A 43,867-nucleotide genomic window follows, 5' to 3' on the forward strand; every position below is an offset into this window, starting at 1 on the left:
GGCGCAGGTGAAGGCTCCCTTCTCGTGGCCGAAAAGCTCGCTCTCGATGAGCTCCGAGGGAATGGTCGTGCAGTCCAGGGGGATGAAGGGCCCGCCGGCCTTGAGAGAGCTGTAATGGATGGCCCGGGCCACCAGCTCCTTGCCGGTGCCGCTCTCCCCCAGAATGAGTACGTTGGCGTCGGTCTTGCTGACCCGGTGGATCATGTCGAAGACCTCGCGGATTTTGGGCGAGCGGCCCACGATATTCAGAAACTGCGACGACGGGGCGCTTTCGGTCTCTTCTCCCGCGCCGTTTTTCCGGAGGGCCTCGTGCACCACCGAGATGAGGACGTCCAGCTGGATGGGCTTGGTGAGGTATGTGTAGGCGCCCTTCCTCATGGCGTTCACGGCCCGCTCTATGGTTCCGTACCCGGTCATCAGGACGACCGGCACGGCGGGGTTCAGGAGCTTCACCTTGTCGAGAAGCTCCTCGCCGTCCATCCCGGTCATGCGGTAATCCGACAGGACGAGGTCGAACCTGTCCGCCGTGAACTTCGAGATGGCCTCCTCCCCGGTACGCGCCGTGTCCACGTGGAAGGAGCATTTCCTGAGGGCGGCGGCGAGCACCCTCAGGATGTTGGCCTCGTCATCCACTATGAGGACATGCCTTTTCATGAGCTCTTCGGCAAAACCAGGGTGAACACGCTGCCCTTGCCCGCCTCGCTTTCGACCAGCATGTCCCCGCCGTGCTCACGCGCCGTCTTCTTCGATATGGCCAGGCCGAGCCCCGTCCCTCTGGTCTTGGTGGTGAAGAAGGGATTGAAGATGTCCTCCATGTCTTCCGGCCGGATGCCCTTGCCGTTGTCCTTCACCGAAAGGACGACGGTTCCGTTCTGTGTCGCGGTGGAGACGGTCACCTCTCCGCCGCGGCCGTCCACGGCGTCGAAGGAATTCAGCAGCAGGTTCAAAAGAACCTGTTTTACCTGGTTATGGTCGAAGGGAAACTCCGGAAGGGTTGCATCCAGGAAGGTCCGGATGCGTATTCCCTGGCCTTCGTACTCCTGCTTGAGAAGGTTCACCGTATCGTTGACCAGGAGGTTCAGGTCCCCGGGGGCGGGCTCGGTCTTGATGGGCTTGGAGAAGTTCAGGAGGTTGGAGGTGAGCTTGTTGATGCGCATGGTCTCGTCGTTTATGACCCGGACGAACTCCCGTATGAGGCTCCCCCGGAAGTTCTTGCCGATGTACTGCGCGGCCCCGCCGATGGCGTTCAGGGGGTTTTTAATCTCGTGGGCCAGGGTGGCGGCGAGCTGGCCCGTGGCCGCGAGCCTGCTCAGGCGCTCCCGCTCGGCAAAGGAGTTTTTAAGCTTGACCATCATGTCGTTGAAGGCATGGGAGAGCTTTCCTATCTCGTCCCCCCGCTGGGTGTTTATCTGCCGGTTCAGCCCCTCCTCGGCGACGTGCTCCACCGTCTCCTTCAGCTCCAGGATGGGCCGGATGAGCCGGAGGACCATCCCCAGCCCGAACACGAGCGCCGAGGCCAGGGTGACCAGGACGAGAAGAAAGACGATGAGGCGCTTCTCCAGAAGCTGCATCGGGTAGAAGTTCTCGTAGAAGACCACGGTCCCGAAGACCAGCAGGGGGATGGACGCCAGAAGGCTGAAGGCGGCCAGCGCCTTATAGAGGATGCTCTCTTTCAGGTTCAGGAGCTCGGTCCTGTTCATGCTGAAGAACAGTATCACAAAGCCCACCGGCCGCAGCAGATGCCCCTCCACCCAGGCGTCCGAGCGTATCCCCGAGGGAAAGAAGAGGGCGACGGACGAGATGCATATGAAAAGGTGCCCCAGGGCGGAGAAAAGAAAACGCGGGAGCTTCGTGTGGTAGTAGGCCGCCACGTACAGCATGCAGACCACGGCGGAGAGATAGGCGATGACCATCCACACGAAGGGCCTGAACTGCCCGAAGATGGGAAACCTTTCATAGACCTGGGGCATCAGGAGAAGGAGAAGAGGCATGTACAAAAGAGGGACCGACACCCGCCTCCACGGCTTCTCCGAAGAGATGGCCGCTATCAGCGTAAGAAGGCCGAGGCAATATCCGAGGAGGGTCTGATACAGGAGGTTCTGGTTCAGCCCGAGCATGTGTATCTGGGCGTGGACCGCGCTGTTGACCGCCAGAAGCAGGAAGCCCGCTCCCACGAGCATGACCCTGCTTCTCTGTTCCCTTTGCCCGCGGTCCTTCCGGTCGAGCGAGAGCATGACGGAAAACGCCCTCAGCGCGATGCCCGACGAGGCCGCGGCGATAAGAAACTCCTCCCCTATGTGGTAGGTTAACCAGTCCATGACGGCTCCCCTGTGCGCGTCATGCAGCGCCTTTACCCTTCACCTCTTATTATACCCAAACGGGCCTCTCACGTCTTCCCTTCTGTCCCGTTTGGGACAGCCGTCCCGCGGGTATGTTTACAAGTCCTTGTTTTCAGGTTCTTTTCTTTATGGCATCGACTTTGCTACAAGACGTTTCAGAGCGGGTGACTCCCTCTTCAGGGTCCCCTCTCTCCCCGTGGTGGGCCCGGCCGTGCGTGAGGGGAGGTAACGACGTGAAAGCGGCCGGGCCCGCAAAAATTCATCTTTCCGGAGGAGGCGCGATGCCCAGGAAAATAGCCGTCTTGGTCAGGGACAGACAGGCAGAGGCCTTGCGCATGGCCGTGGGTATGACCCTCATGGACGACGCCATTGACATCTATGTCTTGGACAGGGAGGTGGAGCCCACCGAGGAGAACACCCTGAACGTGGAGACCGCGTTGGACATGGACATGGGACTGTATACGAACCGCCCCGGCGGGGGGGACGAGCAGTATCTCAGCAATGAAGAGATAGCCGTGCGTCTCCTGTCCTACGACCACGTCATTCCCTACTGAGGAGCGAAGAAAGGACGGTGCGTTCATGAAGATTCTCTACATTCTCAAGGGGGACCCGGACAAGACGGCGAGCTCCCTCATCGAGTGCCACCGAAACGGCAACGCCGTGACCGTCGTGGACCTTCGCAAGGAAGGGGACTACGGACGGGTGGTCGAGCTCATTTCGGAAAGTGACAAGGTCATTTCTTGGTAAGGAGGAAAGGAGGCCCATGAAGCTCGGCATACTGGTCAACACCGACCGCCACGTGAAAGAGGCCCTGGGCATTGTCCATGCCGCCCGCGAGAGGGGCCATGAAGTGATGGTCTTCTGCATGGACGAGGGGACGCGGCTCCTGAACGAGCCGGCCTTCACCGCCTTGTGCGCTCTGGGAGGCGTCCAGATGAGCTTCTGCGGGCATAACGCCGAGGGGCGGGTGCATGCATCCCTGCCCGGGCATGTGGTCTGCGGAAGCCAGTACGACAACGCCTCCATGCACCACCATGCGGACAAGGTGATTGTCCTGTGAGGGGGCGGCTGTTCCAAAAGGGACACCTCGGGGGCCCGGATTGTCCCTTTTGGGACAGTATCGGGCCGGGAAAGGCGCGCGGCGGGGCTTCGTGCCGTACTTTCACCGTGGCACGGGGATTGCTCGGAGGAGGAAAGGTTTCGGTTTCCCGCCGCCTGAGACAACTTTACGAAAGGGGGAGATAACGAGGTGGATTCAGCGATGAACAAGGCTCAGACCGCTGCGGGTACGATGCAACCGGCGGCGGGAGCCACGCAAGCGGAGGCGGATGCGGCGCAGGCCGCCGCGGAGAGAAAGAAGCTCTGGGCGTTCGCCATCGTCGGGTTTTTCGCCCTGTTGAGCGTCTCCAGCTATATGTACAACGAGTACTACATCTACCTGTCGGCCTACCTGTGGTTCGGGTTCATCTACGGCATGTGTCTGCAGTACGGAAGGTTCTGCTTCGCCAGCGCCTTCCGGGACCTCTTTGCCGTGGGGGTGCCGCGGATGGTAGTGGGCATCATGATTGCAACGGTGCTCTTCGCCTTCGTTTCGGCCTTCGTGACGGCCACGGGTATCAGTACCTTCCACTCCTCGCCGCACAGCATACACTCGGTCATCGGGGGCATCGTTTTCGGCGTGGGAATGGTCTTCGCCGGGGGGTGCGCCTCGGGCTCCCTGTACAAGACGGGCGAGGGCAACGGGGTCGCCGCGCTGGTCGTCCTTTCCATAAGCGTGACCCAGGCGCTTTTCGTCGATGTGGGGGGTTGGTTCAACGCGCTCGTGCCGGCCTCATGGCATGAATCCGCGCTTGCCAAGGGGCTCCCGGCGAGCATAGAGGTGGGCAACGGGTGGTTCGACCAGTACCTGGCCGGGTACGTCTGGAACCAGCCGATAACCACGTTCGCCAAGATGCTCGGATTCGAGAACGAGTCCGTTCTTGGGGCCTACCTGGGCAACATGTTTATAGGGGTGTTTGTGCCCGCGCTGCTTCTGCTCGCGCTGGTCTATCTTGTGTGGGGCAGGAAGAAGCGGGCGGCGACGGCCGCTCCGGGCTTCCGCGGGGAGGCAAGGGGGTTCTGGGGGATGCTGAAATCCTCCAAGAGGACGTCCATAGCCGGCCTTATCGTGGGCGTGGCCTCCGGGCTGCATATGTTCGTCCTGGAGGGGCTGCGCATCAAGTTCGGGGTCAGGAACGCCGGGGAGATTCTGCAGAGGCTCGGCGAGCATTCGGGCATATCGGTGCGGGGCACGGTCTTCGACCCCGGGTACTGGTACGTGACGACACAGGAGTCGCAGTGGAGCGCCTGGGTAATGGAGAAGCTGGGCTGGCACGGCTCGCACAATATTTTCTTCGGCTACATAAACGGCATCCCCCACCCCGTCTTGAACGCCCCGGGGTGGATGTCCATCGCCCTGATAGGCGGTGCCGCTGTCATGGCCCTCATGAGCAACGAGTTCAAGTTCAAGAAGCCGACCAGGGAGCTCGCGGTCTGGGCCATAATCGGCGGGGCGTTGATGGGCATAGGCGCCCGCCTGGCGCTGGGCTGCAACATAGGCGCCTTTTTCGTAAGGGTGGCCAACGGGGACCCCGGCGGGTGGCTCTTCGGCCTGGGCATGATAGGCGGCTCCTACATCGGCGTGAAGGTCTTCAACTGGTGGACGGAGCGCAAGATGGAGAAGGAATTGGCCTCCCTTGAGATGTGAACCTCGGGAGCAAAAAAAGAGGAGGAAAGACGCCATGGCTGTGAAATTCGAAAAAGTATCGGAGGGTTCCTATCATCTCGACTGTCTGGGGTACGTCTGCCCTCACCCCCAGATCTACACGAAGAAGATGCTTGAGAAACTGCAGGTGGGCGACACGCTCGCGGTCCTTTTCGACAACCCCTCTTCGTCCGAGTCCATAAGCGCCATGGTCGAGGCGCAGGGCGACGAGATCATCGAGAAGACCATGGAGGGCGGCAAGTACGTCTACACCATCCGCAAGAGCTGATGGGCCGGCCGGGAAGGAAGGAGGGGTTTCATGGATAAGAAGTTCGCTGCCGTAGTCCTCGTGGTCATCCTCTTTGTCGGATACCTCCTGGGCTACAGCATACCGCCCTTCATCCACTCGGGTGTTTTCAGCGGCCGGGAGGAAAAGGGCGTGAAGGTGAAGATCGACAAGAAGACGGAGGACTACTACAAGAACCTGTACGAGGAATCGGAGTGAGGGAAGCTTATGGATAAGCGCTGGATAGCCCTGGTGGCGGTCGTTCTGGGGGTCGCCTTCGGGGTGGGCTTCAGGTCGTCGTATGTGAGCGGCATACAGCCGGGGTATTTCGAGAAGCAGGAGGCCCCCGCCTACGGCGTCGGCGGCGGGGAGGGATTCGCCGCCGGCATGAGCAAAGACGTCCAGGAGCACTTCAAGAAGCTGTACGAAGACCTGCAATAGGGGTGGCCATGAGAAGGGTCCTGATCGCAGTGGATGACACAAAGGGCGCCGCCCGCGCCGTGGAGGCCTTCGCGGACCTTTTCGCGGACAATCCCCCGACGGCGGTCCTTCTGCTTCACGTTCAGAAGCTGGAGGGCCGCTCCCTGATGGACGAGATGCTCGGCGAGCCGGAGCTCTCCACGCTCAAGGAGCAGCTCAAGGACACCGAGTATCAGGAGGCGTTGAACCGCCGGGCCCAGGCCGTCCTCGGGCACGCCCGGGAACTGCTGGAGCGAAGGGGCATGAAGGGCGTCCGGAGCCTTGTGAGGGAGGGCCACCCGGCGGAGGAAATTCTCAAGGCTGCCGCCGAGGAGCGGGCCGACGTGGTCGTCGTGGGCTCCCGGGGCAGAAGGCTTCATACGCTTCTCATGGGGAGCGTGAGCCGCGAGGTGGCCAACATGTCGGACGTTCCCGTGTTCGTGGCGAAGTAAGGAGGGGCGGATGAAAGAGTCTTTAAAAGGAGGTGCTAAGAAAAGTTTGATGCAGGGGGAACACACGTATCAATACCCAAAGAAGGGGAGGGTGAGTATGAAGGCAAGAAGGTTTGTCGTGTTTGTCGTAGTGGCGGCCCTGGTGTTGGCCATGTCGGGCTTTGCCTATGCGGGCTGGGCCAACCCCGGGCTGTTGCTCGACGCCAAGGACGTGAAGAAGAACATCAACAAGTCCGACTGGGTGGTCCTGGACTGCCGCAACCTCAAGGACTACGCCAAGGGACACATCCCGGGCGCCATCAGCCTGGGCAAGCGGTGCAAGAAGGCGCTCCGTGACAGCACCTCGCGGGTCTTCACGGACGCCTCCAAGTACGAGAAGCTCCTCGGGAAAGTGGGCATCGGAAACAACACCCACGTGGTCATCTACGGGGAGCACAAAGTCACCGACACCATGAAGGACGTGGGCGTGGCCTTCTGGGTGCTGGAGTACCTGGGCGACAACAAGGTGCACGTTCTCAACGGCGGCATCGACAGCTGGATAAACGCCGGATACAGCCTGGACAACACGCCCACCATCAAGCCCGCCACGACCTTCACGGCCAAGGTGGTCAAATCCAGGTACGCCAGTACGGCCGAGATGGTCCGGATAGCCAAGGGGCAGGAAAAAGGCGTACAGGTCATAGACGCGCGCACGGCAAAGGAGTTCAAGGGCCAGGACATGAGGGCCATCCGGGCGGGCCACCTGCCGCACGTCACCCTGAACGTCTCGCACAAGGACACCTTTGACAAGTCCAAGGACCCCGCCACCGGGAAGATGGTGGATAATGGGTTCTTCTCCTACGACCGCGTGGCGAGCTTCTACAAGAACCTGGACCCCAACAAGCGCACCATCTCATACTGTCAGACGGGGACCCGCTCCACCCTGACGTATCTGGAGCTGAGGCTTCTGGGCTTCAAGAACCCGGCCAACTGGGACGACTCCTGGAGAGTGTACGGCAACAACTACAACTACCCCATCGAGGACGAGCAGTGGATCAACTTCGCCCGGATAAGGAAGCTCGAAAAGAAGCTCAAGAAGCTGGACAAAAAGCTCTCGGAGCTGACGGCGGACGAGGAGGAGAAGTAACGCCGCGCCGGACCCACGGCCGTTGACGTCCGAAGGGGCTCGCTCCGGAGCCCCTCTCGGAGGGGGATAGGCCCCGCGGGTTCGCCTTGAACGCAGCCGGCCCGTGAAAGGGCCCTGGCATCGATGCCGATGCCAGGGCCCTCTTTATTGTCGGGATAAAGGACGTCCTCTTCACATCCAGCGTCCTCCGGCGCGCCCCGCAAATGGTATAGTAAAAGCGGCCTTGCACATGGGTTTTGACCTCTTTATAGGGCAATTCTTCGGCCACGTCTGGCCCCACATCGTTGGCGTTCTGACCGTGCTGGTGACTCTTCTGGCTTCCGGCCACGCGGTCCTTCACAAGAGGGAGACCCTCTCGGCGGTGGCCTGGGTGGCCGTCATATGGCTTGTGCCCGTCGTGGGAGCCGCCCTGTACGTCCTGCTGGGGATAAACCGCATCAAGCGCCGTGCGGCGGCTTTGCGCTCCGACCAGACGCATCTGAGCGCCCATCTGGGCAGGGAAGAGTTTTTCGTCTCCAACTTCGGCCGGGCCCTCCCCGGGCACGAGCAGTTCATGGCCCTGTCGAACCTCGTGGAGCAGATCGTGGGCGCCCCCCTGCTCAGGGGCAACAGCGTGGAGCCTCTGGTGGGCGGCGGGCAGGCGTATGCCGCCATGGTCGAGGCCATTGAGGAGGCGCGCCGCTGCGTGGCCCTTTCCACCTATATATTCGACAACGACAGGGCCGGCCGTATGTTCCTCCACGCCCTGACCGGGGCGGTCTCCCGCGGGGTCGACGTGCGGGTGCTGGTGGACGGCGTGGGCGCCCGCTACTCCTGGCCTCCCATGACCCGCGTCCTCCGCGAAGCGGGCGTCAGGGTGGCCCGCTTTCTTCCCCCTTCGATACCCTGGCGCATGCCGGTGATGAACCTCCGCAACCACAGGAAAATCCTGGTGGCCGACGGCTCCGTGGGGTTCACCGGGGGCATGAACATACGGGAGGGGCACGTGGTGGAGGACAACCCCGCCTATCCGATACAGGACCTGCACTTCCGCGTGCAGGGCCCCGTGGTCGCTCACTTTCAGGAGATTTTCGCGGACGACTGGCATTTCTGCACCGGAGAGAGGCTTGAGGGGCCGCTGTGGTATCCGCCCATCGAGGAGGCGGGCCCGGTCATCGCCCGGGCCATCCCCGACGGCCCCGACGAGGACTACGAAAAGCTCCTCTGGACCGTCCAGGGTGCCCTGGCCTGCGCGAGGTCCTCCGTGCGGGTGGTCACGCCGTACTTCCTTCCGGACCACGCCCTCATAACATCGCTGAACCTGGCCTCCATGCGCGGCGTGCACGTGGAAATCATCCTCCCGGAGGTCAACAACCTCCCCATGGTCAAATGGGCCTCCATGGCCCTTTTGCCCCAGGTCCTGGAGCACGGCTGCCGGGTCTGGTTGACGCCGCCTCCCTTTGACCACAGCAAGCTCATGCTCGTCGACAGCGTCTGGATGCTCTTCGGTTCGGGCAATTGGGACGCCAGGAGCTTCAAGCTGAACTTCGAGTTCAACGTCGAGTGCTACGACCCCACCATGGCCCGGAGGCTCAACCAGGTGGTGGACAAGAAGCTCCAGGGCGCCCGGGAACTGACCCTCACGGACCTGACCACGGGGCGCCCCTTGCCCCTGAAGCTCCGCGACGGGGTGGCAAGGCTCCTTTCCCCTTACCTCTGAGGCCGGCTCCCCGGTTCGGGGCGGCCGCGGCGGACTTTTTACGGAGCAATGAAGGGACGGGGCCTTTCTTCAGGGCGCCCGGCGTACTATAATCGTGTACGGTTTCTACCGACCGAAAGTCACGGCAAGGAGGAGACATGCAGGTACTGGTTCTTTACTATTCCAAGGGAGGGAACACCCGCAAGCTGGCAGAAGAGGTGGCCAGGGGCGTGGAGTCCACGGGGGCCAAGGCGGTGATGAGGAACACCGGGGAGGTCACCAAGGACGATTTCCTCAACGCGGCGGGCATCATAGCGGGCTCTCCGGTTTATTTCGGCGTCATGGCCTGGGAACTCAAGAAGATATTCGACGAGTTCGTGGGGACGCGGAGAAAGATGGAAGGCAAGGTGGGAGCCGCCTTCGCCACCGGGGGACATCCCACCGGAGGGAAGGAGACCACGATATTCTCCATCCTTCAGTGCATGCTCATCTATGGAATGGCCGTGGTGGGCGACCCCATGAGTGCATCGGGCCACTACGGGGTCGGGTGCGTGGGCGCTCCGGACGAGCAGGCGGCCGAGCACGGGAGGCTCCTGGGCGCCCGGGTGGCCGAGCTCTGTAAGAAACTCGGGTAGAGGGGTGCCCGTTGTGCGGCTGACCATCGCCGCTTAAGGCGTTCCCTGGGCTTCGTGCGGGGACGCCGACCGGAGGGCTTTCACCGCCCTTCCTGCTCCGGTGCTATAATCAAGGGATGGAGGATTTTCTCAGGTCTCTGTTCGAGCGCCTGCAGGTCCGGTCCCATTCCCAGGCAGTCAGGCTCGTCAAGACCGTGGTGGGGTTTACCCTTCTTCTGGCCGGCATCGCCATGACCGTCCTGCCCGGCCCCGCCGTGGTCGTCATCCCCCTGGCCCTGGGCATCCTTGCCAGCGAGTTCCTCTGGGCGCGGCGCCTCCTCCAGCGTTTCCACCGGGAGTTCAACAACTTGCGAAACCATCAGAATAACAAGCGGAAGAAAGGCGAAAGGGCCGAAAGGAAGGATTGAAGCCGTGCCCCCCGCTGTGCCACTGGCACAGCGGGGGCACGGTTCTGTGCCGCCGCCTGCGCCTCGGCCCGGAGCGCCCAGCCTGAAAAGGGCCCATGAAAGAGGCTTTTCGTCGTTTTCTTCCTTATGGCACGCATCTTGACTGCTCCGGCGCGAGGAGGGCCGGGTGATTGCCTCCAAGACCCTGGAGTCAGGCTGCGTGGGAGAGCTTTGCGTCACGGGTGCTCTTCCGCTGGAGGACATGGATGAGCTTGCGATAGCCCTGATGCGCATGCTCTTCAGCTACGAGCACGTGGTGCTCAACCTCGAGGGCCTGACATCCCTGGACTCCCCGTGCCTGCGCGTCCTGTGCTCCGTGCACAGGATGTCCGAAAACCTGAACAAGTCCATGACCTTGCGCGGCAAGAGCCTCGAGGTCCTCGAGGCTCTTGTGCAGAAAGGCGGTTACTGCGCGCGCCCCTGCGCCTTGAGGTCTCTGGGCACGCGCTGTTTCTTCCGGGGGCGGGAGCCCCGGCGGCGGGACCTCGGAGGCGGGTCCGCTACCGGTCGTGCTTCTGAATCATCTTGAGAAGCTCCTCCGCACTCACGGCCCCGCTGGCGAGAGTGCCGTCCTCGAAGACCATGGCGGGAGTGCCGTCGATTCCCATGCTCCGGGCAAGCCGGACGGTCTGGTCGACGACGTCCGTCTGGCATGTGGGGTCCGGGAGGGTCTTTCTCGCGTACGCATCCTCCAGCATCGCAAGCGCCTTGTCGTTGGAGCCCGCGCAGACGATGGCCTTTGCCATTTTGTAGGCCTGCGGATGTATCTGTGCCAGGGGGAGCATCTTCAGGTAAAAGACGACATCGTCCCTTTCCGCTATCACCTTCTTCATCTCCTGATGAAGTTTTGCGCAGTAGGGTCACTGCGGGTCGTCAAAGACGACGACCCGATGCTTGGCCTGGGCGTTGCCCAGTGTGATGGCGTCCTTCAGGGGGATGGCCGAAAAGTCCACCTTGGTGATCTCGTTGTACCTTTGCTTGGTGAGGTTTTCCCGGGTGGCAATCTCGACGACGGAGCCCAGGATGATGTGCTTTCCCGCCTGGTCGAGGTAAACGATGCCCTTCTTGCCCTTGCTCATCAGGACCACTTCCCAGAGGCCTTTCACCTCGGCAGGCTTGACGCTGAGCACCTGGACATCCGAAACCAGGGGACGGATGATATCTTCGGCCTCCTTGGTGCTCAGGGACTTCTCGGAGGCGGCGATTCCCATTGCCCCGGCCACAAGCAACGCGGCCAGGACCAGAAGAAGCGCCGGTTTCCAGCTGTTGCGGTTTCCCATTATGGCTCCTTGAGAGTAAATTTTCGCTTTTCCGTTCAGGCGTTCTATTATAAACCCTGCGGTCCCTTTTTTCCTATGCCCGTTCCCCGGTCCGGACGTTCGGGTCGCATCGGGAGGATGCGGGACCCCGCGTGGAAGCCAGCAGCCGGAGGTCCGTGAAGACGGGGCCTTCGTCGCAGCAGGGAAACAGCATCTGCACGAACTTCCTGAGATAGGCGGACCTGCGGTGCTCCTCCTGGGCCTTGTCGTCGCGGAATGCCATGAGATGGACGAAGGTGACGCCGTCCTCCTCTTGATAGGCCTCGTACAACAGGGTGCCCGCCTCCTTCCTGCCGACGCTTTGCACGAAATCAGCCACGGCCCGTCTGGTTTCGTCCACCTTCCCCCGCTTTACCCTGTATCTGGCCATGATGTGCGTCACGACCGCGCCTCCTCCATGGAACGGGCTTGAATCCATTGTCGGGCATTTCGGAGGAGATGTCAAAAGCCTTCGGGAGGAGGAGGGGCCAGGCGTTTCACGTCCGGAGGGAGACGCCGGGGCCGGCCCCGGCCGTCGGCGCAGGCCAGGGTCACGGTGGCCTCCGCACACAGGGTATCGTCCCTCCGGACGAGATGTCTGAGGGTCATTGTGGCCCTGCCCAGCTCGGCGACCTCGGTGCTCACTTGAAGGACCTCGCCCAGCCGGACGGGCCTTCTGTAGCGGATGTCCACACGGGTTACCACATAGGAGAGGCCTTCGCCGTGGGCGCCCAGGACGTCCACCCCCCGCTCTTCGAAAAAATCCATCCGGGCCCTCTCCATGTACCGGAGATAGTTGGCATAGTAGACCACGCCGCCGGCGTCCGTGTCCTCGTAGTAAATCTTGACTCTGATGGAGTGGGCCGGCTCTCTGGTCTCTCTATTTCCGCTCATGGGGGGCTTCGGCGCCGCGGCTGGCCGAGAAGCGGGAAAGAGGCCGGCTGTGGATGCCCGAGGAGTTCAGTCTTCCTCCGACCAATCCCAGGCGTAAGCGCTCCTGGCCTTGACCGCTTTGCGTTTCTCCGAGTCGCCGAAGGTCCCGGCGAATGCCCTTATCTTTTCCCTGTGGCGCTCCATCTCAGACACGGTGGCTTTCGCGCTCTCCGAGGCCAGGTACTTTCCGATGAGGAAGCGGAAAACGTCGTTCACTTCGGAGGACTCTATTTTCGCCGCCAGGAAGTAGGCCTCGTCCAGGCTCTCCACGTGCTCCGCGGCTGCCCCTTTCAGAAGCGAGAGCACCCGCCGGGCTTTCTCGAGCATCTCGGGGTCCGCGGGGGTGTCCAGCTCGTCCCGGGGCAGCAGGCTCATCATCTGCGAGAGGTCCCGGGAGTGCTGTATCTCATCGGCCATCATGCCTTTCCAGAAGCGGGCGGCCTCGGCAACATGAGAGAAGGCGTAGGAGAGCTTCAGATAAAACGCGTACGCCTCCGTCTCGGCGTGCACCGCGGTCTGGAAAAGGTCGAATATGGTCCCTTTGGTTTCCATGGCGGCGTTTCGGGTCCTGCGGAATGATTGTGCTCCATCCGCCAGGGACTCTATTATACCCCACCGGGTGCCGGAGGTGCGAGGGACGTTCCGCTTTCCCGGTGTTTGTGGTATCATCTGTCGCATGATGACGCCCAGCGAAGTGCGGAGAAAGATACTCCTTGCCCTGTATGAGCATTCCCGCCCGGGGGAGGGGGAGTACCTGGACACTTCCGAACTGTTCAAGCGCCTGAAGCTCGAAGACCTGGTCGAGTACTGGGAGGACATCCGCTACCTGCACGACGAGGAGTACGTGGACGGCACCCCGGTCCCGTACATGAGGCAGGGCTACATGCCCCGGGTCCGCCTTACCGCCAAGGGCCTGGCGGTGGCGGAAGACCCCGAAAAACTGGACCGCGCCTTTCCAGGGGACCCCGCTCGACACGCCGTGGAGGCCTTCCTGAAAAGCTACCGCCTCGAGCTGGAGAAGGCCCTCGTCGCCGACGAGGAGAAGGAACGGATATTTCTGCATCTGGAGCGCCTCGCCTCTCATCCGGTGGGGATGAGGGTCCTGGAGAAGGTCCTCACCTCCAGGGAGGCCGGGGGATAAAGTCCTTCCCCGGTCCGCTCCGGTCCCTTCCCTGTATATACAAAAACCGCCCTTCCGCTTGATATAATGGATGGTCATGGTCGCTGCGGTCCTCCTGGGAATCGTGCAAGGCATCACGGAGTTCTTCCCCATAAGCTCCACGGCCCATCTCGTCCTTTTCCCCTGGTTCTTCGGCTGGACCGGCACCCTGAATTCTCTTGCCTTCGACGTCGCACTGCACGGGGGCACCCTGGTCAGCCTTCTGATATGTTTCCGCCGGGACCTCGTCGCGATGCTCCGGGAAGACAGGCGGCTCCTTCTTTTCATCGCCGCCGGCACGGTGCCGGCGGGCTTGGCGGGCCTGCTCTTCGAGGAGCAGGTGGGAGGGCTGTTAAGGGTCCCCGTCGTTATCGCCGCGGCCCTGGTGGTGGTGGGTGTGGTGATGTATGTTTCGGAGCGTTTTGGGAAGGGCAGGCCCCTGGCGGGCATAACGCTCCGGGATGCCCTCTTCGTCGGCGCGGCCCAGGCGATGGCCCTGGTGCCGGGGGTGTCGCGCTCCGGCATCACCATCTCCGCCGGCCTGATGCGGGGGGTGGGGCGGGAGGACGCCGCGCGTTTCTCCTTTCTCCTTTCCATCCCCGTGGTGGCGGGCGCCGCCGTCCTGGAGGGAAAAGAGCTTTTCACGAGCCCCCAGGCCTATGACCTGCGCCTCGTGGGCGTGGGTTTTCTGGTCTCCACTCTGGTGGGCATCGCTGCCATAGAGTTTCTGCTGCGGTATCTCAAATCTCATACGCTGAACCTGTTCGTCCTCTACAGGGTGCTCCTGGCCGCGGTCATCGGAGGTTGGATATGGCTGGGCGGATAAGGCAGGAGGTTATCGGCATCTTTTCCCTGATGGGCGGGCTTTACGCGGGGTTGAGCCTTGCCACGTACGACAAGTGGGACCGCTCCCTGTTCACCTTCTCGGAGGAACCCGTGCGCAACTACGGAGGGGTGGTGGGCGCGTCCCTGGCGGACCTTCTCTTCACGCTCCTGGGGGCCTCCGCCCTGGCGGTGCCGGCCTTCCTTGTGGCCTACGGCCTCAAGAGGCTCCTCGGCAAGGAGAAGGACCGCGTGCACCTGGCGGGGGCCGTGCTCTTCCTGGCGGCCTCCTCGCTTCTTCTGTCCCTGCTCGACGCTTCCTTCGGCCTGGACGGACGGGGCGGCGGGGTGCTGGGTCTTTACGGGGGCGCGCTTCTGGTGACCGGCCTCCATATCCTCGGGGCCTACATGCTCGCGGTGGCCCTGTTTCTGGCCTCCCTCGTTCTGCTGAGCCCCGTTTCCGTGGTCAAGCTTCTGAGCCCGAGGGGCCGTTTCTCTCGCGCCGAGAAGAAGCCCGGGCTCCGGCGGCGGAAGGCCGCACGCGAAGACCTTTTCCCGGAGGAGGAGGACGAGACGGGCGGGGAGCCTCCGGGGCCCCTCGTGGTGGAGCCCCCCCTGGAGGTGATTTCTCCCCAGGCTGCCGGCGGCGGCCCCCTTTTTGAGAAGGCGGTCTCTCCCGAGGGCTACCGGCTTCCGGACATCGACCTTCTCGCCCGGTACGACCCCGTGGAGAGGCAGGGCCGGCAGGCCCTCATGGAAAGCAGCGCGCTGCTTGAGAACAAGCTCTCGGACTTTTCCGTCCAGGGGCGGGTGACCCATGTGCACACCGGGCCGGTGGTCACCATGTACGAGTTCGAGCCCGCACCGGGGGTGAAGATAAACCGAGTGGTCTCTCTGTCGGAGGACCTCGCCCTTGCCCTCAGGGCCCAGAGCATCCGCATCTCGGCGGTGCCGGGAAAGGCCGCCATCGGCATCGAGATACCCAACCCCCGCCGCGAGGTGGTCTCCCTGAGGGAGGTCATCGCCTCCGAGGACTTCGCGAAAAGCTCCTCCCACCTGACCTTTGCGATAGGGAAGGACATCTTCGGCTCCTCCGTGGTGGCCGACCTTGCCCGCATGCCCCATCTCCTGGTGGCCGGAGCCACGGGCTCGGGAAAAAGCGTCTTTCTGAACGCGACGGTGGTGAGCCTCCTTTGCAAGTCCACGCCCGGGGAGCTCCGCATGCTCATGATAGACCCGAAGCTCCTGGAGCTTTCGGCCTATGACGGCATCCCCCACCTCATCTGCCCCGTCATCACCAATCCCAAGGAGGCCTCCGAGATGCTCCGGCGGATGGTCTTCGAGATGGAGCGCCGCTACCACATGATTGCCCAGAGGGGGGTAAGGAACATCGAGAGCTTTAATGTGGCCGCGCCCGAGGAGGAGAGGTTGCCCTACATCGTCATCCTCATCGACGAGCTCGCGGACCTCATGCTGGCCGCCCAGAGCCAGGTGGAAGACTCCATCGCCCGCCTGGCCCAGATGGCCCGGGCCTCCGGCATCCACCTTATCCTGGCCACGCAGCGCCCTTCGGTGGACGTCATCACCGGGGTCATCAAGGCCAACTTCCCCGCCAGGGTGGCCTTCCAGGTGACCTCCCGCGTGGACTCGCGCACCATACTGGACGCGCAGGGGGCGGAGCAGCTCATCGGCAAGGGGGACATGCTCTTCATGCTTCCCGGCACCAGGATAATGCGGGTCCACGGGGCCTTCGTCTCGGAGAAGGAGGTCAAGAGGGTGGCGGACTTCGTCCGCGGGCAGGGAGGCCCGGACTATGCCCTCATGGAGGAGATAGCCCAGGCGGAAAACAGCGCCCGTGCGGATGCCGCCCAGTCCGAGGACAGGGACGAGCTGTACGAGCGGGCCCTGGTTTTCGGGGGTGCCGCCGGGGAGGTCTCCATATCGTCGCTTCAAAGGCGCCTCAAAATCGGCTATAACAGGGCCGCCCGTATCATGGAGCTCATGGAGGAGGACGGCCTGGTGGGCCCTCCCCGGGGAGCGGGAAAGCCCCGGGACTTCCTCGGCCGGCGGGGAGGCTTCTAGAACCTGTCTCAAAATTGATTTCGAAGCGAAAGAGAGAATAAACGGCGGCAGACAAGGAGGGAGGGGGAAATCGCCCGGAGGCGCGGCAGGGCTGCGTTGAGGACGCTCTTCTTCTTACGGCGCCGTATGCCGCCATTTAAGCCTCTTACAGCCAGGGTCCCCGAAAAGTCGCAAGATTTTTCGGGGCTGAGCCGCAAGCAATGTGAGACAGGTTCTGAGTCCCCGCCTTTCATTTTTCGCGGGATTCTATTAAAATAGCTCTTTGCTCTTTTACGGCGGCACGGCGACGTGCGCCTGAGACAAGGAAAGGAGGACGACGTGGGAAGAGTCAATTACTACTTCACCTCGGAGTCGGTCACAGAGGGACACCCCGATAAAGTTGCCGATCAGATTTCCGATGCCATCCTGGATGCCCTCATCGAGCAGGACGCCAACTCCCGGGTTGCGTGCGAGACGCTGGTGACCACCGGCCTCGCCTTTGTGGCGGGGGAGATTACGACAAGGGGTTACGTGGACATCCCCACACTGGTGAGGGAGGTCATCAAGGATATCGGCTACACACGGGCCAAGTACGGTTTCGACTATGAGACCTGCGCGGTCATCACCTCCATCCACGAGCAGTCGGGCGATATCGCCATGGGGGTGGACCCCGGCGGGGCCGGCGACCAGGGCCTGATGTTCGGGTACGCCTGCGACGAGACGAAGGAGCTGATGCCGCTTCCCATCTCCCTGGCGCACAAGCTCTCCATGCGGCTTTCGGAAGCCAGGAAAAAGGACATCCTGGGTTACCTCCGGCCCGACGGGAAGACCCAGGTGAGCATCGAGTACCGGGACGGCAAACCCTTCAGGATAGACACCGTGGTCGTCTCCGCCCAGCACAGCGACGACGTCACCCTGAAGGAAATCAGGGAAGACATAATAGAGAAGGTCGTCAAGCCGACCCTGCCGGAGCACCTGGTGGACGCCGAGCACATCACCTACCACGTCAACCCCACCGGGAGGTTCGTGGTGGGCGGCCCCATGGGAGACACCGGACTTACCGGCAGGAAGATAATCGTCGACAGCTACGGGGGCGTGGGAAGCCACGGCGGAGGCTGCTTCTCCGGGAAGGACCCCTCCAAGGTGGACCGCTCCGGCGCCTACATGGCCCGCTACATAGCCAAGAACCTGGTGGCCTCCGGTCTCACCTCCAAGTGCGAGGTCCAGCTGGCCTACGCCATCGGGGTCCCCGACCCGGTCTCCATCCTCGTGGACACCTACGGCACGGGAAAGGTTCCCCAGGACACATTGGTCTCCCTGGTGCGCGAGAACTTCAAGCTCACCCCGAAGGGGATGATAGAGACGCTGGACCTGAGGCGGCCCATCTACAAAAAGACGGCGGCTTACGGGCACTTCGGGCGTGAGGAGCGGGATTTCACCTGGGAGATGACGGACAAGGCCGATGACCTCAGGAGGCAGGCCGGGCTTTAATGAATCGAAAAGAAAGGAATTTTTTGTATGCCTGACTATGACGTGAAGGACATGTCCCTTGCCAAGAAGGGGATGCTCAGGATCGAGTGGGCGGCCAAGGACATGCCCGTCCTGGCCAAGGTCAAGGAGAGGTTCAAGAAGGAAAAGCCCCTGAAGGGCGTGCGCATGGCGGCGTGCCTGCACGTGACCACCGAGACGGGAAACCTGATGGAGACCCTGAAGGCCGGAGGGGCGGACGTGCGGCTCTGTGCGTCCAACCCCCTGAGCACCCAGGACGACGTGGCCGCTGCGTGCGTGAAGCACTTCAAGGTGCCCACCTTCTCCATCAAGGGGGAAGACAACAGGACCTACTACAGGCACATCATGCAGGCCCTGGAGCACCGCCCCCAGATTACGATGGACGACGGCGCCGACCTGGTCTCGGTCCTCCATACAAAGAAGAAGAACCTCCTGGGCGAGGTCATCGGGGGCACCGAGGAGACCACCACGGGGGTCATCCGTCTGAAGGCGATGGCCCAGAGGGGCGTGCTTCACTACCCCATCGTCGCGGTGAACGACGCCTTCACGAAACACCTCTTCGACAACCGTTACGGCACCGGGCAGTCAACCCTGGACGGCATCCTGAGGGCCACCAACCGGCTCATAGCCGGCTCCGTCGTGGTCGTGTCGGGCTACGGGTGGTGCGGCAAGGGCCTGGCCGGCAACGCCAAGGGCCTCGGCGCCAGGGTCGTCGTCACCGAAGTCGACCCCCTGAGAGGGCTGGAGGCCGTCATGGACGGCTATGAAGTGATGCCCATAAGGGATGCCGCCGCTCTGGGAGACATCTTTGTCACGGTCACCGGGGACGTGAACGTCATCTCCAGGGACTGCTTCCCCAGGATGAAGGACGGCGCCATCATCGCGAACTCCGGCCACTTCAACGTGGAGATAGACATCGATTCCCTTAAGAAACTGGCGAAGTCCCGCCGCACCATACGGGAGTTCGTCGAGGAGTACACGCTCAAGAGCGGACGCAGGCTCTACCTGCTGGGCGAGGGCAGGCTCATCAACCTGGCCGCCGCCGAGGGCCATCCCTCGCAGGTCATGGACATGAGCTTCGCCAACCAGGCCCTGTGCGCGGAGTACATGGCCAAAAACCACGAGAAGCTCGAAAACAGGGTCTACCCGGTCCCCGAGTCCATCGACAAGAGGATCGCGGCCCTGAAGCTCAGGGCCAAGGGAATCAAGATAGACGCCCTGAGCAAGGAGCAGAAGGAATACCTGGAAAGCTGGGAACTGGGCACCTAGGCGGCCCCCCCGTGCGGGCGTGGGCGGGCTTCCGGATGCCCGGGATGCGCGGGCTCTTTGATATAATGGGTGGATGCATGCCTCGTCCCCGGACGGCCTTGGACTCCCGACGCTCCTGAGCATCTCCCTGGGCCTTGCCATGGACGCCTTCGCCGTCAGCGTCACCAGCGGGCTCGCCATCCGCACCATCAGGGTGCGCCATGCGCTGCGCATCGCCGCCTTCTTCGGCGCCTTTCAGGGCGTCATGCCGGTGGTGGGCTGGCTGGCTGGAACGAGCCTGCGCTCCTCCATAGCCCCCCTGGACCACTGGCTGGCCTTCGGCATCCTGGGGGTGGTGGGAGGAAAGATGATCTATGAGGCCGCCGTCATCGAAAAGGCCGAGGAGAGCGCGCCGTCGGACCTGAGCATCCTCGTCTTGCTCGGCCTGAGCGTGGCCACCAGCCTGGACGCCCTGGCCGTGGGCGTAACATTCGCTTTTCTGGATGTCCGCATCATCACCCCCGCCCTGGTCATCGGCGCGGTGACCTTCGCCATGTCCTACGCGGGGGTCTGGATAGGCGACCGGTTTGGTGGCTTTTTCGAGAAGAAAATCGAGGTCCTCGGCGGAATTATTTTGATTGCGATAGGCTTGAAGATCTTGACAGAGCATCTGTTTTTCGGTAAATAGGGTATATATCGGGCACCGCTGGCGGAAAACTGCTATAATAATTCCCTGTCGGGGGCGACCGGGGGTATTCAAATCCAGGCTCAAATGTTATAGAATGGATGAAAACGATGGCTATTAAGAGAATTTCTTTCATAGAGTCCAAGTCGCCGGGGAACCATATCTTCAGCAAGTTCCCCATACCCCGCCTGGGCGCCATTCTGCTGAGCACTATCCTAAAGCAGCGGGGTTACGAGGTCAGGGCCTTCGTCGAAGACATCGCCGACCCGGATTGGTCCTACATCGAGAACTCCGACCTTGTCTGCATCTCGGCCATTACGGGCACCGCCCTGAGGTCTTACCGCATCGCCGAGAGAATGAAGAAGCAGGGCATCCCCGTGGTCCTCGGAGGGGCGCACCCCTCCTTCCAGCCGGACGAGGCCCTGGGATATGCCGACTTCGTCGTCCGGGGAGAGGGCGAAGAGACTCTGGTGGAGCTGATGGGTTGCCTCGAAAAGGGGACCCCGTCGCTGGAAAGCATAGCGGGATTAAGTTTCCACGACAAGGACGGCAGGGCGGTCCACAACCCCGGCAGGCCGTTCATCATGGACCTGGACGCTCTGCCGGAGCCGGACTTCTCGGTCGTGCACAACTGGAAACCGACCAATATCTTCCCGGTCTCCACCTCCAGGGGCTGTCCGTTCGACTGCCGTTTCTGCTCCGTCATCCACATGTTCGGCCGCAAGTACCGTTTCAAGCACCTGGAGGCGGTGATGGAGGAGCTTCGGCATCTGCCGGCGGTCTCCCAGGGGAGCAAGTTCTTCGTGGACGACAACTTTACCGCGAACAAGGCCCGGACGAAAGAACTTCTTCGGGCGATGATTGCCGAGAAATTCAACTACTGCTGGTCCGCCCAGGTGCGCACGGACGTGGCCAGGGACGAGGAGCTTCTGGGCCTTCTGGCCGACGCCGGCTGCGAGACGGTGCAGATAGGGTTCGAGTCGGTCAATCCCAAGACCCTGGAGGCCTTCAACAAGAAGCAGAACCTGGACGAGATCGTCGAGTCAATCAGGAAGGTGCACGACTACGGCATCAAGATACACGGGATGTTCGTCTTCGGCTCCGACCTGGACACGGTGGACACCATCAAGCAGACGGCCGATTTCGCCATCAAGCACCGGATTGACACCATTCAGTTCATGATGCTCACGCCCCTGCCCGGAACGCCGTTTTTCACGGAGATGAAGGACTCCGACAGGCTCCTGCACACACAGTGGGACAAGTACGATGCCCACCACGTCGTGTACAAGCCCCTTCTCATGACGCCGCAGGCGCTGCATATGGAGAGCCTGAAGGCCATGGGAAGGTTCTATTCCTGGAAGTACATCTTCGACCACGCGGCCAAGCTGGACTTCTTTTATGCCGCCGTGGGCCTCTACGGCAAGCAGGCCGTCCGCAAGGCGCTGAAGGAGGCCCGCGGATACCTGGACTCCATCGGCGCCCTGGTGGAGTCCCCGCTGCCTGACCCGCCGCCGACCACTTCCTGAGGGCGCTACATTTCCCCGAGAACCACCTGGGAGAGCTCTTTCCTGCTTGACGTGCTCCGGCTCTCCGGATGCGGGTGTCCTATGGCCACCACGGCCATGAGCTCCATCGTCTCCGGCACCGCAAGGAGGCGCCTCACGTCCTCGGCCCTGTTGAGGATCTCGCCCAGCCAGACCGCCCCGAGCCCCAGGGCATGGGCGGCCAAGAGCATGTTCTGGATGCAGGCCCCCATGGCCTGGTAGTCCTTGACGTCGTGGTACATGGTCTCGCGGTCCACGAAGACGGCGATGGCCGAAGGGGCGTCCTCCAGGATGCGGCTGTACCTGGTGAGCCCGGCTACCCGGTGCCGGACGTCCCGGTCCCTGACGAGCACAAACCTCCAGGGCTGGTTGTTCAGCCCCGAGGGGGCCCACGTCCCGGCCCTGACGATTTCCATCAACTGCTCCCGCTCCACGGGCTCCGCGCTGAAGCGGCGGACGCTCCGCCGGCTGTAGATGCCTTCCAACAGCTCCATGACGCCTCCTGCTCTTTGGGGTACGTCCACTATAGGGGGCTTGAAGGGCTAAATTCAAGGACGGTTTGCCGGCGATGCCTTTTCTTCTATAATGGGGCATGGGAAGTACGGGGTTTTTCTTCTATGTCCTGTCCCTCTCACTCTGGACGGGAGGCATCGTCATGTACACGTTCGTCGTGACCCCGGCGGTTTTCCGTGCGCTCCATCGGGACCTGGCCGCCCGGGTGGTGGGGGTTCTGTTTCCGGGCTATTATTTCTTCAACCTCGCCGTAAGCCTGGCGGCGCTGGCGATTTTCCTCCTGGCGTGGGCCTTCGGGGACAGCCTGGGCCTGGGAAGCCCTGGATGGGGTCTTTCCCTGGCCCTGCTGGGGGCAGGGGTCACGCTGAACCTGTTTATCGTCCTGAAGCTTTATCCCGACATCAAGGCCGTAAAGCGGGACGTAGCCTCCTTTGAGTCCGTCCCGGCCGATTCCCCCTCCAGGCGCACGTTCAGGCGGCTTCACGCGGTGAGCGCGGCCCTGAACGTCCTGCTCCTTGCCGACGGGTTTGCGCTTCTGGCGCTGGGCGTGTTTGTGCGGAACCCTTAACCGGCCTTTTCGCTCTCCCCGGCGGGGTAGTCCGCTTCCAGGTCAAGCAGGATGAAGACGTCCTTGCCGACCATGAGCCCTCCGCGCTCCAGCGGCTCGTTCCAGGAGACGCCGAAGTCATACCGGTCTATCACGGTGCGGCCCGTAAAGCCCATGCTCGTGGCTCCGAAGGGGCTCTTTACCGGCCCGAAGGCCTCGCCCTGTATGGTCACGGAACGGCTCGTCCCCCGTATGGTGAGGTTCCCGCGGACCCAGGCCCGCCTCTCCCCGGTCATCTCCACGCTGGTGCTCCTGAAGGTGATGCCGGGATGGTTCGCCGCGTCGAAGAAGTCGCTGGTGAGGAGGTGCTCGTCTCTTTTTCTGATTCCCGTGGTCACGCTGCCCACGTCGATGTGCACATCCACGGAGGAGCGGCCGGGGTCCTCTTCGTCCAGGGAAATCGTGCCCGTCACGCGGCCGAACAGGCCCCGTACATTGGCCAGCATCATGTGGCGGACGGAGAAAGCCGCGGAGGAATGGTCGGGGTCTATGGTCAGCAGGACGCGCGGCATCGCTGTTTCCTTCGCGTGCGGCCCGATGCGAAGAGGCCGTTCATCGGGGCTCGATGAAGCACTGGGGGTCTTCCGAGAGGTAGTCGGCCCTGCCCAGGGCGGCGGAGTAGGCATAGGCTATGGCCCTGCATCCTCGGCAGGTGGCCCAGTGCTGGCACCGGCCGCATTTTCCACCGTACCGGTCCTTCTCCCTCAGGTCGCGGAGCACGGGGGACGAAGCCCATATTTCGCGAAGCGAATCCGACCGCACGTTGCCCAGCGGGACGGGGAGCCGCCTGCACGGGGTGACCGTGCCCTCGGAAAGGAGCGTCAGTCCCGACACGCCCGCCGCGCACCCCCCGAAGGCGGTGCACCCGTGCTCGTCGGAGAAATGCGCGTCCATCTGTGCCGCCACGGGGTCCCCGGTCACAATCTCAAGCCCCGGGACCCGGGCCGAGAGAAGGGACCTGTAGATTTCGGCCACTCTTTCCTTCTCAAGCATGTCCCCGATGAGGACTTCTCCCGCACCCCACGGCACCAGCCGGGAAAAACCCAAACGGTGCACGCCCACGGCCCCGGCCAGGGCCACAAGGTCCGGGACCCCCTCGGCGTTGAGCCGGGAAAGGGTTGCGTTCAGCGTCGTCCGCAGTCCCTGCTTCAGGAGGTTCTCCACCCCCCTCATTGCCCGGAGAAAGCTCCCCTTCCCCCTGATGGCCTCGTGGATGTGGGAAGGTCCCTCCAGGCTCACCTGCACGCCCCTCACCCCCAAGTCGGCGAGTCTCCGGGCCTTTTCTCCGTCAATCAGGGTGCCGTTGCTCAGAAGATACACCTCGAACCCGCGCGAGCGCATCTCTCCGAGCGCCTCGAACAGGTCCTCTCGCAGGAAAGGCTCCCCTCCGGTGACGGTGAAGCTCGGGGAGAAGGCTATCTCGTAGGCCTCGGACCACTGGTGAAAAAGAGAGGCGGCCTCCTCGATGACCTCACGGATTTCCTCGAGGGAAGGCTCCTCCTTCTTTCCGCCGGTTTGGTAGCAGTGCCTGCACCGGAGGTTGCAGCGCTCCGTGAGGTGCCACTGAATGAAGAAATCGAAGGCCGCCTCTGTTCTGGTTGCCGGACCGGCAACGTTCAGCTCTTTCAGGACTTTCACTTCTGGCACAACCGGGCGGGGTTTTCCTTTACCAAGCGCTTCAGCCCCTTCCAGAACGCTTCCTCCCGCCGGGAGGCTTCCTTGCTCAACGGCTTTTTCATCCCTGTCACCTCCTTTCGTGCATACGTGCACCCCCTAGATTGATTCTACCTATAACCGAATCATTGTCAATCAATATTTTCTATGAATAGCTGGAGAATGAGGGAATCGGCAGTGCTCGGAAAGAGGCATCTTCGCCCCTGAGAGGCACGGGCGGGGCGAGATGCGGATGACGGGTGCCGGGGAGGGGGCTTTGCCGGCCGTACGGAGGATTTTTCAGAATTTCTCCCGTTCCCTCTTGAGGACCTCCTTCTTGTAGGCCGCGATGACGTCCATGCGCCTGAGCATGCCGATCACCTTGCGGCTGTCGTCCCCGGAGACGACGGGGATTTCCTCGATGTCCTTCACCGCGAAGTTCTCCATGGCCGTATTCAGGTCGTCCTCGGGCCTCAGGGTGATGACGTCTTCCGTGGCCAGCTCGCCGGCCTTGACGATGCCCTTCACTTTCTCCTCGAAAAGCACGGGCCTGACGTCCTGGATGGAGAGGATGCCCACCATCTTGTCCCCGGTGTCCACCACGGGGATGTAGAAGCGCTCCCGCTGGACCATGACGTTGACCAGCGCGGAGAGGGATTTGTCCTCGCGGATGCGGACCACGTCCCGGTTCATCACGTCCTTCACCTTTATGCGGCCCATGATGGCCACTTCCTGTCCCGCGTGGATGTTGATGCCGCGGCGCGTCAGCTCCACGGTGTCTATGGAATCCTCATCGATGCGGCGGGCCAGGAGGGTGCCGATGATGGCGGACATCATCACGGGCACGATGATCTGGTAATTGCCGGTCATTTCGAAAAGCAGAAAGATGCCCGTCAGGGGGGCGTGGGTGGCGGCGGCCAGGAAGGCGCCGAGGCCCACGGTGGCGTAAGCCCCCGAGGAGGCCGTCACCTGCGGGAAAAGCCAGTGGACCACATAGCCGAATCCCCCTCCCGCCATGGCCCCTATGAACAGGGCCGGTGCGAACACTCCCCCCGTGCCGCCGGAGCCCAGGGTGACCGAGGTCGCCAGAATCTTCAAAAACACCAGCACAATGATTGTGGCCGCGGCTACGTTGCCCGCCAGGGTCTGCTCGATGAAGGAATAGCCGTCGCTCAGCACTTGGGGAAAGAGCACTCCTATCGAGCCCACGATGAAGGCGCCCACCACCGGCCTTACGAGCGGGGGGATGCGAGAGTTCCGGAACGCGTCCTTGACCTTGTAAAAGACCCTGATGTACAGAACGGCCAGCACGCCCACCACGAGGCCCAGGACCATGTACAGGGGTATCTCATAGGCGCTCACCAGGTTGTACTTGGGGACCGCGAAGGCCGGGTTCGCCCCGTAGTACGCCCGGGAGACCACCGTTGCGATGCCCGAAGAGATGACGATGGCGGCGAAGGAGGTGAGCTCGTAGTTGCCCAGCAGGACGATTTCCATGGCGAACATGACCCCGGCTATGGGGGCGTTGAAGGTGGCCGCTATGGCCCCCGCCGAGCCGGCCGCGACGAGGAGCTTGAGGCGGTTTCCCGATACCTTGAAAAACTGTCCCATGACCGACCCTATGGTGCCTCCCACGGTGGCGATGGGCCCCTCCACCCCTGCCGAGCCGCCCGTCCCTATGGTCAGGGCGGCCCCGACCGTCTTGAGCACGATGGCGCGGGCCTTGAGAATGCTTCCCTTGAGGTTTACGGTCTCCAGGAACCGGTGGAAGGTGTAGCCGTAGATGTCGCCCGGAAACTTGTAGGCCAGCGGGATGAGCAGCAGGACGCCGGCCATGGGAAGAAGCGGAAGAAGAAGTCGTCTGAAGCCCCCGTCGTGCACTCCCAGCAGGTGGCCGCCGGCAACGAAGACGTTGTCGAAGATGAACAGCATGCTGGAGCGAAAGACGATGTTCGCGGCCCCCGCCAATGCCCCCACGAAGACGGACATGACGATGAGCGTCGTATGCCTATCTTTCAGAATACGCCGCATGCGCCAAACCACTTATGATAGCATGTTTGGAGCACAAGACGAGAAGCGGCGGGAGAAGGGAGCCTACTTTTCCCTCTTTTTCAAGGACCTTTCCACCCAGTTTATCAGTGCGATGATCTTCCCGGTCACGCTCCTGCTGCGGGGGTTGAACACCGCGCCCTTTATCTCTTCCATGGTCTTGCCGCTTTCTATGACCAGCGTGGGCGACTTGGTGACGGCCAGGACCTGGCTCGGATAGACGCTGCGATGGCCGGTTATGAGATAGCTGATGACGCAGGCCAGGGCGGCGTACGGGGTGACCTGGGGGCCGAAAAACTCGGCCGCCATGATGCTCGCCGATATGGGCGTATTGGCCGCTCCGGCCAGAAGGCTCACCATGCCGATGGCCGAGAAAAGCTGGGGGTCCAGGCCGGTGAGCATGGCGTACAGGCTGCCTGCGGTGGCCCCGACAAAAAATATGGGCGTGACGATGCCCCCGCTTCCGCCGAAGCTCAGCGTGACCGACGTGAAGACGATCTTGAAGAAGAAGGCCGCCGCGGGAACGTGCGCCCCCGCCAGGGCGTCCTCGATGGTGTCCAGGCCCAGGCCGAGGTACCGCGTCCCCAGGACGAGGCTTGCCAGGGCCAGCGCCCCTCCGCCTATGAGGGCCCGCACCGGCATCCCCCACGGAAGCCCGCTGCTGAGCTTCTCGAACCTCTTGAGCACCTCGATGAGCAGAAAGGAGCAGAAGCCAAAGACGATGCCCGCGATGCAGACCTCGACGAAGTAAAGCCCGCTGAAGGCCGGCACGGCGGGGATGGCCCGCTCGAAATACGTGATGCCCAGGGACGTGGAGACCTCGTAGCTCAGGATTCCCGCCACGAAGGACGGAAACAGCACGTCGTAAAGGATGCTTCCGACGAAGAGCACCTCCACGCCGAAGATGGCCCCGGCTATGGGCGTACCGAAGACCGAGGCAAACCCCGCGCTGATGCCGCAGATGACCAGCTTGCGCCGGTCCCGGGCGTCGAAGCGCAGCAGGGTGGAGAAACTGGAAGCGATGCCCCCGCCGATCTGGGCGCAGGGCCCTTCCTTGCCGGCCGCCCCGCCGAGGGCTATGGTGAAGATGGTGGCGACGAACTTTATCGGAGCGACCAGCGGCTCTATCCTGGCGGCCCGTGTGTGGATGGCCTCGATTATCTTCTCGGTGCCGTGGCCCTCGGCCTCCGGAGCGAGGTCCTTGATCACGAGGGCGCTCAACATCATCCCCAGGGGGAGGAAGAGGAAAAAATAGTGGAAGCGGCCCGCGGCGTCCGAGGCGTAACCCAGCGCCAAGAGGAACACGCTCGTCGAGAGGCCGACGCCAGCCCCCGTGATGGAGGCCAGGACGAACCACTTGACGACGCTGATGAAAAGGATGGACTCTTCCAGGAACCGGCCGCCTGACCTTCTTTCTTCCTGGTTATCCATAGGAGAGTATATCAATTTCCGGCGGAAAGATACACGCCGGGCGCGGCCTCAGAATGCCTTCTCGAGAAGGGCCGCGGGAAAATGGGCGAAGGCGTCCCGCACGGAGAGGGCGCGGCTTCCCCGGTGGCGCACCACCCGCACGGTCTCCCCCGTCAGGACGTTCAGAAAGCGCGCGGGCGCGCCCGTGTCCTCAAGGACGATATGCGTATCCTTCCAGACCTCTCCGAGGGGCTCCTGGTCCTCCCCGACGAGGCCTCCGAGGAAACGCGGAACGGCGGCGATGCACGAGGAGCCGTCGAGCCGGCGCTCGAAGGCCACCACCCTGCCCTCCTGTTCTCCGGCCGCCCGCAGCGGAATGTACTGGCCGCCCTCAAAGAGCTGCCTGCGCGCCCTCCGGTAATTGAGCGCCTTATACGTGAGGTAGAGCTTCACCCTCCCGTCTTCCTTGGCCGAAAGGAGCTCCCGCACCAGGCCCGCGCCTTGCCGCTCGCTCTCCCGCCCGAGGAGCTCCGCCAGCATGGCCTCGGCCTTGCCGTAATCCACGGGCCTGCGATTGTCGGGGTCCACGAGGGTGAGGTTCCAGAGCTCGCTGCCCTGGTAGAAGTCGGGTACGCCCGGGGAGGCGACCTTCAGGAGCACCTGTGCGAGGGAGGTGTAGATGCCGAACGTGGAGATTTTCCTCTGCCACCGGAGGAAGCTCCCGAGGAAGCGTTCGGAGCCCAGGACCGCCTCGACGAAGTTCGTGACCGCCTCTTCGTACTCGGGGTCCGGGTTTATCCAGCTGGTGTTCTCCTTGCCCTCGCGGACGGCCTTGAGCATGTAGCCCTTGATGCGTTCGGTGAAGTCCTTCTTTCCCTCCTCGTCCATGGGGAGCATGGGCCAGGCGCCCACCAGGCTCTGGTAGAGCAGGTACTCGTCGTTTCTGTCCGGGGCCAGCAGGCCGCCCTCCACGGTGGCCTTGAACTCCTGGTTCATCTCGGCCCATTGCAGGGTAAGGGCTCTCCACTCCTCCGGGAATTCCGAGATCACATGGATGCGGGCGCGGACGTCTTCGCTCCGCTTGGAGTCGTGGGTGGAGGTGGTCACCATCGTGGTGGGCCAGCGCTTGCACATCTCGGTGTTGCGGCCGTGGAAGGCCTCCAGCGTCGTCCCGAAACGGTCGGGGTTTCCACCGACCTCGTTCAGGGAGACCAGGCGGTTGTAATCGTAGAATACCGTGTCCTCCAGGCCCTTTGCCATCACGGGGCCGGTTATCTGCTGAAACTTCATGGTGAACTCAAGCCACCGTCTGCGGGTCTGCTCGTCCATGCGTACGTCGCGGAGGATGAGCACGTCGTGGAGAAAGGCAAAGACCTGCGGGCTCAGGTCCTTCCGCCTTCTGCGCGCCTTGCCGATGGCCTGCTCTATGTACTTCAGGTCCTGGTCGCTCACTCCCGCCTCGTCGATGTAGGTCCTGTAGACCGGGAAGTTGGCGATGACCTCCACGATGGCATGGGTGAGGCTGTTCCGGGTGAAATCCCTGAAACGGCGGTCCTGCTCGGCGAGCCGGCTCAGCCAGTGCCCCAGCACGTTTATCTCACTGGCCATGGAGCTTTCCATGATGAGCTTCTTCTTTTCCCGCAGAAGCTCCGCAAAGTCCCGTCTTCTGCCGGTGAAAAGCTCATAGGTGGCCGTGAGGAGGTCGGCGTTGGCGCCCTCGACGAAGATGCCGCCCACCGAGTTCATAAAGACATACCCGGTGGTCCCGAAGATCGGCCAGTCGTAGGGGAGACTCTCGCTTTCCATGAGGATTTTTTCCCCGACGACATAGAAGGGCTGCTCGAGGACCGCGTCGACCTCCCTTTCGGAGGCGTAGAGCTCTCTGACTCTCGCTTCGCCGGCGGGGTCTTCCCTTCCTGCGCCCTCCTCCCGGGCGCAGAGGGCGGCAAAGCACTCCTCCTGGAGACGCCTGAAATAGGCCCTGGGGCTGCTGAGGCCGTCGGGATGGTCTACCCTGAGCCCGGTGACCTTTCCTTCCCGCACGTGCCTGAGGACCATCCGGTGCGTGACGAGGAAGACCTCCGGGTCCTCGGTCCTGATGGCGGCAAGGTCGTTTATGTCGAAAAACCTCCGGTAGTTGATCTCCTCGGTGGCCACCTGCCAGAACGACAGGCGGTAGACCTGGGCGGAGAGGAGCTCATCGAGCAGGTCGAAGCTCTCCGAGACGTGCCGGGTCCCGTTGAACTTCTCGATGTTTTCGGCCAGGAACGTCCGGAACGCGGGGCTTTCTTCGTCGAGGGTTTGCAGGCGCCGTTTGATTATCTCCTTCTCCCTGAGCCTCTCGGCGACCCTTTCCGGGTCGGTCTCGGTGGGCCGGGGGAGGTGCCGGAGGGCCGTAATGATGCTCAGGAGCTCGATGACGTGGGGGTCGTCCTCTCCCTGTTTCTCCTGAAACTCCTCCATGCGGTGCGTGAGAATGCGGTCATAGGTGCAGGGGTCCACGGGCAGCGTGTTGTCGTAGTAAGTGACGAAGAAGGCGCCGTCCTCGAACGTCAGCCGAAGCTCCTGGTTCTCCAGGACGCTGCCGTACTGGTCGCCGAGAATAGGCAGGATGACCTTGTCCTCGAGCTTTTCCGGGACCGGCTTCCAGTCTATGTCGAAGAAGCCGGCATACGGGGAGCTCTGTCCGTTCTCCAGGACGTCGTTCCACCACGCGTTCTGGCTGGCACCGATGCTCATGTGGTTGGGAACGATGTCCATGATGAGACCCATCCCGTGCTCCTCAAGAGCCCGGATGAACTCTGCGAACGCCTCCTCTCCCCCGAGTTCGGGGTTCAGGGTGGTGGGGTCCGTGACGTCATAGCCGTGGAGGCTTCCTTTCTGCGCCGTGAAGTACGGGGAGGAATAGATGTCGGTAATGCCCAGCTTGCTCAGGTAGGGCAGGACACCCCTGGCCTGCTCGAAGGTGAAGCCGGCGTTGAACTGCATCCGATACGTGGAAACGGGCACCCGTGCGGGAAGGCGCGCCGTCACGCGCCGGAAGGCCTCCTGAATGTGCTTCTCCCTGGCGTCTCCGATGCTTTTCATCTATCGCGCGCTCTTGGGCAGCACCGCCCCGAGATTGAAGTTCAGGAGCTCTCCCAGTTGACGGAAGAGCTTCTGCCACTGCTGGCCGCCCCCGCGGGCGAGCACGTCGGGGTAAACGGCGGTGGCCAGTTCATAGAAAATGTTCTCCATGAGCCAGAAGTTTATCTGGAAGGGGAGCTCACGGGTTATGTCCACCAGACGCACGATGTTGGTCAGCAGCGGCAGGTCCAGGGGGCGCTCACGGAGGCTCTGCATCTCGCGCTCCAGGGTGCGCCTCATGGCGAACTCCAGGTCGACGGTGTCCAGCGTGAGCTTCCAGCGCTCCAGCTCGGAGAGGATTTCCTGTATCCCCGAGGCCTCTGCCTCCTCCTGGAGCATCCTCTTGAGGTCGAGGTTCAGGATGAACTCCGCGGCGGTCAGGAAGGCCCGGGGAATGGGAATCTCGGTGTCTTCGAGGAAGTACATGAGAGGGCGGTTGTTCTCGTACATCTGGCGGTAGGAGGCCTCGAACTCCTCGAGGGTGCCGCTTATCAGGGTGTTCAATATCTTTCTCTGCTCCTCCTTGAAGAGGTCTTCGAGCCCGTAGCGGCGGGGCCCGTAGTGTTTGTCCATGAGAAGGACCAAGTCGGAGAAGGAGCCGCTTTCGAAGGCCCCGGTCAATTCCTCCTCCACCACGCGGGGCTCCGGCGAGCCGCCCTCCGGGCTGACGCCGCAGTTGAAGTCGTGCGTTCCCAGATGAAGCAGGTTGAAATGCAGGACGTCGGATTCCCATGTCACGTGGGAGCGGGCGGTGCAGCGGCCGGTGACGAACTCGACGGTGCCGGCCTGAAGCCGGCGGTAGGAGGTCTGCTTGATGTCGTAACAGAAAATGGAGGCGTCCTCCGGATAGTCCTCGAACAGGGAGCTTATGGCGTAATGGGCGACGACTTTCTTGAGGTCCACGGCCCGGGGCTTTACCTGCCTGCGATAGATGTCCGCCCCGTTGCCCTGCTGCGGGATGTTGCTCTTTGCGCGGGCGAGCCTGTCGAGGAACTCCCCCTCGACCCCGCCCGTCCCGAAAAGCTCCTCGGCCAGCTGGATGACGCGGCCGGCGTAGTTCATGACCTGGACGGTCTCCACGCGGCTCAGTTCGTCGAAGAACCACCCGCAACTCGTAAACATGAGCATGGCGTGACGCCCAAGCTCCATGAGCTTGATGGCCGTGACATTTTCGTCCTCCCGGAGGGAGCGGACGGCGTTGGCGGCCAGGAAGCGCTCCACGGACTCCTCCGTCCGGTCGTAAATGACGTCGATGTACTGGTCCCGCGCGCCCCAGGGGTCGACGAAGAACCCGGCGGCCCTGTCCTCGAAGCCCGGGATAACCTCGTCCCTCAGCCAATCCAGGGCCTCCCTGAGGGGGGCGCGCCAGCGCTGCGTCCAGCCCCGGGTGGAGCCCGTGGTGCACCCGCAGTCCGACCGCCACCGCTCGACCCCGTGAGCGCAGCTCCAGGAGGTGTTCTCGATGACCTCCACCTCGTCCCGCGGCGGCTCGAGCTCCAGGAACTCGCCGTAATTGGTAATGCGGGCGAGTTTCTTCTTCTCGATGTAGTCGAGGGCGTAGGCCAGGGCCATCTCGCCGAAGCGGTGGTGGTGGCCGTAGGACTCCCCGTCGGTGGCTATGTGCATGAGCTGGGCCCTCCGGCGCCTTTCCGAAAAACCGCTCAGGAGCCGATGGGCGAAGTCCTCCCCGCTTCTGAGGAGGCCCTCGAAGGCCACCGCCCGGGAGACCGGACCGTCGTAGAAGAAAAGGGTGATGCTTTTCCCCGAGGGCAGCCGGCACAGGTAGGGCCGGGAGGGGTCTATCCTGCCTCCGGCGACGTCCCGCCAGGGGCTTGCTCCGGGGCCGCGCACCCGTTTTGCCTGATGGGGCGAGAGAATCGTGAAGGCGATGCCCAGGGAGGCCAGGAGCTCCAGGGTCTCCAGGTCCACGGCGGTTTCCGGAAGCCACATGCCCTCGGGTCTTCTCTGGAAACGGTGCTCGAAGTCCCTGAGGCCCCAGATGCACTGGGTACGCTTGTCCCGGGAGTTTGCCAGGGGCAGGATGATATGTCCATAGGCCTGGGCAATGGCCGCACCGTGGCCGGAGCGGAGGGTGTGGCTCATCGCGTCGGCCTTGAGGACCGCTTCATAGGTCGAGGGGGAGAAATGCTCCATCCAGGACAGGAGGGTGGGGCCCACGTTGAAGCTCATCCGGGCGTAGTTGCTGACGATGTCCGTAATCCGGCGCTTCTCGTCCAGTATCCGGGCGGCGGCGTTGGGGGCGTAGCACTCGGCGGTGATGCGCTCGTTCCAGTCGTGGTATGGGTAAGCGCCGTCCTGTATCTCGATGGCCTCCAGCCACGGGTTCTCCCGCGGCGGTTGATAGAAATGGCCGTGTATGCAGAGGAAGTGTTCCATCACAGGGGCCGCCGGTACAGAAGAAAGCCGTACGGAGCCACCGCGAGGGGTCCGTCCAAGCGGGCCGAGACAGGCCCGGCGCGCCGCAATCCGCCGCCGGGTGAGGCGGAATCCACCAGCATCTCCCACCGGCCTTCGCCGCGCTCCCAAAGCCCGCCCGAGGGCAGCGCGGTCTCAACAGGCCTGTCGCCGAGGTTGGCCACGGAGATGAGGTGCTCGCCCCGGTGTCTGATGGCGAGGAAGAGAAGCCCGGGGCTGCAGCTTACGGCGATATCCTCCCTGCCGGGGCTTTCGAGGGCATCGAGGCTTTTCCTCAGGGCTATGGCTCCCCGGTAGAATTCGTAGAGCTCCTTGTGCCTCCCCGCGTTTCTTTTCTCCGGGTTTACCCGGGAGCGCTCGAAGGTGGCCTCGTCCTGGGGGTCGGGCACCTCGCCCGACCACTGGAAGGAGGCGAACTCCCGCCTCCTCCCCTCGCGCACGGCGTGGATAAGGGACGGGTCCGCATGGCTGATGAAATACTGAAAGGGCGCATCCTCCCCGTACTCCTCGCCCATGAAAAGAAGCGGTACGGACGGCGAGAGGACGACCAGGGCGGCCACGAGCTTCAGCTGCTCCAGAGTCAAATGCTCGGCCAGGCGGTCCCCGCGCATGCGGTTTCCGACCTGGTCGTGGTTCTGGGAGAAGACGACGAATCTGCGCGGATGGATGTGGGCCGAGGAGTTGCCGTGGCGGCGCTTCCTGAATTCCGAGTACTGCCCCGAATAGACGAACCCCTCGCGCAGCGCCTTCTCCAGGTGCTCCGGGCGGCCGAAGTCAATGTAGTATCCCCTGTCCTCTCCGGTGAGCAGGGCGTGCAGGGCGTGGTGGAAATCGTCGTTCCACTGCGCGTGGATGCCGTAGCCCCCGCGCTCCGGCCCGTCGATGACCCGGACGTCGTTGAGGTCGCTTTCGGCCATGAGATGCACGTGCCTGTCCAGGCCACGCGCCTCCACGGTTTCCCGGAGCTGGGCCAGGAAGTGTTTGGCGCCGAAGTCGTAGATGCCGTGCACGGCGTCTATCCGGAGGGCGTCCATATGGTAGTTCTCGAGCCAGTTGAGGGCGCTTTCGATGAAGAAGCGCCGCACGGGGTCGCTGTACGGGCCGTCGAAATTCACGGCGTCGCCCCAGGGCGTTCTGTAGTGGTCGGTGAAGTAGGGGCCGAAGTCCCTGAGGTAGTTGCCCTCCGGCCCCATGTGGTTGTAGACCACGTCCATGACGACGGCCAGCCCCTCCCGGTGGCAGGCGTCCACGAGCCTCTTGAGGCCGTCGGGCCCCCCGTAGGAGTCCTGCACGGCGAAGGGATAGGCCCCGTCGTAGCCCCAGTTCCGGGGGCCCGGAAACTGGGCCACCGGCATGAGCTCCAGGGCGGTCACGCCGAGGTCCTTGAGATAGGGGATGCGCTCGATGACCCCGTCGAAGGTGCCTTGGGGGGCGAAGGTCCCCACGTGGAGTTCGTAGATGAGATAGTCCTCGAGGGGCATGCCCTTCCAGTCGCGGTCGGTCCAGGCAAAGGCGTCCTGGGCGTAAGTCTCCGAGGGGCCGTGCACGCCCCCGGGCTGGAAGAACGACGCCGGGTCGGGCCGCTCGACCTCTCCGTCCAGCACGAAGACGTACCGGGCCCCGGCTCCGAGCCCCTCGAGACGTGCTTGGAAATATCCCCGCTTCAGGCGCTCCATGGGGATTGTGCGGGCCGAAGGTCCAAGGACCTTCAGGCTGACGTTCTCCCTCCGGAGGGCCCAGAGGAGAAAGCTGAAATCTCCCCCGCCCAGATGGTTTGCTCCCAGATACTCGCGCATAGTGAGGGTCTTCAGAACAGCTCGTGCACGGGACCTTTCTGCCGGTGCGTCTCGGCGAACCAGAGCGAGAGGTAGTCCCTGGCCTGCCGCGTGATGAGGAAGGAGTTGCGCACGTACTCCCGTCCGGCCTCTCCCATTCTCCTGGCCATCTCGGGGTTGTTGAGATACTGCCGTATGCGGAAGGCGGCCCCGTCGACGGAATGCACGAGAAAGCCCGTGACCCCGTGGGCCACCTGAAGGGGAATGCCTCCCACCGCCCCGCCTATGAAGGGCTTGCCCTTCCACATGGCCTCCGAGACGGTGAGCCCGAACCCCTCCTTGACGGACTTCTGGAGGACCACGGTGGCCATGCGCTGCAGGGCGTTGACGTCCCTGTCGCTGAAGGGGGGCAGCAGCAGAATGTGTATGTCGGGGTCGTCCGCGGCGTACGAGCGCACTTCCTCCAGAACCTCCGCACCCTCGGGGTCGTCGGTGGCCGGACTGCCGGCCAGCACGAGGATGCAGTCGTTGTATTTCTTCACTATCTTGTACGCGTTGATGACGCCGATGGGGTCCTTGAACCGGTCGAACCGGGACACCTGAAGCAGAATGGGGCGGTCGCCGGGGATGCCCAGCCGCTCGGCGACCTCCCGTATCTCGTGCTCCGAGAGCTCCCGGTTTTTCTCGCTCAGGGGGTCGATGGATGGGGCGATGATGTACTCGGTGGTCGAGATGGCCCGCGTGAAACGCGCCACGGAGAAGATCGCCGCCAGGTACTTCTTGCAGTGCGCCTCGATTTGTTTGAACACGTCCGGGTAGGGATTGGACATGTCGATATGGCACCGCCAGAACCACTTTCCCCTCTTTCTGAAAGAGACCAGCGGTGCGGGCTGCGGGTCGTGAATGAGCACGGCGTCGGCGCCGAGGTCCAGTTTCTGGGCGTTCGCCCGGTTCACCTCGAGGTAATGCTTCCACATCTTCTCCGTGATGGCCTCGGGGTTGCCCTGAAGCGCGTTATGGACCTTCTTTGTTGTGTCGTAGAACCGGGCGTCGCCCTGGATGACCTCCCAGCGTGCATCGATGTCCAGGGACTGTATCAGGGGGATCATTCGCTGCAGTATCTCCGCCACCCCGCCCCCCTCGCGGGTGGAGTTGACGTGCAGGAAGGACCTTCCCCGGAGCTTCTTGCCCAGCTGCTTCAGAAGGAGAAGGTCCCTGTTGGGGGCGATGCCCGCGTATTGCGTTATCACTCGATAATCTCCATTTCCTTGCGCAGGCCGTCCTCCAGCATCTCGGCCAGGTGGGTGCGCACCCCCTCGAGGTTGTGCATGAAGGGGTCGATGGACCTGACGCAGTCGGCGAGCTCCTGGTTCTTGACGACCTCGGCTATCCACTTGGAGAAGTCGTCCTGCTCCTTGCGGAGCCTCACCCGGGCTTCGTAGTAATGGTAGTAGATGGAGCTTGCGTCGATGAACTTGATGGCCGTCAGAAACTCGGCCAGGTTCTTCGCCCGCACCCCCGCGGCGAAGACGAAGGAGACGGCCTCGCTGAAATAGAACTCGGCACCGGGCAGGACCGGCCTGGGGGCGGGAAACTTCTCCCTGTAGTCGTCCACCACCCTGAGGAGCTCTTTTCTGAGGGCGTCGGTGGATTTGAAGGAGAAGGAGTCGATATTGGCCAGGTACTCCGCCAGGGCTCTCTCCTCCAGGCTTTCGGCCGCCCACTGGGCGAAGTCATTGGTGTATTCCTGGACATGCCCCTTGGCGAAATACTGGTACGTATGGTGGAAGATGCTTTCCTCACTCACCGCGGCAATGCCTTCGCGAAGCTCATCCAGGGTGCTGGCCTTCAGGCCCGTCGTCTTGACCACCGTGACCACGTCCCTGAATATGAAGGACTTGTCCGGTTTCTTTCTGGCTCTCTGAGCCATGGAGTTTCCTCCTTCTGTCCTCTCCCGCTCCCCTCAGGGGCTGGCCGGGAGAGTCTTCTCTTCGCGGGGGTACGCGCGGGCGACGGCGCTCCCGTCCGGCTGGACCGTGTTGAGGAGAGCGTCCATGTTTTCCCGGAAGAGCCGGAACGCGGCCATCAACGGCCCGCTCAGGCGCTTTCTCCGGGGCATGTCCAGCGTAAGCGGATTGACGAAGTGCCCCCTGTGCTTCACGCGATAGTCCAGATGGGGGCCCGTGGCCATGCCGGTCATCCCCACGCGTCCGATGACCTGTCCCTGGGTGACGCCGGCACCCGTGCGAATGCCCCGCGCGATTGCCGAGAGGTGGCCGTAATAGGTCTTGTACTGGCCGCCGTGCTTGATGACGACGAGGTTGCCGTTGGCTCCCTTGTAGCCCGCAAACACGACGCTGCCGTCCCCCACTGCGGAGACCGGCGTGCCTTTCGGGGCGGCGTAGTCCACCCCCGGATGGGGCCGGTAGATCTTCAGTATGGGATGATACCTCCTCTTCGTGTATCCCGAGCTGATGCGCCTGTAGCTGAGAGGGGCCTTGAGGAACGTCCTCTGCAACGACTTGCCCTCCTGGTCGTAATAGGCCTCCCTCCCGTCGGCCTCGAAACGGTAGGCCCGGTAGGTCCTGCCGTCGTTGACGAACTCCGCCGACAGTATCCTGCCGAACCCCTTGAACTCGCCGTCGAGGTAGAGTTCTTCGACAACGAGCTTGAAGGTGTCTCCCCTGCGGAGGTCGGTGGCGAAATCTATGTCCCAGGCGAAGATGTCGGCCAGGCGAAGGGCAAGCTGGACGTCCTGCACGGAGTTGACGAGGTTGCCGTGAAGGATGCCGCCCGTGTGCGCGATGCGCCTTTCGTACTGGACGGCGGTCTTCTCGGCATGAAACCCCTCCTTCTTCCGGGAGACCTCGAGCCATGATGTGTCGTCAATGCGGTAGGCCAGGCGAAGGACGCGCTTTTTCGTATCCGTACGGATGCTGTACGGATGCCCCGCCGCGAGCATCCCGATGTCGTAAATCCCGGCACTGGCCTTCTCGATCATGTCCAGCTCCCCGATATCGAGGCCGAGCTTTTGGAAAAGGTCGAAGAAGGTCTCGCCGTTTTTCAGGACGCCTTCGGCCTCCTCCTCATGCGGGGTCTGGGCGCCGCCTTGCGCGCCGGGCTCCGCTCCGTGCATGACCCATGCGGCGGGTCCGGGGAAACCGCTTCCGAAACCGGAGGGGGAACGCACGTTGTTCAGGGCGAAAAGGGCCGCCGCCAGGACGAGACAAAACAGCAGGAAGCCGGTGCGTTTCTTGCTCATGATTCGTCAATTTTATATGAAAACGTCCCGGCTCGCAACACGCACGCCTTCCGGCACGGCGCCGTGCACTCGTGCAAGGACATGTGAAGGCCCGGGCCTACTCCGGTGAAACGCGGGCCTACTCCGGGGGAGAGCTTGTCTTTTTCCTCGTGGTTTTCTTCCGGGCCGCGCGCTTTTTCGGCGCGGCCTTCTTCACGGCCTTTTTCCTGGGGCGGGCCTTCTTGGGTGCCGCCCTCTTCCTGGCCGCCTTGGGTTTCCCGGGCTCGACGACGCCTATCTGGGACTCGAGCTTCTTCAGTCTTTCCACGAGGCTCATGGCGGTGGCGTCTTCCCGGGGGTCCTTCGACTCCCGGAGCAGGGTATAGGTGCGGCCCCCCAGTTCCGACATGAGCCTGTGGGCTCTGCTTTTCAGCTCGAAGGCGCGATACCGCCTCTTGCCCTCCTCCGTAAGGACGCCCGCCCTCTTCCTGACGGCATCGAATCCGCCGAAGACATCTTCCTTGATCCTGTCCCAGAAAGACATGTGCTCTCCTTTCTTTAGGCGTTGTCGTCGTCCACGGCTGCTCTTATATGCCTGAGGATGTTCGGAAGCGCCGAGGTGACCCTTTCCCAGGGGGGGATGAGGGGGACTCCGACGGGGTTGTCCATGATGATCTGGGCGGCCTTCTCTATGCCGCTGGTGAACGTCTCCACGGCCAGGCTTTCGTTATGCCGGTCGAAGGCCAGGCCGTTGACGGCCGCGTCGTCCTCGTAGCGTTTGAGGAAGTCCTGGGCTATGCGGACATAGGTGGCAAGGAGCGTTTTGAAAAAGCCCTCCGAGAAGATAATGCCCTCGGAGGCCAGGGTGCGGAAGATGGACTTCGAGATGTCTATGCACATCTTGTTCAGGCCCTTGGTGGCGTCCTCGGGAGAGAGGACCTGGTGCTTGTGCTCGTAGTTCTCGGCGATGTCGATCTGGCAGACCCTCCGCACCGACGTGTTGCGGTACACCTCCGCCAGCACGCCCATCTCCAGGCCCCAGTCCCCGGGGATGCGGATGACGCGCGAGAGGTCCACGTCGATGGAGAACTCTCCCGCCAGGGGATAGCGGAAGCTGTCGAAGAACTGCACCAGGGGCTGCTCCCCGATGATGGCGGAGATGGCCCTGAGCAACGGGGTCACCAGGAGCCGCGTCACGCGCCCGTGCATGCGGTCGGTGACGCGGCTGTAAAACCCCTTGCAGAAATCGTAATCCAGGTTCGGGTTGACCACCGGGTAGCACAGACGGGCCAGCATCTCCCTGCCATAGGTGAGGATGTCGCAGTCATGCAGGGCGATGACCCGCAGGTCCATCTGGGAAAGCACGTACCCGTAAGCCATCCAGGCGCTCTTGCCCTTTCCCTCTTCCCCGGGGGGCAGGTCGGCGGCCTCCAGGGCCCGGTAGATTTCCGTCAGCCGGGGCCCGTGGTTCCAGATGACGCGCGTGCTCTGGGGCAGCCCGGAGAAGAAGTCCCTGGCGTGCTTGAACTCCTCCTCGCTGGCCGGCCCCAGGGCGACGATGACCTGTTTGACGTATTCCACTTCCTTCAGGCGGGTGACGATTCCCTTGAGCGCCTCCCCCTGGAGTTCGGAGTACAGGGAGGGAAGTACGAGGGCCACGGGGCGCTCCTGGGAGTACCACTTCAGCTCGGACTCGATGCGCTCGAGCTTGCTCGCCCCCAGCCTGTGGAAGGTGGCAACAACCCCTGTCTGGTAGAAATCGGACATGCTCTCCTTTCCCCCCGGGACGTCTCGCGCCGCTAATGTAGCGTAGAACAAGTATAATTGCAAAACGGGGCGGGGTCAAGCGCGCGGCGGCGAGAATCCGGCACCGTGGTATAATCTCGTGTGCTGGTTCGCCTTTTCGGCGGAAACTCCGGATTGAAAGGTGAGGGCCTTTGATACCGTACAAGGACGACAACCCGACGCGCCGGCCTCCGGTGGTCACGCTGGCCATCATCGCCCTGAACGTCCTGGTCTTCATCATGGAGCTGGCCGGCAACATGCAAGCCATGGCCTTCAATTACGGCGCCATTCCCAAGGCCATGCTGACCTTGCAGTCCAACCAGCCCATTTCCCCGGTGCTGACCGTTTTTACCGCCATGTTCCTGCACGGAGGGTTTCTGCACATCGGGGGGAACATGCTTTATTTCTGGATATTCGGCAACAATATCGAGGACAAGCTGGGACACGGAAGGTTCCTGGTCTTCTATCTCCTGAGCGGCGTGGTCGCCGCCTACTCCAACGCCCTCGTGGACCCCACGTCCACCGTCCCCATGATAGGGGCAAGCGGCGCCATAGCCGGCATCCTCGGCGCTTACATCCTCCTTTTCCCCCGGGCCCAGGTCTACACCGTCATCATCCTGATCTTCTTCATCCAGATAGTGCGGCTGCCTTCCTTGATAGTCATAGGCTTTTGGATTATCATACAGGTCATTAACGGGCTGATGGCCTCCGGGGTGACCGGACAACATGCGGGAGTGGCCTGGTTCGCCCATATAGGGGGGTTTCTGTTCGGGCTGGGCATGATAAAGGTTTTCTTGAAGACCAGGAGGAGGTAAGCGCGCGGCGTGGTCGTTTCCTGTCCGAAGTGCAAGACGAAGCTCAGGGTCGGCGACGAGAAGATAAAGCCCGAAGGCACGCGCTTCCGGTGCCCCAAGTGTGGCGCCGCCTTCCGGGTGGCGCGCCCGCAGGGCGGGGCGAAGGCGCCGGACAGGAGGAAAGTGCTGGTGGCCCATGAGAAAGGGGAGGTAGTGCGGGCCGTGGAGGCCGCCCTGTCAAAGGCGAGCTACCGGGTGCTTCGGGCCTCCGACGGCGTGGACACCCTGGTCAAGGTGCTCAAGGAGCTTCCGTTTCTGCTCATCCTGGATGCGGCCCTCCCGAAGATAACGGGCTATGAGATTGCCCGGCGGCTCCGCGGCCGCCCCGATACGAAACCCCTCAAGGTGGTCCTGGTCAGCTCGGCGGACGACCCCCGGCGGGTGGCGAAGCGCCCGGCCTCCGCCCACGGCGTGAACGCCTACGTGGAGGAGAGCGACATACCGGCGAGGCTCCTTCAGGTGCTGCACGAGGCCCTCAGCGAGAAGCCCGCGGAGGTCGAACCGTCCCGTCCCGCCCCCGAGCCGCCCCCCCGGGCGGAGGGGCCCCCTGCCGGGGAAGACCCCGATGTCCTCCGGGCCAAGAGGCTTGCCCGCACGGTTCTTTCCGACATAGAGCTTTACAGCCCGGAGAAGGTTTCCGAGTCCATCCGGGACAACACCTTTCAGGCGGTCTTCGCCCAGGAGTTGAAGGAGGGGCTCAAGCACTACGAAAGCCGCATCCCGGTGGAAGTGCGGGGCCGGGGGAACTTCTTCCAGGACGCCATAGACGAGTTCATGGAGGAGAAGAGGCGGTCGCTGGGCATAGCGTAGAGGAGAAGGACGCTTTTCCCCGAGCAATTTCGAGCAAATTTCGTTAAAGCTCAGTAAAAAATCATTTAAGCCGCGTTTTGGTCTATCTCGCCTACTTTTTCTCTCCTCCGGCCCTTGCTCTCCTGCATGCAGTGCGTTATTATTAGCACTCATCGGGGAGGAGTGCTAACAATCTCTTAAACCTTATGCGAAAGGAGTGGAATCTCCATGAAGCTGAAGCCTCTCAAAGACAGAGTCGTGGTCAGTTACGCCGAGGAACCGGAGAAGACGTCCGGGGGAATCTATGTGCCGGACACCGCCAAGGAGCGTCCCCAGCAGGGTACGGTGGAGGCCGTGGGCTCCGAGGTCAAGGAAGTGAAGGTGGGCGACAAGGTCCTCTTTGACAAGTACACCGGCTCCAAGGTCAAGGTAGGGGACAGCGAGCAGCTCGTGGTAAAGGAAGAAGACATCCTTGCGATAGTCGAGGGATAAAGAAGGAGGAAGAAAACATGGCAAAGCAGCTGTTGTTCGACGAAATGGCCAGGAACGCCATCCTGAAGGGTGTCAACACCCTCACCGATGCGGTCAAGGCGACCCTGGGCCCCAAGGGGCGCAACGCCATCCTGGACAAGAAGTTCGGCGCACCCACCATCACGAAGGACGGCGTTACGGTGGCCAAGGAGATAGAGCTTGAGGACCCCTGGGAGAACATGGGCGCGCAGCTCGTGCGGGAGGTGGCCTCCAAGACCTCCGACGTGGCCGGCGATGGCACCACCACCGCCACCGTCCTGGCCCACGCCTTCTACAGGTCCGGCATGAAGAACGTCGTGGCCGGGGCCAACCCCATGGACATCAAGAGGGGCATCGAGAAGGCCGTGGACGGGGTGGTCGAGGAGCTCCGCAAGATGAGCAAGCCGGTGGTGGACAAGAAGGAGATCGCCCAGGTGGGCACCATCAGCGCCAATAACGACGCCTCCGTCGGCGAGCTCATCGCCGAGGCCATGGACAAGGTGGGCAAGGACGGCGTGATCACCGTCGAGGAGGCCAAGGGAATGGCCACCACCCTGGACGTGGTGGAGGGGATGCAGTTCGACCGGGGCTACATCTCCCCGTACTTCGTCACCGACCCCGAGAGGATGGAGTGCAACCTCGAAGACGCCTTCATTCTCATCCACGAGAAGAAGATATCGAGCATGAAGGACCTCCTGCCCGTCCTTGAGCAGGTAGCCAAGATGGGGCGCCCCCTGCTCATCATCGCCGAGGACATCGAGGGCGAGGCCCTGGCCACCCTCGTGGTCAACAAGCTTCGCGGCACCCTGCAGGTGGCGGCGGTCAAGGCCCCCGGGTTCGGCGACCGCAGGAAGGCGATGCTCGAGGACGTCGCCATCCTCACCGGCGGGCAGATGATCTCCGAGGACATCGGCGTCAAGCTCGAGAACGTCACCCTGGATGAGCTGGGCCGGGCCAAGAAGATCAGCATCGACAAGGAAAACACCACCATCGTCGAGGGCGCGGGCGACCCCGGCAAGATACAGGGCCGGGTCAAGCAGATCAAGGCCCTCATCGAGGAGACCACCAGCGACTACGACCGGGAGAAGCTCCAGGAGCGCCTGGCCAAGATCGTGGGCGGCGTGGCCGTCATCAACGTGGGCGCGGCCACCGAAACCGAGATGAAGGAGAAGAAGGCCCGGGTCGAGGACGCCCTGCACGCCACCCGCGCGGCCGTCGAGGAGGGCATCGTCCCCGGTGGCGGGGTGGCCCTGCTCAGGTGCATCTCCGCGCTGGAGAAGCTCAAGATCGAGGGCCACGACCAGCAGATGGGCGTGCGCATCGTCAAGGACGCCCTGCAGGAGCCCATCAGGCAGATAGTGAACAATGCCGGGCTGGAGGGCTCTCTGGTGGTGGAGAAGGTCAGCGCCTCCAAGGACCCCAACTACGGGTTCGACGCCCAGAACGAGGAGTACGTCGACATGATGAAGGCCGGCATCATCGACCCCACCAAGGTCACGCGCTCCGCGCTCCAGAACGCCGCCTCGGTGGCCGCCCTCATGCTGACCACGGCGGTCATGGTCACCGACATCCCCGAGGAGAAGCCCGAGGCCCCCGCGGGGATGCCCCCGGGCGGAATGGGCGGCATGTACTAAGCGCGAGGGACGACGTCCCCGCGTAAACCCCCTCCGGCGAGGGGGGCAGCAGCAGCCGGCGG

At 62.9% G+C, this 43,867-nt stretch carries 45 protein-coding genes; 25 read left to right on the forward strand and 20 right to left on the reverse strand.

Annotated features, from left to right (window positions below):
• Both P8Y39_01555 and P8Y39_01560 read right to left on the reverse strand, forming a co-directional pair.
• A partial coding sequence (locus P8Y39_01555) for a sigma 54-interacting transcriptional regulator (protein MEJ2191022.1) occupies nucleotides 1-654 on the reverse strand: 654 nt, incomplete at its 3' end.
• A complete protein-coding gene (locus P8Y39_01560; GenBank protein MEJ2191023.1) occupies nucleotides 651-2,318 on the reverse strand; it encodes an ATP-binding protein in 1,668 nt (555 codons plus the stop codon). The genes P8Y39_01560 and P8Y39_01555, both read right to left, overlap by 4 nt.
• A 302-nt stretch (nucleotides 2,319-2,620) precedes the next feature.
• Between P8Y39_01560 and P8Y39_01565 the strand changes: the two genes are divergently transcribed.
• The 13 genes from P8Y39_01565 (at nucleotide 2,621) to P8Y39_01625 (ending at nucleotide 10,693) form a co-directional block, all read left to right on the forward strand.
• On the forward strand, nucleotides 2,621-2,893 hold the full coding sequence (locus P8Y39_01565; GenBank protein MEJ2191024.1) for a hypothetical protein: 273 nt from the start codon (nucleotides 2,621-2,623) through the stop codon (nucleotides 2,891-2,893).
• A gap of 25 nt (nucleotides 2,894-2,918) precedes the next feature.
• Nucleotides 2,919-3,086, forward strand: a complete 168-nt coding sequence (locus P8Y39_01570) for a hypothetical protein (protein ID MEJ2191025.1) — start codon at nucleotides 2,919-2,921, stop codon at nucleotides 3,084-3,086.
• 16 nt (nucleotides 3,087-3,102) lie between these two features.
• Complete coding sequence (locus tag P8Y39_01575) at nucleotides 3,103-3,399, forward strand: DsrE family protein (protein ID MEJ2191026.1); 297 nt, start codon at nucleotides 3,103-3,105, stop codon at nucleotides 3,397-3,399.
• Between the two features lie 201 nt (nucleotides 3,400-3,600).
• Nucleotides 3,601-5,085 carry a YeeE/YedE family protein gene (locus P8Y39_01580; GenBank protein ID MEJ2191027.1) on the forward strand — a complete coding sequence of 495 codons (1,485 nt, stop codon included), beginning with the start codon at nucleotides 3,601-3,603 and terminating at the stop codon, nucleotides 5,083-5,085.
• Between the two features lie 34 nt (nucleotides 5,086-5,119).
• The gene (locus P8Y39_01585) at nucleotides 5,120-5,371 is read left to right on the forward strand and encodes a sulfurtransferase TusA family protein (protein ID MEJ2191028.1); all 252 of its coding nucleotides are present in this window, start codon (nucleotides 5,120-5,122) and stop codon (nucleotides 5,369-5,371) included.
• 30 nt (nucleotides 5,372-5,401) lie between these two features.
• The gene (locus tag P8Y39_01590) at nucleotides 5,402-5,587 is read left to right on the forward strand and encodes a hypothetical protein (protein MEJ2191029.1); all 186 of its coding nucleotides are present in this window, start codon (nucleotides 5,402-5,404) and stop codon (nucleotides 5,585-5,587) included.
• A 9-nt stretch (nucleotides 5,588-5,596) separates the two neighbouring features.
• Nucleotides 5,597-5,809 (forward strand): hypothetical protein, encoded by a 213-nt coding sequence (locus P8Y39_01595; GenBank protein MEJ2191030.1) that lies wholly within the window; start codon nucleotides 5,597-5,599, stop codon nucleotides 5,807-5,809.
• An 8-nt stretch (nucleotides 5,810-5,817) separates the two neighbouring features.
• Entirely contained in the window at nucleotides 5,818-6,279 is a 462-nt protein-coding gene (locus tag P8Y39_01600; protein ID MEJ2191031.1) for a universal stress protein, read from the forward strand.
• Between the two features lie 97 nt (nucleotides 6,280-6,376).
• Nucleotides 6,377-7,405 carry a rhodanese-like domain-containing protein gene (locus tag P8Y39_01605; protein MEJ2191032.1) on the forward strand — a complete coding sequence of 343 codons (1,029 nt, stop codon included), beginning with the start codon at nucleotides 6,377-6,379 and terminating at the stop codon, nucleotides 7,403-7,405.
• Between the two features lie 229 nt (nucleotides 7,406-7,634).
• Nucleotides 7,635-9,104, forward strand: coding sequence for a cardiolipin synthase (gene cls, locus P8Y39_01610; protein MEJ2191033.1), 1,470 nt, complete (start codon nucleotides 7,635-7,637; stop codon nucleotides 9,102-9,104).
• 137 nt (nucleotides 9,105-9,241) lie between these two features.
• Nucleotides 9,242-9,718, forward strand: a complete 477-nt coding sequence (locus P8Y39_01615) for a flavodoxin family protein (GenBank protein ID MEJ2191034.1) — start codon at nucleotides 9,242-9,244, stop codon at nucleotides 9,716-9,718.
• 116 nt (nucleotides 9,719-9,834) lie between these two features.
• Nucleotides 9,835-10,125 carry a PGPGW domain-containing protein gene (locus P8Y39_01620; GenBank protein ID MEJ2191035.1) on the forward strand — a complete coding sequence of 97 codons (291 nt, stop codon included), beginning with the start codon at nucleotides 9,835-9,837 and terminating at the stop codon, nucleotides 10,123-10,125.
• 166 nt (nucleotides 10,126-10,291) lie between these two features.
• Nucleotides 10,292-10,693 carry an STAS domain-containing protein gene (locus P8Y39_01625; protein MEJ2191036.1) on the forward strand — a complete coding sequence of 134 codons (402 nt, stop codon included), beginning with the start codon at nucleotides 10,292-10,294 and terminating at the stop codon, nucleotides 10,691-10,693.
• Here P8Y39_01625 and P8Y39_01630 read toward each other — a convergent pair.
• The 5 genes from P8Y39_01630 to P8Y39_01650 form a co-directional block, all read right to left on the reverse strand.
• Nucleotides 10,665-10,988 carry a thioredoxin fold domain-containing protein gene (locus P8Y39_01630; protein ID MEJ2191037.1) on the reverse strand — a complete coding sequence of 108 codons (324 nt, stop codon included), beginning with the start codon at nucleotides 10,986-10,988 and terminating at the stop codon, nucleotides 10,665-10,667. The genes P8Y39_01625 and P8Y39_01630 overlap by 29 nt on opposite strands.
• A 36-nt stretch (nucleotides 10,989-11,024) precedes the next feature.
• Nucleotides 11,025-11,444: a disulfide isomerase DsbC N-terminal domain-containing protein gene (locus P8Y39_01635; GenBank protein MEJ2191038.1), complete on the reverse strand. Its 420-nt coding sequence runs from the start codon at nucleotides 11,442-11,444 to the stop codon at nucleotides 11,025-11,027.
• A gap of 73 nt (nucleotides 11,445-11,517) precedes the next feature.
• A complete protein-coding gene (locus P8Y39_01640) occupies nucleotides 11,518-11,865 on the reverse strand; it encodes an antibiotic biosynthesis monooxygenase (protein MEJ2191039.1) in 348 nt (115 codons plus the stop codon).
• A gap of 59 nt (nucleotides 11,866-11,924) precedes the next feature.
• Complete coding sequence (locus P8Y39_01645; protein ID MEJ2191040.1) at nucleotides 11,925-12,356, reverse strand: YbgC/FadM family acyl-CoA thioesterase; 432 nt, start codon at nucleotides 12,354-12,356, stop codon at nucleotides 11,925-11,927.
• Nucleotides 12,357-12,422: 66 nt separating this feature from the next.
• On the reverse strand, nucleotides 12,423-12,947 hold the full coding sequence (locus P8Y39_01650) for a hypothetical protein (GenBank protein MEJ2191041.1): 525 nt from the start codon (nucleotides 12,945-12,947) through the stop codon (nucleotides 12,423-12,425).
• Between the two features lie 124 nt (nucleotides 12,948-13,071).
• Between P8Y39_01650 and P8Y39_01655 the strand changes: the two genes are divergently transcribed.
• The 7 genes from P8Y39_01655 to P8Y39_01685 all read left to right on the forward strand — a co-directional run bounded on the left by P8Y39_01655 (nucleotide 13,072) and on the right by P8Y39_01685 (nucleotide 21,405).
• On the forward strand, nucleotides 13,072-13,536 hold the full coding sequence (locus tag P8Y39_01655; GenBank protein ID MEJ2191042.1) for a hypothetical protein: 465 nt from the start codon (nucleotides 13,072-13,074) through the stop codon (nucleotides 13,534-13,536).
• A 76-nt stretch (nucleotides 13,537-13,612) separates the two neighbouring features.
• The gene (locus P8Y39_01660) at nucleotides 13,613-14,380 is read left to right on the forward strand and encodes an undecaprenyl-diphosphate phosphatase (protein ID MEJ2191043.1); all 768 of its coding nucleotides are present in this window, start codon (nucleotides 13,613-13,615) and stop codon (nucleotides 14,378-14,380) included.
• The gene (locus tag P8Y39_01665; GenBank protein MEJ2191044.1) at nucleotides 14,365-16,458 is read left to right on the forward strand and encodes a DNA translocase FtsK 4TM domain-containing protein; all 2,094 of its coding nucleotides are present in this window, start codon (nucleotides 14,365-14,367) and stop codon (nucleotides 16,456-16,458) included. The genes P8Y39_01660 and P8Y39_01665 overlap by 16 nt, the downstream gene beginning before the upstream one ends.
• Nucleotides 16,459-16,776: 318 nt before the next feature.
• Nucleotides 16,777-17,928 carry a methionine adenosyltransferase gene (gene metK, locus P8Y39_01670; GenBank protein ID MEJ2191045.1) on the forward strand — a complete coding sequence of 384 codons (1,152 nt, stop codon included), beginning with the start codon at nucleotides 16,777-16,779 and terminating at the stop codon, nucleotides 17,926-17,928.
• 27 nt (nucleotides 17,929-17,955) lie between these two features.
• Nucleotides 17,956-19,215 carry an adenosylhomocysteinase gene (gene ahcY / locus P8Y39_01675; GenBank protein MEJ2191046.1) on the forward strand — a complete coding sequence of 420 codons (1,260 nt, stop codon included), beginning with the start codon at nucleotides 17,956-17,958 and terminating at the stop codon, nucleotides 19,213-19,215.
• 73 nt (nucleotides 19,216-19,288) lie between these two features.
• Nucleotides 19,289-19,882 (forward strand): manganese efflux pump MntP family protein, encoded by a 594-nt coding sequence (locus P8Y39_01680; GenBank protein ID MEJ2191047.1) that lies wholly within the window; start codon nucleotides 19,289-19,291, stop codon nucleotides 19,880-19,882.
• A 107-nt stretch (nucleotides 19,883-19,989) separates the two neighbouring features.
• The gene (locus P8Y39_01685) at nucleotides 19,990-21,405 is read left to right on the forward strand and encodes a radical SAM protein (protein ID MEJ2191048.1); all 1,416 of its coding nucleotides are present in this window, start codon (nucleotides 19,990-19,992) and stop codon (nucleotides 21,403-21,405) included.
• Nucleotides 21,406-21,410: 5 nt separating this feature from the next.
• Here the strand turns inward: P8Y39_01685 and P8Y39_01690 are convergent, their stop codons facing one another.
• Nucleotides 21,411-21,917 carry a nitroreductase gene (locus P8Y39_01690; protein MEJ2191049.1) on the reverse strand — a complete coding sequence of 169 codons (507 nt, stop codon included), beginning with the start codon at nucleotides 21,915-21,917 and terminating at the stop codon, nucleotides 21,411-21,413.
• A gap of 98 nt (nucleotides 21,918-22,015) precedes the next feature.
• On the opposite strand from P8Y39_01690, the gene P8Y39_01695 reads away from it, so the two are divergent.
• Nucleotides 22,016-22,504, forward strand: a complete 489-nt coding sequence (locus tag P8Y39_01695) for a DUF4149 domain-containing protein (protein MEJ2191050.1) — start codon at nucleotides 22,016-22,018, stop codon at nucleotides 22,502-22,504.
• Here the strand turns inward: P8Y39_01695 and P8Y39_01700 are convergent.
• The 12 genes from P8Y39_01700 to P8Y39_01755 all read right to left on the reverse strand — a co-directional run bounded on the left by P8Y39_01700 (nucleotide 22,501) and on the right by P8Y39_01755 (nucleotide 40,000).
• A complete protein-coding gene (locus P8Y39_01700; GenBank protein MEJ2191051.1) occupies nucleotides 22,501-23,055 on the reverse strand; it encodes a YceI family protein in 555 nt (184 codons plus the stop codon). The two genes, P8Y39_01695 and P8Y39_01700, sit on opposite strands and share 4 nt — an antisense overlap.
• A gap of 40 nt (nucleotides 23,056-23,095) precedes the next feature.
• Nucleotides 23,096-24,190, reverse strand: coding sequence for a radical SAM protein (locus P8Y39_01705; protein MEJ2191052.1), 1,095 nt, complete (start codon nucleotides 24,188-24,190; stop codon nucleotides 23,096-23,098).
• Between the two features lie 306 nt (nucleotides 24,191-24,496).
• The gene (locus tag P8Y39_01710; protein MEJ2191053.1) at nucleotides 24,497-26,227 is read right to left on the reverse strand and encodes a chloride channel protein; all 1,731 of its coding nucleotides are present in this window, start codon (nucleotides 26,225-26,227) and stop codon (nucleotides 24,497-24,499) included.
• A gap of 63 nt (nucleotides 26,228-26,290) precedes the next feature.
• Nucleotides 26,291-27,676, reverse strand: a complete 1,386-nt coding sequence (locus P8Y39_01715) for a chloride channel protein (protein ID MEJ2191054.1) — start codon at nucleotides 27,674-27,676, stop codon at nucleotides 26,291-26,293.
• A gap of 48 nt (nucleotides 27,677-27,724) precedes the next feature.
• Nucleotides 27,725-30,742: a malto-oligosyltrehalose synthase gene (gene treY / locus P8Y39_01720; protein MEJ2191055.1), complete on the reverse strand. Its 3,018-nt coding sequence runs from the start codon at nucleotides 30,740-30,742 to the stop codon at nucleotides 27,725-27,727.
• On the reverse strand, nucleotides 30,743-33,178 hold the full coding sequence (locus tag P8Y39_01725) for a DUF3536 domain-containing protein (GenBank protein ID MEJ2191056.1): 2,436 nt from the start codon (nucleotides 33,176-33,178) through the stop codon (nucleotides 30,743-30,745).
• Nucleotides 33,178-35,013 carry a malto-oligosyltrehalose trehalohydrolase gene (gene treZ / locus P8Y39_01730; protein MEJ2191057.1) on the reverse strand — a complete coding sequence of 612 codons (1,836 nt, stop codon included), beginning with the start codon at nucleotides 35,011-35,013 and terminating at the stop codon, nucleotides 33,178-33,180. Before treZ ends, P8Y39_01725 begins: the two co-directional genes overlap by 1 nt.
• A gap of 11 nt (nucleotides 35,014-35,024) precedes the next feature.
• The gene (locus P8Y39_01735; GenBank protein MEJ2191058.1) at nucleotides 35,025-36,242 is read right to left on the reverse strand and encodes a glycosyltransferase; all 1,218 of its coding nucleotides are present in this window, start codon (nucleotides 36,240-36,242) and stop codon (nucleotides 35,025-35,027) included.
• A complete protein-coding gene (locus tag P8Y39_01740; GenBank protein ID MEJ2191059.1) occupies nucleotides 36,239-36,922 on the reverse strand; it encodes a DUF5752 family protein in 684 nt (227 codons plus the stop codon). Before P8Y39_01740 ends, P8Y39_01735 begins: the two co-directional genes overlap by 4 nt.
• A 33-nt stretch (nucleotides 36,923-36,955) precedes the next feature.
• On the reverse strand, nucleotides 36,956-38,254 hold the full coding sequence (locus P8Y39_01745) for a peptidoglycan DD-metalloendopeptidase family protein (GenBank protein MEJ2191060.1): 1,299 nt from the start codon (nucleotides 38,252-38,254) through the stop codon (nucleotides 36,956-36,958).
• A gap of 118 nt (nucleotides 38,255-38,372) precedes the next feature.
• A complete protein-coding gene (locus P8Y39_01750; GenBank protein MEJ2191061.1) occupies nucleotides 38,373-38,777 on the reverse strand; it encodes a hypothetical protein in 405 nt (134 codons plus the stop codon).
• Between the two features lie 14 nt (nucleotides 38,778-38,791).
• Entirely contained in the window at nucleotides 38,792-40,000 is a 1,209-nt protein-coding gene (locus P8Y39_01755) for a glycosyl transferase (protein ID MEJ2191062.1), read from the reverse strand.
• Nucleotides 40,001-40,170: 170 nt separating this feature from the next.
• Between P8Y39_01755 and P8Y39_01760 the strand changes: the two genes are divergently transcribed.
• The 4 genes from P8Y39_01760 to groL all read left to right on the forward strand — a co-directional run bounded on the left by P8Y39_01760 (nucleotide 40,171) and on the right by groL (nucleotide 43,805).
• Complete coding sequence (locus tag P8Y39_01760) at nucleotides 40,171-40,833, forward strand: rhomboid family intramembrane serine protease (protein MEJ2191063.1); 663 nt, start codon at nucleotides 40,171-40,173, stop codon at nucleotides 40,831-40,833.
• Between the two features lie 9 nt (nucleotides 40,834-40,842).
• Complete coding sequence (locus P8Y39_01765) at nucleotides 40,843-41,682, forward strand: zinc-ribbon domain-containing protein (protein MEJ2191064.1); 840 nt, start codon at nucleotides 40,843-40,845, stop codon at nucleotides 41,680-41,682.
• Between the two features lie 207 nt (nucleotides 41,683-41,889).
• A complete protein-coding gene (locus P8Y39_01770; protein ID MEJ2191065.1) occupies nucleotides 41,890-42,153 on the forward strand; it encodes a co-chaperone GroES in 264 nt (87 codons plus the stop codon).
• A 17-nt stretch (nucleotides 42,154-42,170) separates the two neighbouring features.
• Entirely contained in the window at nucleotides 42,171-43,805 is a 1,635-nt protein-coding gene (gene groL / locus P8Y39_01775) for a chaperonin GroEL (protein MEJ2191066.1), read from the forward strand.
• Nucleotides 43,806-43,867: the final 62 nt, after the last annotated feature.

The sequence above is a fragment of the Nitrospirota bacterium genome (genome assembly GCA_037386965.1).
GTDB lineage: Bacteria > Nitrospirota > Thermodesulfovibrionia > Thermodesulfovibrionales > JdFR-86 > JARRLN01.

Coding starts and splice junctions, on each gene's coding strand:
- P8Y39_01620 (MEJ2191035.1), top strand. CDS start 9,835: ATGGAGGATTTTCTCAGGTCTCTGTTCGAGCGCCTGCAGGTCCGGTCC.
- ahcY (MEJ2191046.1), top strand. CDS start 17,956: ATGCCTGACTATGACGTGAAGGACATGTCCCTTGCCAAGAAGGGGATG.
- P8Y39_01725 (MEJ2191056.1), bottom strand. CDS start 33,178: ATGGAACACTTCCTCTGCATACACGGCCATTTCTATCAACCGCCGCGG.
- P8Y39_01560 (MEJ2191023.1), bottom strand. CDS start 2,318: ATGGACTGGTTAACCTACCACATAGGGGAGGAGTTTCTTATCGCCGCG.
- P8Y39_01635 (MEJ2191038.1), bottom strand. CDS start 11,444: ATGGGAAACCGCAACAGCTGGAAACCGGCGCTTCTTCTGGTCCTGGCC.
- P8Y39_01770 (MEJ2191065.1), top strand. CDS start 41,890: ATGAAGCTGAAGCCTCTCAAAGACAGAGTCGTGGTCAGTTACGCCGAG.
- P8Y39_01575 (MEJ2191026.1), top strand. CDS start 3,103: ATGAAGCTCGGCATACTGGTCAACACCGACCGCCACGTGAAAGAGGCC.
- P8Y39_01650 (MEJ2191041.1), bottom strand. CDS start 12,947: ATGGAAACCAAAGGGACCATATTCGACCTTTTCCAGACCGCGGTGCAC.
- P8Y39_01665 (MEJ2191044.1), top strand. CDS start 14,365: ATGGCTGGGCGGATAAGGCAGGAGGTTATCGGCATCTTTTCCCTGATG.
- P8Y39_01605 (MEJ2191032.1), top strand. CDS start 6,377: ATGAAGGCAAGAAGGTTTGTCGTGTTTGTCGTAGTGGCGGCCCTGGTG.
- treZ (MEJ2191057.1), bottom strand. CDS start 35,013: ATGCGCGAGTATCTGGGAGCAAACCATCTGGGCGGGGGAGATTTCAGC.
- P8Y39_01565 (MEJ2191024.1), top strand. CDS start 2,621: ATGCCCAGGAAAATAGCCGTCTTGGTCAGGGACAGACAGGCAGAGGCC.
- treY (MEJ2191055.1), bottom strand. CDS start 30,742: ATGAAAAGCATCGGAGACGCCAGGGAGAAGCACATTCAGGAGGCCTTC.
- P8Y39_01745 (MEJ2191060.1), bottom strand. CDS start 38,254: ATGAGCAAGAAACGCACCGGCTTCCTGCTGTTTTGTCTCGTCCTGGCG.
- P8Y39_01580 (MEJ2191027.1), top strand. CDS start 3,601: ATGAACAAGGCTCAGACCGCTGCGGGTACGATGCAACCGGCGGCGGGA.
- P8Y39_01695 (MEJ2191050.1), top strand. CDS start 22,016: ATGGGAAGTACGGGGTTTTTCTTCTATGTCCTGTCCCTCTCACTCTGG.
- P8Y39_01755 (MEJ2191062.1), bottom strand. CDS start 40,000: ATGTCCGATTTCTACCAGACAGGGGTTGTTGCCACCTTCCACAGGCTG.
- cls (MEJ2191033.1), top strand. CDS start 7,635: ATGGGTTTTGACCTCTTTATAGGGCAATTCTTCGGCCACGTCTGGCCC.
- P8Y39_01615 (MEJ2191034.1), top strand. CDS start 9,242: ATGCAGGTACTGGTTCTTTACTATTCCAAGGGAGGGAACACCCGCAAG.
- P8Y39_01700 (MEJ2191051.1), bottom strand. CDS start 23,055: ATGCCGCGCGTCCTGCTGACCATAGACCCCGACCATTCCTCCGCGGCT.
- groL (MEJ2191066.1), top strand. CDS start 42,171: ATGGCAAAGCAGCTGTTGTTCGACGAAATGGCCAGGAACGCCATCCTG.
- P8Y39_01740 (MEJ2191059.1), bottom strand. CDS start 36,922: ATGGCTCAGAGAGCCAGAAAGAAACCGGACAAGTCCTTCATATTCAGG.
- P8Y39_01595 (MEJ2191030.1), top strand. CDS start 5,597: ATGGATAAGCGCTGGATAGCCCTGGTGGCGGTCGTTCTGGGGGTCGCC.
- P8Y39_01710 (MEJ2191053.1), bottom strand. CDS start 26,227: ATGCGGCGTATTCTGAAAGATAGGCATACGACGCTCATCGTCATGTCC.
- P8Y39_01600 (MEJ2191031.1), top strand. CDS start 5,818: ATGAGAAGGGTCCTGATCGCAGTGGATGACACAAAGGGCGCCGCCCGC.
- P8Y39_01750 (MEJ2191061.1), bottom strand. CDS start 38,777: ATGTCTTTCTGGGACAGGATCAAGGAAGATGTCTTCGGCGGATTCGAT.
- P8Y39_01715 (MEJ2191054.1), bottom strand. CDS start 27,676: ATGGATAACCAGGAAGAAAGAAGGTCAGGCGGCCGGTTCCTGGAAGAG.
- P8Y39_01570 (MEJ2191025.1), top strand. CDS start 2,919: ATGAAGATTCTCTACATTCTCAAGGGGGACCCGGACAAGACGGCGAGC.
- P8Y39_01660 (MEJ2191043.1), top strand. CDS start 13,613: ATGGTCGCTGCGGTCCTCCTGGGAATCGTGCAAGGCATCACGGAGTTC.
- P8Y39_01645 (MEJ2191040.1), bottom strand. CDS start 12,356: ATGAGCGGAAATAGAGAGACCAGAGAGCCGGCCCACTCCATCAGAGTC.
- P8Y39_01585 (MEJ2191028.1), top strand. CDS start 5,120: ATGGCTGTGAAATTCGAAAAAGTATCGGAGGGTTCCTATCATCTCGAC.
- P8Y39_01590 (MEJ2191029.1), top strand. CDS start 5,402: ATGGATAAGAAGTTCGCTGCCGTAGTCCTCGTGGTCATCCTCTTTGTC.
- P8Y39_01685 (MEJ2191048.1), top strand. CDS start 19,990: ATGGCTATTAAGAGAATTTCTTTCATAGAGTCCAAGTCGCCGGGGAAC.
- P8Y39_01690 (MEJ2191049.1), bottom strand. CDS start 21,917: ATGGAGCTGTTGGAAGGCATCTACAGCCGGCGGAGCGTCCGCCGCTTC.
- P8Y39_01680 (MEJ2191047.1), top strand. CDS start 19,289: ATGCATGCCTCGTCCCCGGACGGCCTTGGACTCCCGACGCTCCTGAGC.
- P8Y39_01655 (MEJ2191042.1), top strand. CDS start 13,072: ATGATGACGCCCAGCGAAGTGCGGAGAAAGATACTCCTTGCCCTGTAT.